Source organism: Acinetobacter lwoffii, assembly GCF_024129435.1.
GTDB classification, from domain to species: Bacteria; Pseudomonadota; Gammaproteobacteria; order Pseudomonadales; family Moraxellaceae; genus Acinetobacter; species Acinetobacter lwoffii_F.
In genome coordinates this window covers 57672-115342 of record NZ_JAMXXN010000005.1, presented here as the reverse complement: position 1 = coordinate 115342, position 57671 = coordinate 57672, and the positions used below count along the sequence as shown (strand labels likewise).

The window sequence follows — 57671 nt, the reverse complement described above, 5'->3', positions numbered from 1 at the left end:
TTCACTGGTTTAGTGAAGTCACGACCTTCGGCATTTGTAGAGTAAACGTCGGTGTCTTTATTGTAGTTAGCAACAAGCGCTTCAGTTTCACGAGACTCAGGAACAACCACTTGACCATGAATATTCGTTGGAATACCACCCATTTGGTAATGAATTGTTGGTACTACAGGAATTGGCTCTTTAGTGATGTCAACGTTCGCGAATTTCTTACCAATCTCGAATACAGATGGAAGACGTTTCATGATCGTGTCAGCACCCAAGTGCGTCATATCAAGCAGGATGTAATCGCCTTTAGGACCACAACCACGACCTTCTTTGATCTCTTGGTCCATAGAACGTGATACGAAGTCACGTGGCGCCAAGTCTTTCAAAGTTGGTGCATAACGTTCCATGAACGGTTCGCCGTCTTTGTTACGAAGGATTGCACCTTCACCACGACAACCTTCAGTCAACAATACGCCTGCGCCCGCAACACCCGTTGGGTGGAATTGCCAGAATTCCATATCTTGTAATGGAATACCTGCACGAGCAGCCATACCAAGACCGTCACCAGTGTTGATATAAGCATTTGTAGATGCACGGTAAACACGACCAGCACCACCAGTAGCAAACAATGTCGCTTTCGCCTGGAATACTGCAATTTTACCTGTTTCCTGGTCAATTGCTGTAACACCAAGAACGTCGCCTTTTTCGTTACGGATCAGGTCAAGCGCAATCCATTCTACGAAGAACTGAGTGCCCATTTTCACGTTGCTTTGATAAAGCGTGTGAAGAAGTGCGTGACCGGTACGGTCGGCAGCAGCACATGCACGTGGCACAGCTTTCTCACCGTAGTTTGCTGAGTGACCACCGAATGGACGCTGGTAAATTGTACCGTCAGCGTTACGGTCGAATGGCATACCTAGGTGTTCAAGCTCATAAACCACTTGAGGCGCTTCACGAGTCATGAACTCGATTGCGTCTTGGTCACCTAACCAATCCGAACCTTTCACTGTGTCGTAGAAGTGGTAGTGCCAGTTATCTTCTTGCATGTTACCAAGAGATGCACCAATACCACCCTGCGCTGCAACAGTGTGCGAACGAGTTGGGAATACTTTAGTCAGAACCGCAACTTTCAAACCAGCTTGAGCAAGTTGGTAAGACGCACGCATACCTGAACCACCACCACCAACGATGACAGCATCGAAAGTTTCGTGCGGAATATTTGTGTAATCTTCTTTAGGGTTTATAGCGCCCATGATTGTTTCCTATCAATTCGCCCAAAAAATCTGGATCGCCCAGATTGCATATGCAAGTACAGCAATGATCACTGCTGAAGTCAGTACAAGGCGTAAACCTGAAGCTGAAGGACCCATTTGACGAGTAGTCACATAATCCGTGAATACCTGCCACATGCCGATCCATGCGTGTGCAACAAGAGATAAGACCGCCAACAAAGACATGATCTTCATTGGAACTGTCATCATAAAGCCGTACCACTGTTCAAAGTTGAAACCACCATTCAGTAGAATCCAACCCAGTACAACAACGGTATAAACAGCTAGAACTACAGCACTGACACGTTGGAGAAACCAATCGCGAGAACCTGAACCTGTTAAACCAGTAGCGCTTTTCATTAGAGTACGATCCATACAAATGCTGCAACAATACCGATTGCAGACAAGATTAATGCGATAGTAGATGCAACACGGCCACTTTCTAGTTCTTCAGCAACGCCAATGTCAGCAAGTAAATGCTTAACACCCGCAATAAAGTGAAAAATCATGCCGGCGACAAATACCCATACAATAAAGCGAACAATGAAACCGTTAAAGATTTCTTGAACTTGCGCAAAACCTTCAGGCGAAGACAATGACTTGTCTAAAATCCATAGAAGGACCGGTACGAGTAAGAATACGATAACACCTGAAAGACGGTGTAGAATTGATGCAATAGCCACGGGTGATTTTAAGTTTACTTCTAAAACTTGACCCATGGACAAATTGACAGGTCTGTTGCTTTTCACAGCGGGCATCCTGTAAGTAAAAACTCCATCCGGAGTTTGTTGGAATTAATTCGAAGGAAAGCTGGCATTCTCAGGCAAATACATGCCTAAAATCAAAACGACACTGAATTATAAAACGTGAACTATTAAAATACAAACGGCTGAATTTGGCTTTTTGGATAAAAAACCATTAAATAAGAATCATTAACAACAATAAGTCAGACTTTATATATTATTCCACCCTTTCAATTCCTATCTATATGATTGTTTTTAAATAATTAAGATGATTAATTTACTCGGTTTTCAGCCTACAGGATCATGTTTGAGTTTTAGACTAAAGATGCACAGTTCCATCACAAATATTATTTAAATCTCTTTTTAATTCAGATTTAAATCAAGTGTCTAGATTTAACAGACCAATTGCCCCAATTCAGCAGCACAGTGATTCAGATAACCTGATGTTAAATAGCGACTTAGTACACCACACGATGGGTTTTTCAATCGATTTGAAGCATTTAGATTCAAAAAATCATTCATTTATTTTTATACTGCTTACCTTTGCTGCCAAACTGGCCATTTATTAAGCTACTTTTTAATCAATTGAACCATATTCAAAATTCAATTAATTGCTTTTATTTATAATTCTACCTGTTAAATTCAGCTTGGCAAAAACGATGTAAGTTATGAGATTTATATAGTTTTAAGCATGCTCACCTTAATCTTTCACTATTTTCGCCCGCATTTCTTGCTAGGAAAAAACGCTTACAAATGCCCCAAGCAGTCTATTTTTTTCTGCACCTCTGCATCAATTTGACTTATTATAGAGGTTTGATGCTGTGATTTTACTGAACTTTTTATACTGAGCGAATGTGACTAAACTGCTGTGCGGCCGTCATTTTTCATCCATAAGTATAATTGACAAAATTTCAGTACTCACTAATCTTATAGCAAATTTTTGATCCGTCCGTTTTGTGCATTAAAAGATTGATAGACAAAGCGGATATACATTCACCAGGACAGGAGATCTATTGAATGTCTGAAGCAACTGGCAAGAAAGCCGTTTTACAGCTTGATGGCAAAGAAATTGAACTACCAATTTACAGCGGCACATTGGGCCCAGATGTAATCGACGTTAAAGATGTGTTGGCTGCAGGTCACTTTACTTTTGATCCTGGTTTTATGGCGACAGCTGCGTGCGAGTCTAAAATCACGTTCATCGATGGTAACAAAGGTGTACTTTTACACCGTGGCTACCCAATCGATCAATTGGCGACTAAAGCTGATTACTTGGAAACTTGCTATTTATTGTTAAATGGCGAACTTCCAACTGCTGAGCAAAAAGAAGAATTTGACGCTAAAGTACGTAACCATACAATGGTTCACGATCAAGTTAGCCGTTTCTACAATGGTTTCCGTCGTGATGCGCATCCTATGGCGATCATGGTAGGTGTGGTTGGTGCGTTGTCTGCGTTCTATCACAACAACCTTGACATCGAAGATGTGAACCACCGTGAAATCACTGCAATTCGTTTAATCGCGAAGATTCCTACGCTGGCGGCTTGGAGCTACAAGTACACCATCGGTCAACCATTCGTTTACCCACGTAACGACCTTGGTTATGCAGAAAACTTCCTACACATGATGTTTGCTACTCCTGCAGACCGTGATTATAAAGTTGATCCAATTCTTGCAAAAGCAATGGACCGTATCTTCACGCTTCATGCTGACCACGAACAAAATGCGTCTACGTCTACAGTACGTTTAGCTGGTTCTACCGGTGCGAATCCGTATGCATGTATCGCTGCTGGTATCTCTGCACTTTGGGGCCCTGCTCACGGCGGCGCGAACGAAGCTGTTCTTAAGATGCTTGACGAAATCGGCACTGTAGAAAACGTTGCTGGCTTCATGGAAAAAGTGAAAACTAAAGAAGTTAAACTGATGGGCTTCGGTCACCGAGTTTACAAAAACTTCGATCCACGTGCGAAAGTAATGAAAGAAACTTGCGACGAAGTTCTTGGTGCACTTGGCATCAATGATCCACAGCTTGCACTGGCTATGGAGCTTGAACGTATCGCGCTTTCTGACGAATACTTCATCAAGCGTAACCTTTACCCGAACGTAGACTTCTACTCAGGTATCATCCTTAAAGCGATTGGTATCCCGACTGAAATGTTTACTGTAATATTCGCGCTTGCACGTACTGTTGGCTGGATTAGCCACTGGTTAGAAATGCACAGCGGTCCTTACAAGATCGGTCGTCCTCGTCAGCTTTACACTGGCGAAGTTCAACGCGATATCGTTCGTTAATTCGAACCGCGTCGAAAGACTTAAAAAAAACCACCCTCCCGGGTGGTTTTTTTTAGTGCTGACAAAAGCCTACAAAAAATTGACCTGAAACGTTTTAAAATTAGCATATCAAAATCATATTCACGAACTAAGTCACCTAAAAACAGGATGCATATTGAATGCTGTTGTATTTTCTGCCCTTTATTTTACGACTGGTTCGTTTTGAACAGTTTAAGTGCCGCAGTCTAACGCCTGGTGAAATCAAAATTTCCCAACAGGTATTTGGCAACCTGATCGATTATTCTCGCGTTAAAATCATGAATCACCCCTACCTGCCCTGGCAATCCAAACATGTCATTATGGCCCCCAGTGGCTACATCCATGTACGCAATTTAAATTATCGGGAAGATTATTCGCGCGAGAGTTTATCTTATCAGGCGCTATTTATTCATGAAATGGCGCATATTTATCAATATCAATGCCATATCAATGTGCTTTTAAAAGGGGCATTTTTACAAAGTGCTTATTTTCTCAGCTTGGGAAAATATAATCCGTACAAATATCAATTTAATCCCAACAAATCATTTTCAACCTACAATATTGAACAACAAGGCGATATTGCCCGGGATATTTTTCTAAAAAAAATTCCGAATGTTATTTTAAATACACAAATAAACAGATGATATTTAATCAGTTTAATTCCAAACAATATAGCTAAGGCATATTTTAAAAGCCCAAATTTCCACTTCAGTCTTTAAATCTATATAAGCCTAGATGCATAAAAAATCAGCATATTTTCTAATTTTATATAATAACTTTTTCACTCAATGCCTGTTCTGCTAAATCAGCTCTAGCTTCTCGATAAAATTTCGATAAAATAAGCCGGTATGATTATTTTGCATCGCAGATTAAGATTCAATAATCATGCGATAAAAAGTTTTTTTTATTTAAGCCATTTGGCATTTTATGAATATCGAAGTGCACTCAACTGGATAATTAGAATTATAAAAATCAGTAATTTAGTGTATCAACCTATAGGAATAGGATTTACTTGGAATGAAAAGTTTTAAAATTGCGATTGCTCAATTCTCTCCACATGTGGGCAATCTGGATGCAAATACGCAAAAAATGATTGATCTAGCCAATCAGGCTAAAAAAGATAAAGCGGATCTGATTATCTTTCCTGAACTTTCAACATTGGGCTATCCTGCGGAAGACTTATTAATTCGCCCAAGTCTAGTGAAACGCACCAAAGCAGCTTTTGAAAAACTGACTGAAGTAAAAGATATTGTCATGGTCTTTGGTTTTGTTAATCAAACTGAAGATGGTCAACGTTATAACTCGGCTGCTGTCATGAAAGATGGCGAAGTGCTGGGTGTTTATAACAAACAAGTGTTGCCAAACTATGGTGTATTTGATGAAAAGCGTTATTTTGGCGAAGGTCATCAGCATCTGGTATTTGAGTATCTTGAACATAAATTTGGCGTACTGATCTGTGAAGATGTCTGGTCTTTGGCGACTGTTCAGCAACTGGCAAAATTGAATATCGACACAGCTTTGGTACTGAATGCATCGCCATATGAAGTGGGTAAACCACAACATCGCATTGAAACCATGGCGGCCTTGGTCAAACAGCTAAATATCAATCTGGTGTACTGTAACCAGGTCGGTGGCCAAGATGATCTGATCTTTGACGGTACCAGTTTTGTGCTCAACAAATCTGGCGAGGTGGCTTTACAGGCACCAACTTTCCAGGAAAATCTGGCAATTGCAGAATTTAATGCTGAACAACTGCAATTCAGCAAAGGTGCAATTGCACCTGCTTTAGACACCATGGCTGAGATTTATCAAAGCCTGGTCATGGCTACACGTGATTATGTACAGCGTTCTGGCTTCCCAGGTGTGATTCTGGGACTGTCTGGCGGCATTGACTCTGCCCTGACCCTAGCGATTGCTGTAGATGCGCTTGGCGCAGACAAAGTTCAAGCTGTGATGATGCCTTATACCTATACCGCACAAATCAGTGTGGAAGATGCAGCGGCTCAAGCCAAAAATATGGGCGTGACTTTCGGTATTGCCGAAATCAATCCAGTGGTAAGCGGCTTTATGCAGGTGCTATTCCCGTTCTTTGGCAACGCTCCAGTCGATGCTACCGAGGAAAACCTGCAAGCACGTTCACGGGGCACCTTATTGATGGCCCTATCTAACAAATTCGGTAATCTGGTGCTGGCAACCGGTAATAAGTCTGAACTAGCTGTCGGTTATTGCACCCTGTATGGCGATATGGTCGGTGGTTATGCAGTTCTGAAAGATGTGTATAAAACCATTGTGTTTGAACTGGCGAAATATCGTAACAGCATTTCAGAAACTCCAGTGATTCCGGAACGTGTGATTACCCGTCCACCTTCAGCAGAACTGCGTCCAGATCAGGTCGATCAAGACTCTTTACCTGCCTATGACATTCTAGATGCGATCTTGTACTCTTATATTGAAGAAGATATGAGTCAAGACGATATCATTGCCAAAGGCTTTGATGCTGAAGTCGTGAAAAAAGTGATTCGTCTGGTTGATATCAATGAGTACAAGCGCCGCCAAGGTGCCATTGGACCACGTATCAGCTCACGCTCTTATGGCCGTGAGCGTCGTTATCCAATTGTGAATGGCTGGAAAGCAGGTAGCTAAATTCTGCTCTCAATGATGTAAATCAGAATCGCCCAAGGAATGCTTGGGCGATTTTTTTATGCGGCAGTAAAATGAAGAATAGCCCCAACATCAAGAAGGAAAAATAATGTTTTGTGGAAACTAAAAATTAGTGGATGCTTCAAATATTTTTTTGTGGTTTGCAGTGCTTTTTAAAAGACAAAAAAAGAGACCAAGCTGAGAGCTTGGTCTTTTAAAATGGTGGCTATGACGAGACTTGAACTTGTGACCCCCGCATTATGAGTGCGGTGCTCTAACCAACTGAGCTACATAGCCGTAAACTGTGTGCGCATTATCGTAATTTCAGCTTCTATCGTCAAGCATTTTAAAAAACAAATGTTCAGTCTTTATGCAAATACAGAATAAACTTTTAAATTTTAAACAAAAAAGCTTTTTTTAGTATGTAATTCACGCATTCATAGCACCATTTAATTCTTCGAGGAATCATTAGATGTATAAAATCAAAATATTTATTTTACTCATTGGCATTTCAAGTCTGAGTGCCTGCCAGATCATCTCGCCTATTTTCGTAGATTATAATGGCGTCAGACGTGATGTGGCACAGTGGATTAATCAGCAGCAACTGATGAGCATGCAGCAAAAACGGTCCTTGGCACAACTCAGCAGAGCACAGCAGAAAATCGGGCGCTATCCGGAATATGATCAGAGCCAACGACTGGCGGTAACCCGGGAAAATCAGATTGCATTACATTGTGCGCGTTTACATGTGACAGAACATAAAATCCGGCAGCTACAGCAAAAAATTTATGCAGGTGAAACTCAAACAATTTTAAATCGCTATGAACAGCTGTCACCGCAAATAAAATTAGACCCGACCTCTATTCGATGTGATTAATCACTGTCTTAGGCTATCACATTAATTACATATAAATTATTAACTTAGGCTAAATAAATAACTCTGTTCAATAGCTCTAAACAGGTGCTTCATTCTTTAATCTATTAGACATTATACCTATGTATTTACTTGGTTTTATTTTTATACAATACAGGCTATGATCAAAGTATAAACAACTATTCGTACCCGGTTTAACGCGTCATAATTTTCTAATAACTCTAAATTCCCCTCAGGAGAATTCTAATGCCTTTTGAACATATTTTAGTACCTGTTGACGGTTCAGAAACATCGTATGCTGCAGTGGATAAAGCTGTAGAAATTGCCAAAGCATTTAACAGTAAAGTCACAGTGGTTCAAGTGCTGGCACTGGACCCTTATATCGCTGCGGAATATATCTCTGCGGCACAAACCAATGACCTGATTGAACGTGCCCGTACTTCCATCCTGAAAACGCTGGATGAAGCCAAAGCAAAATTCTCTGGTGCCGGTGTTGAAGTGGATACACAGCTCCTTGAGGGTCAGGTAATTTATAGCGAGATTGTCAAAGCAGCTAAAGATTTAAATTCTGACCTGATCGTGATTGGTTCCCATGGTCGCACGGGCTTCAAAAAGCTGTTCCTTGGCAGCGTAGCGCAAAGCATTCTCGGCCAAGCGGATATCCCAGTAATGGTGATTCGCAACTAAGTTATGTTTAAAATCCCCACTTTTCACCAAGTGGGGATTTTTTTTATATCTTGACCAAACCATCCCATTGATAGCGTTTTAAATCCAAGCGATCACCTTTAAGAAAAATTCCTTCCTGCATGAGTTTTTGCTGCTGGATATTCTGGCCATGTTCGTCCAGTTGCTTCACACTGATTTTCGCCTGGGCATTGATCACCCGATACCAAGGAATATCGGTGTCCGCATTTAGATGACTTAGAACCCGACCGACCAATCGCGCATGTTTGGGTAAACCTGCCAGTCTAGCAATCTGTCCGTAGGTGGCGACTTTGGCATACGGAATCTGATTGACCACAGCCAAAATCATTTCTGCCATTTCCTGACTGGCTGAACTTGTCTGGGTCATTTTCATCTATTCAATAGCCCATTTAAATAAAAGATCACACTTCAACCTATCCATAAAAAGCTATCAGAGAGTGTTTAAGCCTGATGAAATACGCTGATTCAAACTTTCTCATCTCATGATAAAAATAATCCAGCAGCATCTTGATCTTTTAAGTTTTATCTTTAGAAATTATCCGGATTTTCTAAGCGTTTTACTTCCTGAACCTTATCTGGATGGTGCACCGTGGCGACGCCATCTGCATCTTTCTGATCAATCAGAATTTCTGGCTGAAAGATAGTAATAGTCTCATTTCCTTTGGCATCTTCTCCAACAATATAGCGAAAACCCTTACGATTCAGCTTGTGGCACATGCGTTGATACCAGCCTTTAAAGCCCTGCGTCTCTTCATTGGGATTATAATAAAACGCATTCATCACCGCAGGCAGGCCCAAGCCACATACCACACCGGACAATAGCACTACAATAAAGGTATAGCCCACCAGAATACTGCTATAGGCTTCCAGCTGAGGAACATTGGCGACCGCCAGAATTAAGGCCAAAGAAATCCCGCCCCGTACTCCGCCCCAAGACAGGATGGTCAAACTGCCGTTATAGCTTTTCTTGCTGACTTTTGGGAACATGGCAAAGGCCAGATAGTTGGCTGCAAAACGGGCCAGATGTAGAATCACAAAAGCCACCATTCCGCCCAGAACCAGACTGGTACTCAAGTCCAGAATAAACAATTCTAGACCAATTAGGGTAAACAGGAATGAATTGATAATTCCCTCAACCGTATGCCAGAAATGATTAACGTCACCAATTTCAGCATCTGCCAGGATTTCTTTCCATTTATTGCCAACAATCAAACCACCAATCACACAGGCAATTGGCGCGGAAGCATGTGCCAGCAAAGCCACCAGATAGGAACCACAAGCCAGCAAGGCCGTGGTCAAAATCAGAGATTCCATTTCATGCTTACCGCGCAAAATCCGCAAGATCGCAAAACCGAATCCGAGACCAATCAGCACCGCCACGACAATTTCATAAAGCAAGGTTTGCAGCACTGCCAGTACCGTAAAGTTTTCACCTTGCAGAACATTGAGCAAGGTCATAAATAAGGCAATACACATTGCATCATTAAACAGTGATTCGCCTTCAAGCTTGACAATCAAATGATGCGGTGCGCGAACCGAACTCAATACGCCTTTGATGCCGATCGGATCTGTGGCGCCCAAGGCCGCCCCTAGCAAGAGCAAAACCAGCAGGTCAACATGTTTACCAATCAGGAACTGATAACCATACAACACCACACCAAAGAACACTGCACAGAACACCAAAGCCAGACCAGCCAAAATACTGATCGGCCGCCAGTGGTTACGCAAATCTGAGACCTTAAACTTCAGCGCAGATGAAGTCAGGATAAAACAGATCACACCATTGATCAGAAAATCATAGAAATCGACGTGACGAACAGCCTGCTCGATATTGTCAATATTGATGCTAAAGAATGGATTACCATGCAGTAAACTGGCGCCCCACTGCAAAATGAAAACAAAGATTGCAGAGACAATAGGGACACCGATCGCTTGCGGAAAGCCTAAAACGCGCTTATTAAACATGGTCGTGGCAATAGACAGAGCAAAGACCACCGTGAGTAGCTGAAGAAAAAAGAAATTTCCCATTCGGTTTCCTAAAATCGGGCGAGATGGAGCACTATGCGCCGAGAGGCGTTGTTAAAATAGAGATTTGAATAGCAAGCTATTCTGGCAAAACAAGTTTAGTCCGTTTTTTATCGAATTGAGTTAAGTTTCTTTTCAGTATTTTCGAATGATGATTTAACATACAGGTCAGCACTCGGCTTTTGCTTCCACATTTTTCTATTTTGAATTTTTCTCCCATGCATCAAACTGTCAAAACCATTTTTCGTCTCTGTTTTGCCAGCGTGATTTTTCTGATCACGTTGTCCTTATGTTTTACCTGCTTTACTAAAATTCAGGAAATTCTGCAAGCAGAACAGCATTATCAGCAAGCCACCAGCATTCCCTTAAAAAGTATAGCCGGCGAGCAGTATGTATTGGTGTCCAATAACCAGCGACCAGACAATGCAATTTTTATTCTGATTGCAGGAAATGGTTATGTGGCCAAAATCAATTGTGAGCATTACAGCGCTTTATGTAACGATGAAGACAATCAATCGCATACCCGACAAATCCAGAGCGTTGACTTAATTAAAGCGGGAAATCTGTTTTATATTGAAAAAATCCAGTTCAGAGATAGCCGGACTGGCAAAGCAACTGCCTTCGAATATAGCAAACAAGACATTCTGCAGTTTTATCAGAATGACATGAGCAACCTCAAATATACGGTCTTTGCAATTGCACTGTTTGCTTTGGCTGCATTATTCGTCAGTATCAAGATATTAAGAAATTTCCGGCGTTTTCTGCATAAATAAAAAAAGGAGCATCTGCTCCTTTTTTTATCGAAGTCATTTAAATATTTTGATTAAAGGTATCACAATTCGCAACCTGACCGGATTTCAAGCCGGTATTAAACCATTGTACCCGCTGCGCGCTGCTGCCATGAGTAAAGCTGTCCGGCACCACCTGCCCGCGGGCACGTTTCTGCAAATAGTCATCGCCAATTTTATGAGCGGCATCCATCGCTTCCTGCACATCGCCCTGTTCCAAAAATTGGGTTCGCTCATGATTATGGTAAGCCCAGACGCCGGCCAGACAGTCTGCCTGCAATTCCTGACGCACTGAAAGCTGATTACTTTGCACTTCGCTTGCTTGCTGACGTGCTTGCTGTACTTGAGAAGAAATACCTAAAATCGTCTGGATATGATGCCCCACTTCATGGGCCACGACATAGGCCAGCGCAAAATCCCCCGCCTGATCATTGCGGGAAAGTTCGGTGGCATTCTGTTCTCCGGTAATGCCCATTTGGGTACGCATATCTTTAAAGAATGCAGTATCGATATACACTTTCTGGTCTGTCGGGCAGTAGAAAGGCCCCATCGCCGCCTGAGCCGTACCACAACCAGAATTCACGATGCCGTTAAACAACACCAGTTTCGGTGGGACATACTGCTGATTTAACTGCTGCTGAAACACCTGATTCCAGGTATCTTCAGTATCTGCCAATACAGTTCCAACAAAATCAATCGACTCCTGCTGTTCTGGCGTGGGATTTTCCAGGCCACGTGTTTCTGCCGCACCCGATACCCCCTGAGTGACCTGCTTGGTGGTTTGATAAGCCTGTTGTGGATCGACACCGAAAAACTTCCAGGCCACAAAGGCCACAATCAATCCAACAATACTGATTCCGCCAGCTTTGGCACCACCACCGCGACGGTCTTCTACATTGCTACTGACACGACGACCTTTCCAACGCATAGTCTTTTCCTTTTCTTAATCTGCTTAATATCCAGATATTTCCACACCTTAAGCTTTTGATGATTTAGGCCAGATTTTCTTAATCAGGCTGATGACCAGCATGACCAGCAGACCCGCTAAAATTCCTACAGCGAAATTAATCAAGGTCGGCGTAACAGCACCCACAATGTTGCCAATGCTGGGAATATCCTGCACATAAGCCACACTGTCTTCAGTAAAGTGATGAATAAAAGGAATAGCATGGTTAATAATTCCACCGCCCACCAGAAACATTGCAGCGGTTCCAACAATGGAGAGAATTTTCATCAGGACCGGAGCAAATGCCAACAAGCCACGTCCTATTTTTTGTTTAAAATCGGACTGCTGTTCAGTCAGATGCAGACCGATATCATCCAGCTTGACAATCAGCGCGACAAAACCATAAACACCAATGGTCATGACCACCGCGATCAGGCTTAAAACAGTCACTTTGGTCAGCATCGAGGCTGCGGCGACCGTTCCCAAAGTAATCACGATAATTTCAGCAGACAGGATAAAGTCAGTGCGAATAGCACCTTTGACTTTTTCATTTTCAAACTGGTGCAAATCCATTTCTGTATGAATCAATTGCTCACGCGCCTGTTCCGCGTCCTTGGCCTTCGGTGTATGCAAGGTATGAATAATTTTTTCCACGCCTTCATAACATAGGAACAAACCACCCAGCACCAACAAGGGATTAATCAGCCAGCCTGCAATAAAGCTGATTAATAATGCCAGCGGCACCAAAATCAGTTTATTAACAAAAGAACCTTTGGCAACTTTCCAGACCACCGGTAATTCACGATCAGCCCGCACACCTGTCACTTGCTGCGCATTTAAAGCCAGATCATCACCAAGGACGCCTGCTGTTTTTTTTGCTGCCATTTTGCTCATGACAGCGACATCATCCAGAACAGTAGCAATATCATCTAATAATAGTAATAAACTGCTCGCCATACTTATTATCCTTATCTTCTTTCCACCTAGTTTAATCAAAATTCTTAAAAATATTGTATTCACTTGTTTAATTTATAAGATTTTTTTACGACAGCTTTTTTTCTGGCTGACAATCAAAAACAGAATGCCGTACAATGTTGCCATTCGTTAAAATACAGCTGTAGTACTGACTACCCTTTGGAATAGATAATGAGTAATCAAGATAATCGTCCAGTGATCTTGACGGGCGACCGTCCTACCGGACAACTCCACCTCGGCCACTTTGTGGGTTCATTACGCTCTCGTGTAGGTCTGCAAGATTCTCACCATCAACACTTGTTACTCGCTGATGCTCAAGCCCTGACCGATAATGCGGACAATTTTGAAAAAGTACGTCGTAACATTATTGAAGTGGCGACGGATTATCTGGCTGTCGGTATTGATCCAACTAAAACCACAATTTGTGTGCAGTCATGCCTGCCAGCACTAAATGAACTGACCATGCTTTACCTCAATTTCGTGACGGTTTCACGTCTTGAGCGTAACCCAACGATCAAATCTGAAATCCAGATGCGTGGTTTTGAGCGTGATATTCCAGCCGGTTTCTTGTGCTACCCGGTGGCTCAAGCTGCTGACATTACGGCATTCAAGGCCACTGTAGTTCCTGTGGGTGAAGATCAGATTCCAATGATCGAACAGACCAACGAAATCGTGCGTCGTTTAAACCGTCAAATTGGTCATGACCTGTTACCAGAATGTAAGGCACTACTTTCCAATGTTGGTCGCCTACCTGGTTTTGATGGTAAAGCAAAAATGTCGAAATCTTTGGGCAATACCATTGTGCTAGATGCAACAGATAAAGATATTAAGAAAGCCGTCAATGCCATGTATACCGATCCGAATCACTTACGTATTGAAGATCCAGGTCAGGTTGAAGGCAACGTGGTATTCACCTATCTAGATGCCTTCGATCCAAATAAAGAAGAGCTGGAAGAACTTAAAGCCCATTATCGTCGTGGTGGTTTAGGCGATGGTACAGTGAAAAAACGTCTGGAAAGCATTTTAAAAGAATTGATCGGTCCAATTCGTGAGCGTCGTATTGAACTGGCTAAAGATCCGGATTACATCATGGATATTCTAAAAACTGGTACGGATAAATGTCGCGATATTACCCAGGCGACACTGGATGAAGTTAAATCTGGCCTCGGCGTATTCCATTTCTAAATATAAAATTGCTTTGAAAAGCTCTTCTGATGAAGGGCTTTTTTATTTAAACTATAATTGCGCAAAAATGATGCAAATATCCCCACATAATCTTCATAGCTTTAACCTTATTTAACATGTATTAACATGAATACTGATGAGTCATATGAGAATGCATCCTATTATGGTCATATTCAGTAAGGAATCAGATTTAACTCTCTCCACAGTTAATGAAGTAGTTTGAAAGACATTCCTTTTTCTACGCAATGACAACCCCAATCATTGCGTTTTTTTTGTCTTTAATTTTTGAATCTATTTTATTTCAAGTATAAAAAAACCCGCCAGAGCGGGTTATTTTGAATTTAGCATTTAAGCATTTTTATGACGCATATGCGGGAACAAAATCACATCACGGATACTTGCTGCATTTGCAAAGATCATCACCAGACGATCAATACCAATACCCTCACCTGCAGTTGGAGGAAGACCGTATTCCAATGCTTCTACAAAGTCTGCATCGTAGTGCATGGCTTCATCATCACCAGCATCTTTTTCAGCAACCTGTGCCTGGAAACGCTCAGCCTGATCGATTGGATCATTTAACTCCGAGAAGCCATTGGCCAACTCACGGCCACCGATGAAGAATTCAAAACGGTCGGTAATGTGTGGATTGTGATCATTACGGCGTGCCAATGGAGAAGTTTCCGCTGGATATTCTGTAATGAACGTCGGCTGACGCAATTTGGTTTCTACGGTTTCTTCAAACACCATGGTTTGCAGTTTGCCCAGACCAAAACCTGGTTTCACCTGCTCTTTCAATTCTTCCTGAAGGAATTTTGCCAGGAACTCACGGTCATTGACATTTTCAGGGGTAAATTGCGGGTTATTTTCCAGAATTGCATCGAACATTGAAATTTTCTTGAATGGCCCTTTGAAGCTATACACTTCATCGCCATAAGGCACATCAGTGGTACCCAAGATATCAATCGCCAGACGCTCTAGCATTTGCTCGGTCAATTCCATCAAGTCTTTGTAATCTGCATAAGCCTGATAGAATTCGATCATGGTGAATTCAGGGTTGTGACGGGTAGAAACACCTTCGTTACGGAAGTTACGGTTAATTTCAAACACACGTTCAAAACCGCCGACCACCAAACGCTTTAAGTAAAGCTCTGGCGCAATACGCAAGAACAGCGACATGTCCAGTGCATTATGATGTGTTTCGAAAGGACGTGCCGATGCACCGCCTGGAATCACATGCATCATTGGCGTTTCAACTTCCATATAACGCTTTTCAGTCAGGAAGGCACGGATACCCGCTACGACTTTGGCACGAATCTCAAAAGTTTTACGTGTTTCTTCGTTAACAATCAGATCTAGATAACGTTTACGATACTTTACTTCAGTATCGTTCAAACCATGGAACTTGTCTGGAAGCGGACGTAATGATTTGGTCAGTAATTCAAAATGTTCGATGTGTACATACAAATCGCCTTTACCCGAACGGCCGATATAACCTTCGACTGCGATGATATCGCCAAGGTCCAGACCTTTAATGGTAGCCAGGACATCTTCAGCGAGTTCTTTACGCGCCACATATAGCTGGATACGACCTGTCATGTCCTGGATCACAATAAATGAACCACGGTTCAACATCACACGACCGGCAACTTTGACGTAGACCTTTTCGCCTGCTTCAATTTCTTCTTTAGATTTATCAGCGAACTGGTCTTGTAAATCCTGGGCATAGTGCTCACGCTTAAAGGTATTCGGCCATGGGCTCTTACCTGTTTCTTGTGCCTGAGCTTCGATTTGCTTTAACTTGGCATGACGCTGTGCAATTAAATCGTTTTCGGAAATGATTTGTTCAGAAGTCGATTGAGCGTTAGTTTGCGTCATCTCTGCCTCGAATAAGATTAGTTAAAAAATAGAAGTTGCATAGAATAGCAGAAATCCTTCTCAAATCGTAGCGTAAACACTCTCAGGAACCGGCTTTTCTTTGGAAGAATCCACTATCCCGCTATTTACACCATTCGGTTCAGCCCGTCTGTCACTCTTTTAAATTGCCTTTCTTCAACCTTTTGCAGCACCCAGCTGCTCTCAGTTGGGATTAAAGTCTAAACCAGACAAGTCTTATATAAATTCATTGCACTGCAAAACTTCGGCTTAGACCAATAGCTAACTGCCTTGTATACCCAGACGTTCTACAATGACACTCAGCTTCAAGATGATGTGCCAATCAACAAATAACCAATATGGCATATCCCATAAAAATGAGTAATGTACTATGTCTAAGATTTTGTTTATACATGGCTTAGATTCCTCCAGAGAATCCACCAAGTTCCATGCCATTGATGTGGTACACAAGTACTGTATCGATGTCGATTACCGAAATCTGAGCTATAGTTCGGTCGCCGAGTTTTATCATGAGATGATTGAAACCATCAAACCAGATATTCTGGTCGGCCACAGTCTTGGCGGTTATTGGGCACTGAAAATGTCACAGGCGTATCAAATTCCCTGTGTAGTGGCTAATCCCATTTTGCAGCCTAACTTCCGCGATGATTATCCGCCGATTGGGCATCACGATTTACAGCATGACATTCCTCAATTTGCCTATCTTGAACTGGGCGATGAAATTCTGGATATGCATGCGGTTCAGACACAACTTGAAGACTATATGCAAATTCAGGCAGTTGATGGCGGCCATCATCGTCTGGAACATCCTGAGCAAATTAATACGCTGATTCAGGAAATCGAAGATCATTTTATCAGGCAATAAAAAAGCCCCACAATTTCGGGGCTTTTTTTACAAAAAATTATGACTTAAGCAACTGCCGCTTCAGGCTGAGATTTGTCATCCAATACTGACCAGATATCCAGGCCTAATTCAGCATGCAGGTCAGGAAGATCAAGGAAGATACTTGCACCAAGTACTTCATGTTGACATTTTTGAGCCAGTTCATTCACTGCTTTTAAGGTTCCGCCACTTGCCAGAACATCATCCACAATAATTACTTTCTGGGACTGAACGTTCGCAGACATTTCTAAACGATCTATACCATATTCCAGGCTATAACCCACACCGACCACTGGAGGCGGCAATTTACCTGCTTTACGCACCAACAATAAACCTTTGCCTGTACGTTGTGCCAACAAGCTTGCCAACACAAAACCACGCGCTTCAACCGCAATAAAGCTTTCTACTTCTGCCAGTTTGTCAGCAGGAATGCTGGCAATCAAAGCGTCAGTCAATGGACCAATATTGCCCATGAAAAGTGGGGTCAAATCAAAGAAGCAAATTCCTGGTTTTGGAAAATCTTGGACCGTACGAATGTGAGACCACAAAGAAGTAGACAAATTGCTCATGGGAGATCTTAAAAAAAGAAAAGGAATATGGGAATTTTAAACCTATTTGAATAGAGCGGACAAGCCAAGCTGCCTAATAAAAACTCGGAATTTAATTATAAGATATTGATTTTATTATATTGATTTATTTTAAAAAAATTTAATCCAGACTTCACTAATTTTAAATTACCTAAAAACTCAAGTTTTAACTGCTCGACTTTGGTCTATCCCACAAGATAAACGCTCATTTTTGCCATTGTCAGCTTTTTATTCTTTAACCGCCTACGCCAGAAAAGCTGATTGGCGTGATTTTTAGATAAATGAGGAATGTGTCGTCTATTCTGCTGCTAATTTCGCTGATTAGGCTTTTATTCACTTTACTTTCTGAATAGAACTGCGTAAAAATTTACCCAAATATGTTCACTGTTAAAAAGTCATATTCTTTTAGAGTCTTGCCTTTTATGGATTTTAAGCTGACGCCTACAGTTGCTCAGTTTTGGAGAGTTACATGAGAAAGTTTCAATGCATCGTATGTGGATGGATTTATGACGAGGCAGAAGGTTGGCCTCAAGACGGGATCGTGGCAGGCACCAAATGGGAAGATATCCCAGATGACTGGACCTGTCCAGATTGCGGCGTGTCTAAAATTGATTTCGAAATGATCGAAGTCTAATCACGTCCAGTTAAAGGCCATATCCATATGGTCTTTTTTTATGCCTTTCAATCATTTATACAGCATGGAGCTCTACCATATGGAAACAACTATGCATCCTATCGTCATTATTGGTTCAGGTATGGCGGGTTATGCCGTAGCACGTGAATTTCGTAAACTCAATCCAGAACCTGAATTGCTGATGATCTGTGCGGATGATGCGGTCAATTATGCCAAACCGACGCTTTCCAACGCTCTGGCCGGCAATAAATCACCTGAACAAATTCCATTGGGCGATGCCACTAAAATGTCAGCACAGCTGAATATGCGTATTGAACAGCATACCTGGGTCAAAGCCATTCATCCGGAAGATCATCAACTGGTTCTGGAAAAAGATGGCCAGGAAAGTACACAACATTATAGCAAACTGGTATTAGCCATTGGTGCCAATCCGGTACGTCTGGCGATCGCCGGTGATGCCAGCGATGACATTCATGTCGTCAACAATTTAAGTGACTATAAAGCTTTCCGTAACAATCTGGCAGCAAGTGAAGACAAACGTGTGGTGATTTTAGGTGCAGGCCTGATTGGCTGTGAATTTGCCAATGACCTGCAAAATACCGATCATCAGGTCACAGTCATTGATTTGGCGCCGCAGCCGCTTGGCCGTTTATTGCCAGAACATGTTGCTACTGCATTCCAGAAGAATCTTGAAGAAACCGGCATTCATTTTGTCCTGGGCACAACAGTCGAAAAAGTCTCTCGTGCGGACAATGGTGATTATCTGGTCACGCTGGCCAATGGCCAGTCTTTGGTTGCGGATGTGGTGTTATCTGCGGTGGGCTTACAGCCGAATATTTCTTTGGCGAAACAGGCAGACGTACACACCAGTCGCGGAGTGTTAACCACCGCGCAACTGGAAACCAACCAGGCCGATATCTATGCGGTAGGTGACTGTGCCGAGGTCAATGGCACCTTATTGCCTTATGTCATGCCGATCATGCAACAAGCCCGCGCTTTGGCAAAAACCTTAAATGGCGAACATACTGCCGTGCATTATCCGGCAATGCCGGTGGCAGTCAAAACGCCTGCTGCACCTTTAACGGTATTGCCTGCACCGGTTGATGTGAATGTCACCTGGGAAACTGAAGAATTTGACGATGGCATGCTGGCCAAAGCGTTCGATGCTAACGGCACCTTACGTGGTTTCGTGCTTTTGGGCGCCACTGCAGCCAAACAGCGTCTGACCTTGACCAAACAGGTTCCTGACTTGATTCCTGCTGCGGTTTAGAGGTTTAATAGCAAGGATATTTTTTAAACGAAATATCCTTTAATTAGGACAGCGACTATGTACAGCGCAGCACAGTTTAATCTTTCCCCTTATACCTCGTTCATGCATGAAACCAAGGTCGATCTTGGTAATGGGATCCAGCTACATGTCGAGGTTGGTGGAAATCCGGAACATCCCACCATTTTGCTGATTATGGGGCTGGGTGGGCAAATGCTGTACTGGCCTGACTTTTTCTGCAAATCACTGATTGACAATGGTTATCACATCATCCGTTTTGATAATCGTGATATTGGCCTGTCTTCAAAAGTCCATCACAAAGGTCCACGCCTGAATACCCTGAAAATGATGAGCCGTTTTGTACTGGGTCTGGGTAATCAGGGTGCACCTTATGATCTTTACGATATGGCTGAAGATGTCAGTCTGCTAATTGAAAAAATGCAGCTGGAACAGGTCTATGTGCTGGGTGCTTCGATGGGCGGTATGATTGCCCAGATTCTGGCCGCGCGTTATCCGGACAAAGTCAAAAAACTGGGCTTACTGTTTACCAGCAATAACCAGCCGATGTTGCCACCACCCTTTCCCAAGCAACTCTTTAGTTTGATTGACAAACCGGCTTCAACAGATGAAGATGGCATTGTTGATCATAGTTTGAAACTGTTTAAGATCATCGGCTCACCAGGTTATGTCAATCATCTGGAAGCGGTGCAGACCGCCCGTAAATTATATAAGCGAAGTTACTATCCTGCTGGTGTACTTCAACAGTTTTTAGCAATATTATGTACAGGCTCATTGCTGCAACTGGACAAGCAAATCAAACAAGAAACCCTGGTGGTCCATGGTTCTCGAGATCGATTGCTGCCTCCTAGCCATGGCAAGGCCGTTGCGAAAGCAATTTCAGGGGCTAAATTTGAATTAATTGATGGAATGGGGCATGATATCCCACCGCATTTTATTCCATATCTTAGCGAATTATTTGCTGATCATTTTAAATCATAAACATTAGGACACTATGGCTGCATTACCATCCCTAAGACAGCTGTCATACCTCGTAACACTGTCAGAGACGCTACACTTTACAGAAGCTGCTCGCCGCTCCTTTGTCACCCAGTCAACCTTGTCTGGCGGCATCATGGAGCTGGAGCGTTTACTCGGTGGCGTACTTGTTGAACGCGACCGCCAGAATGTTCGTTTAACGCCTCTTGGTGAACAAGTGGTTGCACGCGCACGTGTTCTACTGGCCGATGCTCAGGACCTAATGCGTTTAAGTCGTGAGATGAGTGAACCTTTAACCGGTGATCTACATCTCGGCGTCATTCCAACAATTGCACCTTTCCTATTGTCCCAGCTGCTGGATGAAGTGCATAAGCAATTACCAAAAATCCAGTTGCATCTGCATGAAGCGCAAAGTGAAAAGATTGTAGAAAAGCTGGAACATGGCAACCTGGATATGGTGGCTTTGGCATTGCCTTTCGACACCCGTGGTCTGAAAGTTGCTGAAATTGCCAAAGAGAATCTGTATCTGGTTTACCAAAAATCTGATCAGCATGCTGCACAAGCAAACTCTTTAGAAGATCTGGATCTGTCTCGCCTGATGTTACTTGAAGAAGGTCATTGCCTGCGTGATCATGCCTTGAGTGCCTGCCCGATTGGTGAGCGTAAAAATGATCACCGTTTAAAAGCCAGCTCACTGCCGACTTTAATCGAAATGGTGTCTGCAAATCTGGGCTTTACCCTGCTGCCTGAAATTGCGATCCATACCAATATGATTAAAGGCAATCCTGAGATTCAGGTAAAAGCGATCGATTCAGCCCCAAGTCGTACCCTGGCATTGGTAACCCGTAAAAGCACACCGCTGCAAAGCGAGTTTGATGTGCTATTACAGATTTTCCAGAAAATCACTCAGCACGATGCAGCCTGATCTATAGATAATAAAAAGGAGCACATGTTGCTCCTTTTTTATATCTTGAATTGAATGCATCCAGTCCGCCTAGAAACTTAGAATCTCTACATTTCAGCTAAATCACTATTCTTTGGGATAGGCATTTGCATCTGCCTGATTCACAGTATAGCTCTCTATTGCATCTACAGGATCGCGTTTTATTGGCTAGCCTTTTGCCTGCACCGGTTTTAGTGATTCGTTCACCGACTGGACTCGACCTGTCAAAAATCCAGACCGTGCTACAGCAACTCGGCTATCAGCCAGATATGCTGCTGTATGCGGACAATATGCTGTCCGCACAATCCATGATTACTGAACATCTGCCTAATCTGATTCTTTATCATGCAGCAACAACTTCAAAGATCAGTTTGATTCATCAGCTGAAACAGCAAAGCTCAGATACACCTGTTATTGCCATATTCAATACGGATGCCATAGCACTCATCTATTCTGCTTTATTATCCGGAGCAGATAGCTATATGCAGCATCATGATTCATTACCGCAGTTCGCTGAGAGTCTAAAAATTGTCTTACGCGGCGGAGCCTACATTCATACTGAACTGGCAGACTATATCCTGCACCAGCCCATTGCTAAAACCTGTCTTAACCTCGCTGAATTGCAGTTATTAAAATTATTGAGTCAACATCAATCGCAAGCTGAACGACAAAAACAGCTCGAGATGAAAGATTATCAGATATATAGCCAGGTCAAATACATCTATCGAAAACTGGTTAAACTCAGCTTGAACAGTTAAATTCTATGTTCGGAATAAAAAAGAGGCTGAATATTCAGCCTCTTTACATACTTAAACTTATTTAAACAGCTCTAACAGAATACGTTGTGCATTATGCGGTTTTTCACCTTCTTTTGGCTGTGCCCGCAGCCAGGTACCATCACCTTGCAATAACCAGGATTGCTGGTTGTCTTTCAGGTAATTCAACAGACCTTGTTGATAGATGCGTTTTTTCAAGGCTTCATCTTCGACCGGGAAACAGGCCTCGACCCGATTAAACAGGTTACGATCCATCCAGTCTGCACTTGAACAGTAAATACGTGAATTGCCATTATTGCTGAAATAATACACGCGGGTATGTTCCAGGAAACGTCCGACAATTGAACGCACCCGGATATTTTCCGACAGACCCGGCAACCCCGGACGCAAACTGCAAATCGAGCGAATAATCAGGTCAATCTGTACCCCGGCCTGAGAAGCCTCATAGAGTTTATTAATTAATTGCATTTCGGTCAGCGCATTGACTTTGACAATGATCTGCGCCGGTTTCCCTGCCTGAGCATAAGCAATTTCATTATCAATATAGTTCAGTAACTGGGCATGTAAGGTAAATGGCGCATGCAGTAGCTTTTTCAGCTTGGCCATTTTCCCCATACCGGTCAGTTCCTGGAAAATACGATGCACATCTTCACAAAGATCTTTATCCGTCGTTAACAGACCATAATCGGTATAAATTCGCGCATTGCCGGCGTGATAATTACCGGTGCCCAGATGCACATAGCGCACCAGTTTGTTATTTTCCCGGCGCACCACCAGAATCATCTTGGCGTGAGTCTTGTAACCGACAATGCCGTAGACCACGACCGCACCGGCTTCTTGCAGGACATTGGCCACTGCAATATTGGATTCTTCATCGAAACGCGCACGCAATTCAATCACTGCGGTGACTTCCTTGCCATTGCGGGCAGCTTCAGCCAGCACTTGGACAATTTCAGAATCTGGTCCACTACGGTACAAGGTTTGCTTGATCGCCAGTACTTGCGGATCGCGTGCCGCTTCACGTAATAATGAAATGACCGGAGCAAAAGATTCAAAGGGATGATGCAGCAGAATATCTTGCTTCTGCATTGCACTAAAAATATTTTCAGATTTTTTCAGTACTTTAGGAATGATGGGAGTATGCGAGTCATAACGTAAATGCGGACGTTTAAAGTTAGATAGCAAACGTGCCAGATTGACCGGGCCCGCGACTTTATAAAGCTGCTCGTCGTCCAGATCAAATTCATTCAGTAGATATTCATAAATATGCTGCGGACAATTTTCTGTCACTTCCAGACGCACGGCGCGGCCAAAACGGCGTGAACTGAGTTCGCCTTTGAGTGCCTTGGCTAGATCTTCAACATCTTCATTCAAGGCTAAATCGGCATTTCGGGTAACACGGAACTGATAACAGCCAGTCGCCGTCATCCCAGGGAACAGATCAGACACATGCTCATGAATAATCGCCGACAGCATCACATGATGTTCTTTTCCATCGGTCAGTTCATCCGGTAAACGCACTACGCGTGGCAGTGAACGCGGTGCAGGCACCACAGCCAGATCAATCTGACGGCCAAAGGCGTCTTTGCCTTCCAGTGTCACAATAAAGTTCAGTGATTTATTCACCAGCCGCGGGAATGGATGCGCTGGGTCTAGGCTGATCGGCGTGAGAACCGGCGCAACCTGCTCCTGAAAATATTTTTTAATCCAGGCAGATTGCGCTGGGGTCAATTCACCACGGCGCAAGAAGCAAATATCTTCCTCACGCAGTTTTGGCAAAATTTCTTCATTTAAAATACGGTATTGACGTTCAATGGCAGCATGTGCGGTTTTAGAAATCTGTTCTAAAACCTGCTTTGGAGTCAAGCCATCCGGACTCCGGCTTTCATTATCCAGATCCAGTTGTTCCATCATCCCGGCGACCCGGATTTCAAAAAACTCGTCCAGATTACGTGAGAAAATCAACAGGAAATTCATGCGTTCGAGCAATGGATGTAAAGGATCGACAGCCTGTTCCAGGACACGTAAATGGAAGTCTAGGATAGACAGTTCGCGATTAATATAACGATCATTATATGTATATTCGGGCTGTGCTGAAGTTGTGCTGGCTGCCGTATTCATATCAAACCTATGCGGATTTAAAATTGTGCTTATCGCTCCAAGTATGCTTCAAATTGATGACAATTTCATAAAAAAAAGCCCAAATAATTGGGCTTTCTCTTCAAATCATCAATTAAGGTAATTCTGCATAACGCATATAGCGCTGAATCATCCGTTTACGTGCATTTAATGCAGAGGAATTGCGATGATCCTGGAAATATTTCGGATTGGTCAAAATGGCCGCCAGAAAGATGGCTTGATCGCGGGTCAGGCTTTGCGCGGTTTTACCGAAATAATGTTTGGCCGCCGCTTCAACGCCGTAAATATTGTCCCCGAACTCGATCGAGTTTAAATAGACTTCCAGAATCCGTTCTTTCGACCACATGCGCTCCATCATCCAGGTCGCGACCGCCTCCTGACCTTTACGCACAAATGAACGCTTGTTGACGAGGAACAGGTTTTTCGCCAATTGCTGGGAGATTGTCGAACCACCGGCCACTACACGGCCCTGATTTCTGTTTTTATTCAGCGCAGTTTGAATTCCGTCCCAGTCAAAACCATGGTGATGAATAAATTTTCCATCTTCCGCAGTGACGATGGCACGTTTCAGATTCAGGCTGATTTCGTCATAAGGACGCCACTGATGCTGAATCGCTTTGGAAGGTTCTGTCCAGTAATCAATCCGCATCATCATGGTGGTGTTCACCGGATTGGTTCGCCACCAGGCCAGACTAGCAAAGATCCACAATTGAACCAGTAGAATCACACTGACGATGACAAGCATCGTGCGGATCAGAAAGGCTTTCATGTCAGTGCGTTACTCCTGAAAATTTAATTTTTCGTGTTAAGCTTATTCGAAATATACAATCACAGCAAAAAAATAGCATGTCTGAATACTCTCCCCCTGTCGAACATCGCAAACTTGAAATGCATCTCTGGTGGATCACCGCCATTTTAATCGGGATCAATGTTGGATTATTTGGCTGGCAAGCCATGCATGGCATGGATGTTAGCCAGCCGAGTACCCGAGACGCTATTCTCTGGGGTGCCGATTATGCACCTTTAACCTATTTAGCGGAACCCATGCGCTTGTTTAGCAGCATGTTTTTTCATTTTGGCCTGATTCACCTGATGTTGAATATGTGGGCCTTGTATATTTTTGGTAGTGTTGCCGAACAGCTGTTTGGCCGGATGTATTTTATTGGCCTGTATGTGTGTGCCGGATTAATGGGCAGCCTGCTCAGTGGCTATATGAACATTCAAGACAGCTATAGCCTGATCGAAGGCGGTGTGGCCAATCCGGATTTATTGCCTGCGGTCAGTGCCGGCGCATCTGGTGCTGTGATGGGACTCGGGGCTTCACTGACAGTGCTAGCCTTATTGCCAATGCTGCCACAGCAACGTTTTATTCTCGATAAAAAAACCCTGGTGATGATGATGGGTCTAAACCTCGCGCTAGGCTTTATGATCAGCGGAATCAACAATGCCGCACATATTGGCGGCATGCTGATGGGTGCTTTTCTCACCTTGCTCTGGTACATCGGTCAAAAAATGCAGCGTAGCCACCTGTTCAATCTGATTGCCCTGCTTGTCGGTTTCGGCATTTGTGTGCTGCTTTATCAACATAACTTGGCCTTACTCGAACCCATTCGCCCACTGTGGCAAGAGATTCTGGAAATGATGCAACAGCAACTAAAACTTTAACTCTCAGCCAGTTAAAACCACGGAGATGAATCTTATTGATTCATCTCGCGCAAGCTTTGTAAGGGCGGAATCTCTGACAGATAACTCAGGCGATAACGGCCAATCAGCGCACATAAAGCGGTCATAAAGATTGGCAGGATAATCCAGATTTCCCAATGTGGCTGAATCATCAAATCCATTTTATAGCTGGCAATCGCGCTGATCACTTCGGCAAACAGGCAGGAAACAATTCCGGCAAACAGTCCGATAAAACCAATTTCCAGACTCATCATGGTTTTCAGTTTCTGCTTGGAACTACCGAATGATCGTAGCAAAGCCACTTCACGTTTGCGTTCATCCATCAACAGGTTCAGACAGGCCATCAGTACCAGAAAACCGGAAATGCTGACCAGTACTGCTAGAATGGTCACGATTTGCACTAGCACATTCACAATGCGTTTGATCTCTTCCAGAATCAGGCTGACATCAATAAACACCGTGTTGGAAAATTGCTGGATCACAGACACCAGCTTGCCCTTATCTACCTCCGGGACATAAAAACTGCCCAGATAACTGCCGGCATTGGCATCCAGGGTATTAGGTGCAAAGATAAAGAAGAAGTTGGGACTAAAACTTTCCCACTCGACGGTTCTTAGATTAACGACTTTAGCTTCCAGTATGCCTTCAGGCAGACTGAAACTGAGTTTATCTCCAATCTTGATCCCTAGCTCTTCGGCAGTATTGGCTTCGACCGATACAGTGCCGACCTGCTTTAAAGCCGCGTCACCACTAACAATCACATTATCTTGAGGATAGCGGTTTGACTGGGTCAGATTCAGTTCACGTCTTAAGGTATTGCTACTTTTCACCAGTTCCTCGGCAAAAGGCTGATCATTTTTGGCGACCAGACGCCCACGGACATTTGGATACAGTGGTGTGCTTTTCCAGCCATTCTGCTCAAGTTGGGCTTTCAGGGCTGGCATCTCAAAAGGCGGTAAACCGTAAACGAACTGGTTCGGTGTACCTTCCGGTAACTGTTGCTGCCAGCGCTCCAGCAGATCGGTACGCAAGACGGCCAATACTGTAATCAGGCTCAAGCCCAAGGCTAAAGCCGTAATCTGCAAGGCGGTCTGAGAAGGCGTGCGTACATAGGCTGACAGATTCAGCTTCATATTCCGCAGCAGTTTCAACACCCCCCATACCGTCAGATACAGCACTGCACATAACACAATAATCGCGCCAATCACCCAGGCGGTCAGCAGCAAGTTTTCGGTCAAAATCACACTAAAGATAATCAGGCTGAGCGTTCCAGTCAGCAGCATCCACAGCATGGACTGTACTGATTTTTCTTGCTGGCGAATCACCCGAATCGGCGGTGTATTTAGCAATTGCAACAAGCTTGGCATGACAAAGCCGAGTAGCACCACGGCACTGGTCAGCATCGCGACCGGCAATGGTCCGAGCAACATCGCGATAGCGGAAAATTCAATCTGCAAATTTGGAATCAGCTGCAACATCAATTGCAACAGTCCATAACCCAGACTGATCCCGACCACAGTACCAATTAGCATGGCAATCAACAGCACCATCCCGAGTAAAGCCAGATAAGCCGATAGAATCTGCGGCTTGGTCGCACCGATACAACGCATCAAGGCAATATGATCCTGATTCTGCTGCACATAACGCTGCGCGGTTAAAGCAATGGCAATCCCACATAATAGAATGGTCAGAATATTGGCCAGTTGCAGGAAAGTGTCCAGATTAGCAATCGGCTTCATCAAACGGGTATTGCCTTCACTGGCATTGCGTAACCTGAGACTGCTTTGCTCCTCAAACTCCTGTCCTTGTACTTCCGCTGGCGTTTCAGCCGAGCCGTTTGCTGACTTGACCTGCTGCTTGAATAAGGTCTCATATTGTTGGGTATCGTCTGGACGGCCAGCCATGAGTAAGCGATATTCAATCCGGCTCCCCACCTGAATGGCATTGGTTCGTGCGACATCTGCCTGAGAAATAATTACGGTCGGTGAAAAACCGGAAAATCCAAGCTCCTGATTGGAGTCTTGTTCAATCTTGGCGGTGACTTTAAACGCCGCATCGGCAATATTGAGCTGATCCCCCAGTTTGACTTTGAGCAAATCCATGGCTCGTGGACTGAGCCAGATTTCACCAGACTGAATCGATTTTTTTGCCGGTTGCACCCGCAGTTCACCACGCAAAGGAAAAGCCTGATCTATGGCTTTGACATTGACCATCACAAACTGCGCATCGGTATAGGCCATACTGCTAAAGAAAGTGACTTCTGACTGCTTTAAATCCAGCTGCTTGGCCTGATCACGCCACTGCTTTGGCAAAGGCTCATTATCTGAAAGCACCAGATCACCAGCCAGCATTTCTGCTGCCTGTAAGGCGACTGCATTTTGGATTTGCTCGTTACTAAACTTGAGTGCAGTAGTCGCACTGATCGCCAGCGTTAAGGCAATAATCAGTAGATAAATCCCGGTCGTTTTAAAGCTTTGCGTCAGTAAAGGACGAAATAATGGATTCATTTCATCCTCCATTCGGATGTTCAATCAGCTCGCCATTCAGCAGTTCAAAATGCCGCTGACACTGCTGCGCCAATTTGCGGTCATGCGTGACCAGCACCAAAGTCGTCCCCAGTTCCCCATTCAGTTGAAAGAGTAGTTGTTCAATTTCTTTGGCAGTTTCGCCGTCGAGGTTACCCGTGGGTTCATCGGCAAAAATGATTTTTGGTTCACTAACCAGTGCACGAGCGATGGCTACACGTTGCTGCTCCCCCCCGGACAATACTTTTGGGGTTTGCTGCGCCTGTCGATCCAGCCCTACTTTATGCAGTAGTGCCAAGGCTTTTTGCTCGGCTTCTGCATATTTAAAATCGGGTTGCAGGCGCAGTGGCAGCATCACATTTTCAAGTGCAGTCAGATGCGGCAACAGCTGAAAAGACTGAAAGACAAAGCCGATATTTTTCAAACGCACCAGTGCACGCTGTTCTTCATCCAGACTTGACACCAATTCACCACAGACCATAAGCTGACCTGAACTTGCCTGATCCAGTGTCGCCAGAATACCCAGTAATGTGGATTTTCCGGAACCGGAACGACCGGTAATAGCCACTTGTTCTCCGGCCTGAATATCCAGATCAAGATCCTCAAAAATGGTGAGCTGTTTTTGTGAAAGTTGTATCTTTTGTGTCAATTTCTGGGCAGAAATAATAGCCTGTGGCATGATGGTCGAATCGTTGCTGCTTTGAATCATACGTGTCCTATATGAAAGATCTTAATCAGAAAACTCGGCTATTGCCTTACTTTTTTTTGCTCAGTCTGTGCCTGATACCACTCGGGGTCTCAGCAAAGACAATTATGATTTTAGGTGATAGTTTAAGTGCAGGTTATGGTATCCAGCCCCAGCAGGGTTGGGTACATTTATTACAAAAGCGTTTAGAGCAACAGTATCCGAAACAGCATAAAGTGGTCAATGCAAGTGTCAGTGGCGAAACCACCAGCGGAGCACTGGCCAGACTACCTAAACTGTTACAGACGCATCGTCCAGACCTTGTGGTGATTGAGTTAGGTGGCAATGATGGCTTGCGTGGACAACCACCGCAAATGATTCAAAAAAATTTAGCCAGCCTGATTCAGCAGAGCCAGAAAGCCAAGGCCAAGGTCGTCGTCTTTGGTATAAAAATGCCGCCTAATTACGGGCAGGCCTATAGCAAGGCTTTTGAAAATAATTATAAAGTGGTGAGTCAGCAATATAAGGTGAAGTTATTGCCCTTCTTTATGCAAGGTGTAGCCGGCAATAAAACCCTGATGCAAAAGGATCTGATTCATCCAAATGCTAAAGCACAGACGATCCTGTTAAATAATGCTTATCCATACATTAAAGGCGCTTTATAAAGCGCCTTTAACTTATTTTAGAATGTATTTAGATGAATCGTGATTAGAAATCAAAGAAGGTCACTTCACCAGTTTCCAGTGAATATTCAGCACCGACGACTTTTAATTTTCCTTGTCCAATCAGGTTTTCCAGAACGGCTGAACCATGACGCAACTGATTCACCGAAGCAAATACGTTGGAACGTACTGCATGCTTGGACAATTTTGCCAAGTCATTTTTCAGTTCAGTCTGCATTAAGGTTTCAACTGAAGGGCGTACGCGGTTCACAATCGACATCAGGTTTGCCGATGGCGGGCAATCCGGGCACATCAAGGTATCAATGGTGGCTTTAATCGCACCACAGTGACTGTGACCTAACACCACCACAATCGCGCAATCATAACGTGCCGCGGCAAATTCAACACTGCCGACCTGTGAGGGTGCAACAATATTACCTGCAACACGAATCACAAAAAGATCGCCGAGACCCTGATCAAAAACCATTTCGGCTGGAACGCGCGAATCTGAACATCCCAAGACAATCGCAAACGGATTCTGATCCTCTGCCATTTCTGCGCGCTGTTGGTGGCTAAGTTGTTTTGGATGCGTGGTATCGCCACTGACAAAACGTTGGTTACCCTGTCTAAGACGTTCTAAAGCTTCTTGAGCTGTGAGCATTCTTTTCTATCACCGATGGTTTTAGTTGCAATATCTTACTGTCAGTTTTTTTGAATGTCACTTGCAAAAAATCTTAGCTGATTAAATTTTTAGCATTTATCTAATTTCATTTCTGCAGGAAATTTATGCGAAATACATCACATTTTATAGTCATTTAATGCAATCTAGCAAAAAACTAATGGGTGACAAGCGCAAGGATTGATTTAAAATAGAATGAGGAATAATGTTTTTATTTGAATGAAAATTGCAAATTTATAACATGGAAGTATTTTAATTGAGCAATTTGCTCACTGGGTTTGTTTTGGGGAATGGCAAATGAAGAAAATAATAAAATTGCGCTCGAAAATGATTTGTTCAGCCGTGGTTGCCTTAAGCATGGCATTACCGGGCCTGACACATGCTCAAATACTGTTTAGCCAGAAAAATGAAACATCTGCCAAAGTCTTGCAGCAGCATCTGTTGCAAGAACGCAGCCTTGCCGGTCTCAAATCCAAGACCCTCAAAATTGGCGAGGTCACCTGGAGTTATAGCGAAGGCGGTACCAAGAACAAACCATCCATTCTACTGATTCATGGTCTGGCCGGCACGCGCGACAACTGGAACCGGGTCGCCCAGTTTCTGACGCCCTATTATCATGTCATTATTCCGGATCTGCCGAGCAATGGCGATACCAAAGTTCCGGACAATTTTGATGTTTCTGTGCCCAATGTGACCTCCCAGCTACGTCTATTTATTGAAACCTTAAATGTGGATGAGAATTTACATATTGCCGGACATTCCTTGGGCGGCTCGATTGCTACGGTGTATGCCTCGCAATACCCTTTCGATACTCAGAGTCTATTTCTCATTAATAGTGCTGGTCTTTACAAAATGGGGAATACGCCCTATACCAAAGACCCACAAGCCTTAAAAGATCTGATCGTCAGCAAACCCGGTGATCTGCAAGATGTTTCCAAACAGCTGATGCAGAACCCACCGGTGATTCCTTATCAGTTGCGGCATGCACAGGAAAAACTGCTGATTTCACGCGCTGAACAAACCAGTAAATCGATTGACCAAGTGGTGATGCTAAACCGGATTTATACACCGGAAACCTTTGCCCGCCTGACCCGCACGGTAGAAGCACCCACCTTGATTTTATGGGGCAGACAGGATCGGATCATTAATGTCGAAGTAGTCAAAGAACTACATGCCCTGCTGAAACGTGCCGAAAAACCTGTGATTCTAAATAATGTCGGGCATATGCCGATTCTTGAAGCAGAAAAACAGGTTGCACAACATTATTTGCCTTTTCTGGCCAAGACACAGACCCTAAAAAACCCGCTTGCTGATAAACTCATTCCTTTAAATTAAGTTTCAGAGATGCTATGCAGAAACACCCGATGATTGAGCAGTTGATCGATGCTCAACTTGATTTTCTCGATCAGGCATTTTCTCAATCTGAAACGATTCAAAGCGAGTTTCATGCATTTTATTTGTGGCTGCGTAAACAGATGCTAAAAGAGCTGTGGAGTTGTGAACTGATCAATCAGCTTTTGCAAAAACAGATTCTGGGTACCGCCGCCAGCAGCTTTCTGATTGAACAGATTGCCGAGCATATCCGTTTTGCATTGGTGCATCCGGCCAATGATACCACCACGATTGCCGATGTGATTCCGGTGCTGACCGTCGATAAAATCGCCCAGTATGTGGCAAGTAAAAGTGGTCATCGTCAGCGCCTGATTAAAACGGTGGTAAATAATCCGGCTTTTTCCGCCATGATTACGCAATTGGTCCAGCATTCCATTCAGGATTATCTGGATAACTCCATGATTGCCAAAAGCGTACCCGGGGTTTCCCGCTTTATGAAAATGGGCAAATCCGTTTTGGAAAATGTCACCGATACCAACCTCGATAGCACCATTGCGCGTTATCTGCAAAAAAACATTCTAAAGCTCAGCCAGATGAGTGAGCATGTGCTGAACCAGCATTTTGACGACGAGAAACTCTATCATTTTCAGGCCAATCTCTGGCATAAAATCAAAGATATGCCGGTATCGGTCTTGAAGAACTATATTGAACTGCAAGACCTGAATCAGACGGTCGGCTTAGGTCATGAAATCTGGGATCATCTGCGTCAAACGGACTACCTGAAACAGCAAGTGCATGACGGAATTCATACCTGGTATGTCCGCAATCAGGAACATACTTTTGATCAGTTATTACGTGATCTGAATATTGATGAAGCGCTAATTCAGAATGAATTGCAGCAACTGCTCAGCCCGGTAATTCAGCAGATGGTTTCTCAAGGCCATTTACGTGAACGTGCGCGCAAATATCTGGCACAATTTTATTACCATGCAGATACTTTGAAAATTCTTAAGATTTAAATAAAAAGCCGCTTTATAGCGGCTTTTTATATTTTCATTTGCTTAGAATTTTGCATTCAGACTGATACCGTAACGACGACCATCCAATAGTTGATCACCATCAATATCTTCAGCTTTTTCATCCAGTAGGTTATAGACACCAAATTTACCTGTTAGATTCGGACTGAATTTATAGTTAAAGCCGACATCTACAAATTGGTAACCTGGGTTTGGCTGAGCCATAGATGTACGGCTCAAGTAAGCAGAGGTTTCAGAACGATGGTGCAAGCGGCTCCATACATTGAGTGCATCATTTAGCTCATAATCCACACCAATATTAAACATGTGTTCCGGCATCTGGTTCAGCGGCTGACCTTTAAAAGCACCCGATCTAAACTCTGAATCGGTATAGGTATAGTTTGCAGTCAATGTTGTGTAGTCATTCAGACTGGCTTCTACGGTTGCTTCTATACCGCGAATTTCTGCTTCATCCACATTAATCCGTTCACTAATAAAGTAGAATGGAATATCCCCTTCGAAACATTTCCAATTCTTCCAGTTATTACGGTTTGTTGTGGTGCCATCAGTATCGGTTTCACAGGCACGAACTTCCGTAATACGATCTTCATATTTAGTGATAAAGCCAGTCAGCGATGTATTGATATAATCATTTTTCCAGTTGAAACCTAATTCAGTGGATACGCTTGATTCAGGCTCCAAGTCCGGATTGGCACGAATAATGCCACGGCCTGTTGCTAAGGGTGAACCACCGCCACCCGTGACGCTATAGAAACCTTCTGTGGCTGCACGAATATCAGGCTGTTTATAACCTGTAGCCACACCACCTTTTACTACAAAGTTATCATTTACCGCGTACACCCCATACAGTCGTGGCGATAAATGGCCACTATAGTTTTCATCATGATCATAACGTAAGCCGGCGGTTAAGTCGAAACGATCCGTAATACTCCAGGTGTCTTCAAGGAAAGCGGCAGCAGACCAACGTGTTAATTCACTAAATTCAGGTGCATTAGGATTCCGGTTAGTCGCTTTATCGACCAGTTTTTCATCTTTAAGATATCCCCCGAATGACAGCGTATGATCACCTAAGGCTAAGTTCCATTGACTGTTCGCTGTCCAAGTATCCAGGGTAATCCCTTTGGTGCCGAGTTCCGTATTGCCACGATCTGGATTTTTTGAATTTTCATATTGAATATAAGATGAACTGTCTAAGTTATCGCTATAACGGCCATTATGGGTTAAGGAATAAACATTACGATAATTACGCGAGAATGAATCTGCAGCACCTTGAGCAGGTGCTACCGTTTCCCCTACAGACGTAGTTGATTCCTGCTGCACGAAATTAGCTTCAACTTGTACATCATGATCATCATTAATGGCATAGGTCAGACGTGAATTTAAGCTTTCACGTTCTGTCCCACGGAAGCCGCCAACATAATGATCTTCATTACGTTCCTGCTTATTGACTGCCAGCTGCAAGCCCAGCTTGTCTGCAATTAAAGGACCCGAAAGATATGCAGAACCATTTTTAATATCACCTGAACGGCTACTATCCTGAATTGTGGTTCCTAATTCGACATGACCAGACCATTCATCCGACACTTTTTTGGTAATAATATTAACTACCCCGCCCATAGCATCCGTACCATAGAGTGTAGACGCTGGTCCACGGATCACTTCAATACGTTCAATTGCTGAAATAGGTGGCAGAATATTTTTCTCAAAACCTCCATCGTCTCCATTCGGATTGACATCCTTGCCATATTGACGCTTACCATCTACAAGAAACAAGGTGTAGTTTGAACTCATACCACGAATACTGATGGTCTGTGCAGAACCTGCACCTGAAACCACTACCCCGGGCGTATTACGCAGTACATCAGTAATGTCGTTATATTCACGTTTATCTAATTCTTCACGATCAATCACAGTAATGGAAGCTGGTGCTTTAGCCAAATCTTGCTCATAACCTGTTGCGGTCACGACAATCGTTTGTAACTTAGTCGCATCAGCCTGTACTACTTCCTTTTTTTCTTCAGTAACTCGGTCTTGCGCTTGTACTGAAACAGTCATTGCTGTGAATACTGCAAAAGCTAAAGTTGTTTTTAAGAATGGCTTATTCATACCTTGCGCGCCCCAATATTTATGAAGAGATCATGTTTATTCGGTTGCGAAGTGTAACAGCTTTTCAATTGAATGCAATTACTATTGATAATTATTATCATTAACATTCACTTGTTTTTAACCCAGAAATAAAAAAACCTCGAAATTTCGAGGTTTTTTAAAATGCGATAAATAAACTGTTATATAGAACAGCTTATTTCATATACGCACCTTCAGACTGACTATGATCCGTTTCATCAACGACATGCATTAACTCTGGTACATGTTGTTTTAATGTGGTTTCAACACCTTGCTTCAAAGTAATATCAATCGCTGAACAGCCCTGGCAACCACCACCAAATTTAAGGACAGCGGTTAAACCTTTTTCAGGGTCTTCTTTGACTTCGACTAGTGCACAGTTACCGCCATGGCCTGCCAGACCCGGGTTAATTTCAGACTGCAAGACATAGGTAATGCGCTCTTCTACCGATGCATCTGGACCCACGCGTGGCACTTTGGAGTTCGGTGCACGGAAAGTCAACTGACCACCAAAACGGTCTTTGTTGTAATCAATCACGGCATCAAGTAAATACGGAATAGATGGCGAGTCGATAAAAGCAGGGAAATCAGGATATTCCTGCTTATAATCTGTCGGTACAACTTCATCAGGTGCACTATAGGCCATGCAACATTCAGCGCGAGGAGTACCCGGATGCTCTACAAAAACACGCACACCAATACCCGGGGTGTTCTGTTTATCCAGTAGATCCTTTAAATACTCTTGTGCTGTTGGTGTAATCAATAAGTTGGGAATTTCACCAACAACTGGAGTGCTGCTGTTCTCAGTCGACATAACAATAATTTCCTCAAGCTCAAGCGGCCATTTTAACTGAAGATGCGGGGTAATTTTTAAAAATCAACTAAAATTGTCGGATTTATTATAAAAGTACAACTTTAGCTCAATTTTAATGGCATGATAATTGGCAAATAGGCACCATTAGAATCATTTATATGCTTGATTTACCTTTTAATCATACCGTGACCATTATTCTGATCACCTGTATTGTGTCATTTATTGCTTTCTCCAAAGAGACGGTGATGAATCGCCTGATTTTCTGGCCACCGGCACTGCAACGTGGACAATATGACCGCTTTATTACGCATGGTTTTATCCATGCGGATGGTGCACATCTGCTGTTCAACATGATTACCCTGTTCTTTTTTGGCAGCGTGATTGAAAGCTTTTACCGTCAATATCTGTACGACCTGGGTTTTATCCTGTTTTACCTCGGTGGTCTGATCGCAGCGATTCTGCCAAGTTACCTGAAGCATAAAAATGATGCGCGCTGGGCTAGTCTCGGCGCTTCCGGTGCAGTTTCGGCTGTACTGTTTGCCTATATTCTTTTTGAACCTTGGAAGTTGATCTTTGTGTTCTTTATTCCGGTTCCTGCAATTATTTTTGCTGTGCTGTATATAGCCTATAGCATCTGGTCAGGCAAAAAAGGCAATAGCAATATTAATCACAGTGCGCACTTATGGGGAGCAGCCTATGGTGTGATCATGACGATTATTCTGGAGCCACGCCTGATTCCGCATTTCCTGAATAAACTGATGCAGGTTCCGTTTTAATCAGGTTTTTTAAATACTGAAGGAATGAGGCTATATACGAATTAGTCCTCATATTTCTGCTGAAAATGGATAAGAGAGCTGCTGCTCTCTTATTCGTTTGAAACATCTCGTAATATATTAGAAAGTCATGATGTCACTTAATGCCAATCTTGGACTGAATTTTACAGCGATAATGTATACATCTGTATATTAATTACTGTCATTATCGAGATATTTTGCATGTCCACTACACCAGACGGTCTTCAATTTCCTCTTCAGTCTCAGCAACAAAAACCGAGTAGCTCCAAAGCAGGACGCGCGATCATCGCAGCCGCCTTAGCCAATGTAAATCCACGCAGTTCTCAACAGGCACAATCAGAAAAAAACTGGCGCAAACACTACACAGTACATTTTAAGCAACTGGTCGAACAGGGACTGAGTTCTCCTGAAGCCAGCTTGAAAATTGCCGAAAATGGATTGGCAAAGGCCCATCAGACTTTTGAATTTTACCGTGATGGTCAAAAGTATGTATTGCAAGATGCCTTAACTCTGCCCGCTGAACAACTACATACCTTCAAGCTGACAGGTAATAGCAAATCGGCACCAGAATGGTATGTGCCTTACCACGGTCAAAAGCTGCAAGGTGATGCCTTATTGGAGCAGATTGAGCGCTGGGAAAGCCAAGGCATTGTGGAAACCAGCCATGCCAATGCCCTGCGTGAATGTGTGGTGCATCCTGAATGGTTTGATCTTTCCGATCGGACCACGGTGCTGTTTGGTGCAGCATCTGAAGCCGGTCCTCTGACCTGGCTGGCGAAATGGAAAGCCAATATTGTAGCGATTGATCTGCCGAATACCCGTGTATGGGGCAAGATTGTTGATACCATCAACCAAGGCAATGCCACGCTATATGCACCTTGTAATGAAGACCTGCCTATCGATACTTCACTTGATATTTTAAAAGAAAAATTGGGCGCAAACTTGCTCACCCAGATTCCTGAAATCGCCAAATGGTTATTACAGTTCAAACAGGATTTGGATCTGGCAGCAATTGCTTATCTTGATGGTGAAAAGCATGTCCGTGTTTCCATGGCGATGGATGCCATCATGCAGCATGTCAGCCAGCAAAAAGCCAATACCAGCCTGATGTACATGTGTACGCCGACTGATGTGTATGCGGTTCCAAGTGAGGTGATTGAAGCCTCTAAAGTAAAATATACTGAACGCTCAAAGGCACAGGCTATCATCTCCAAAGGTGTTTCCACTTTAAGTCGGAAACACTTTTTCCAGAAAAATGCGCATGAACTGATTCAGTCTGGCGATCAAGCATATGGCATTTGTGACTGTCTGGTGGTTGAACAAGGCCCGAACTATGCGCTGGCAAAACGCATTCAGCAATGGCGTGCTACCTTAGCTCGTGCTCAAGGTCAGCGGGTCAGCATCAATATTGCCCCTTCTACTACGACCTATTCTGTGACCAAGAATCCGCTATTAAAAGCCGCATTTAACGGTGCCAGCCTGTTTGATGTTGAAGCCTTTGCACCTGAAACCACCAATGCAATTATGGCTGCACTGTGGATTCATGACCTTCGCAATCCAGAATCGGTGGCCAATCCTGAAGTGAAGCTGAACCATCCGCTTGAATTGATGATGCATGGCGCAAATCATGGTGGTTTGTGGCGGGTTGCTTATCTGGCGCGTACCGCACTGCCTTTTGCTGCGCTGTATGGTTTTGCGACGGAGAAGTTACCAAAGGGATTGTTGAGTAAGTTAAAGAAGTAATTTAGTTCCTTCTTTCGAGACTTCTTCTACGTTAGATAAACTTTTATTTAATGTTTATCCCCTCACCCTTGCGAAGCAGTGCTTCTCATCTCCCAAAGGGAGAGGGAGCACTCATCATAAATTTTAGTAACTGTTAGATATCTGCCTACAAGCTACTTTTCTATCAGGTAAAAGAGCAAGATTTAGCGTCAATCCCCATATTTGAATATATAACGTAAAATCCCCCTCTCCTGAGCAAGTTTTAAAGCACCACTTTTAAAACGAAGCGCAAGTGAGGGTTAGGGAGAAGTAAAAATCACCCATAAAAAAAAGCTGCTCTAGAGCAGCTTTTTTTATGTCTAAATAACTTAGAACACTTTTAACAGTACCCAGTACAAACTACCTGACAGACAGATCGTTGCTGGTAAAGTAAAGATCCAGGCAGACAGAATAGTTTTCACCATCTGGAAGTTCAGACCTGACTTGTTCGCCACCATGGTACCTGCTACTGCAGAGTTCAATACATGGGTGGTTGATACCGGCATACCAAAGCCATCTGCCGCTGCAATAGTTGACATTGCCACAAGTTCGGCAGACATACCCTGACCATAAGTCATATGCTGTTTACCAATACGCTCACCAACCGTCACGACAATACGCTTCCAGCCGACCATCGTACCCAGACCAAGTGCCAAGGCTGTCGCCACTTTTACCCAGGTCGGGATGTATTGCAGGAATGAATCCAGATTGTCACGGTATTCATCCACTGTTTTTTCCTGCGCAGCACTCATTGCCGGTAAAGCTTCTGCTTTATCCAGACGCTTAAATGCTGTAGTGCTCAGATACATGTCATTACGGAATTCAGATACTTGAGCTTCAGGAACATCCTTAATGCTGGTATAGCTACCGACTTTCTCACCCAGATGATCCGTCAAGCTTGCCAATGCAGGCACGACTTCAGGGGTAATTTCCTTGGTCTGAATGTACTTGGTGATCACATCACGAGCTTGTTCATCCGGAATATCCTGATGATTTGGATAGATCACATCCGCTGTTTGTGCAGATAACTGACCAAAAGACTGAATATGTTGTACATCCAGATTTTTGTTCAGCGAGTACGCCAACGGCACACAGCCGATCAGGATTAACATGATCAGACCCATACCTTTTTGACCGTCATTTGAACCATGGGCAAAGCTCACCCCAGTACAGGTAAAGATCAGCATGGCACGAATCAATGGTGGTGGTGGTTTGTTACCTTCAGGTGGCTGAAACAGTTCCAGTTGACGCTTGAAGATTTTTTTCACCAGCAGGAACACAATCGCAGCAAATGCAAAACCGATTAAAGGCGAGAATAACAGCGCCTTACCGACTTTCATCACCTGCTCCATGTCTATACCTGAAGCGCCAGTACCGGCATTCAGAATATAGTTCATGATGCCCACACCCAGAATCGAACCGATCAGGGTATGTGAACTGGATGCTGGAATACCGAGGAACCAGGTTCCCAGATTCCAGAGAATAGCCGCGATCAGCATGGCAAAGACCATGGCAAAGCCTGCTCCGGAGCCGACATTCATGATCAGCTCGACCGGCAATAACGCAATAATGCCGTAAGCGACCGCACCACTGGCCACCATAACCCCAAGGAAGTTACAGAAGCCGGCCCACATCACTGCGACAGGAGCTGAAAGTGCGTTGGTATAAATGACCGTGGCAACTGCATTGGCGGTATCGTGGAAGCCATTGACGAACTCAAAGCTCAACGCAATAAAAAGTGCCGTCGCTAACAAAATAACTGAATACAAGCCTAAGGCCGGTACATGCGCTAAATCTGCAGACAACTGGAAGCCGATATAAATCAGCGTAGTGATAATAAGAGTCAGGAACACCGGCATAAAAAATTTCGGTGTTGGCACATGAACATTGGTCGACTTTTGGGAAGCCGACCCGTGTGCTGAATCTACGGGAGTTTGATTAGGATTCATGCAAGCAGGAATAGAGGATTCAAGAATCCCCATATTGTTCAGTTAAATTGTGACAATTATATGACAAACTGCTGTCATATGAAGCAATTATTTGGATTTTCTTGCTGCTATTCGTCCTGTTTAATTCCGTCTAAAACACTAGATTTTGATTTTATAAATCATTTACTTAAGATAAGATTCTAGCTTCTTCAAGCTTAAAAACTCAACATATTTTGCTACCAAAACGATTTACGCCCTGCCTGTCATCAAGCTGAGCAAAAGTTTCATTTGCACAGCATAAGCCATCAATATGACAATTTCATGAATGAAAGCATCAGCTTAATTTTTTGATTATGTTTTCTTTCTGAAAGGCATCGAATCAGATTCGAGATTGCAATATTTTCTGATCCGGATGTTAAAACTTGTTGTTTTTCTAGATGACTTATCAAATTTTCATATCATGCTTATCCATCATTCTGAGCAATCTCAGCAGAAATCAGCCAACTAATCTGCTAAGATTAGCGTCGTTTTTTTTGATTTCTGCTGAGAAAGTTTGAATGTCTACACTTACCACTTTAAAAGAACTTCTTGCCAAAAGAATTTTAATTATCGATGGTGCGATGGGTACCATGATCCAGCGCCATAAACTGGAAGAAGCCGATTATCGTGGTGAGCGTTTTGCTGACTGGGCCTATGATCTCAAAGGTAATAATGATTTGCTGGTACTGACTCAGCCACAAATCATTCAAGGCATTCATGAAGCTTACTTGGAAGCTGGTGCCGACATTATTGAAACCAACACCTTTAACGGTACCCGCGTTTCAATGTCGGATTACCACATGGAAGATCTCGTTCCTGAAATTAACCGTGAAGCAGCGCGTCTGGCCAAAGAAGCCTGTGCCAAATATTCAACGCCTGAAAAACCACGCTTTGTGGCAGGTGTGATTGGTCCGACATCGCGTACCACTTCTATTTCTCCAAACGTGAATGACCCGGCGTTCCGTAACATCACCTTTGATGCTTTAAAAGTTGATTATATTGAATCAACCAAAGCTTTGATCGAAGGTGGTGCAGACATCATCCTGATCGAAACCGTGTTCGATACTTTAAATGCCAAAGCTGCCATCTTTGCGGTGAAAGAAGTCTTTAAAGAATTGGGCTATGAACTGCCAATCATGATTTCAGGTACGATCACGGATGCATCAGGTCGTACATTGACTGGTCAAACCGCTGAAGCCTTCTGGAACTCGATGCGCCATGCAGAGCCGTTATCTATCGGCTTTAACTGTGCGCTTGGTGCAGATGCGATGCGCCCACACGTGAAAACCGTTTCTGACGTTGCCGATACCTTTGTTTCAGCACATCCAAACGCTGGCTTGCCAAATGCCTTTGGTGGTTATGATGAAACACCTGAAGAAACTGCGGCATTTATTAAAGAATTTGCAGAAAGCGGTTTAATTAATATTACCGGTGGTTGCTGTGGTACTACGCCGGATCATATCCGCGCGATTGCAAATGCTGTTGCAGGCATTACCCCTCGTCAAATTCCTGAAATTGAACCGGCTTGCCGTTTAAGCGGTTTAGAGCCATTTAACATCACCAAAGATTCACTGTTTGTGAACGTGGGTGAACGTACCAACGTCACCGGTTCGAAAAAATTCCTGCGTCTGATTCGTGAAGAAAACTTCGCCGAAGCGCTTGATGTTGCCCGTCAACAGGTTGAAGCCGGTGCACAAATCATTGACATCAACATGGATGAAGGCATGCTCGATTCGCAAGGTGCGATGGTGCATTTCCTGAATCTGATTGCTTCTGAGCCAGATATTTCACGCGTACCAATCATGCTGGATTCTTCTAAATGGGAGATTATCGAAGCGGGCCTGAAATGTGTGCAAGGTAAAGCCGTGGTGAACTCGATTTCCCTGAAAGAAGGTCATGACGAGTTTGTCGAACGTGCCCGCCTCTGCCGTCAATATGGTGCCGCGGTCATCGTGATGGCATTTGATGAAGATGGTCAGGCCGATACAGCTGCGCGTAAAAAAGAAATCTGTAAGCGTTCATATGATGTTCTGGTGAATGAAGTAGGCTTCCCGTCCGAAGATATTATCTTTGACCCGAACGTCTTTGCGATTGCAACCGGTATTGAAGAACACAACAACTATGGTGTGGACTTTATTGAAGCGACTGGCTGGATTAAACAGAACCTGCCAAATGCGATGATTTCTGGTGGTGTGTCGAACGTATCGTTCTCGTTCCGTGGTAACGAACCGGTACGTGAAGCGATTCACTCGGTGTTCCTGTACCATGCCATTCAGCAAGGCATGACTATGGGTATTGTAAATGCCGGTCAGATGGCGATTTACGATGACATCGATAAAGAATTGAAAGAAGCGGTTGAAGATGTTGTTTTAAACCAGAACCAGGGTGAAAGCGGTCAGGAAGCAACCGAAAAACTACTTGCGGTTGCTGAAAAATACCGTGGTCAAAGTGGTACGCAAAAAGCCGAAGAAAATCTTGAGTGGCGTAATGAGTCTGTTGAAAAACGTCTTGAATATGCGTTGGTAAAAGGCATCACGACTTATATCGACCAGGATACTGAAGAAGCTCGTTTAAACTCTACACGCCCACTGGATGTGATTGAAGGTCCATTGATGGCGGGTATGAACGTAGTCGGCGATCTGTTCGGTGCCGGTAAAATGTTCTTGCCACAAGTAGTCAAATCTGCACGCGTGATGAAACAGGCTGTAGCGTGGTTGAACCCGTTCATTGAAGCTGAGAAAACCCAAGCCGAAGCAAAAGGTAAAATCCTGCTGGCTACGGTGAAAGGCGACGTACACGACATCGGTAAAAACATCGTTGGCGTAGTATTAGGCTGTAATGGTTATGACATCGTGGATCTGGGCGTGATGGTGCCATGTGAGAAAATTCTACAAACTGCGATTGATGAAAAAGTCGATATCATCGGTTTGTCTGGTCTGATCACGCCGTCATTGGATGAAATGGTCTTTGTTGCCAAAGAAATGCAACGTAAAGGCTTTAACATTCCACTGATGATTGGTGGTGCAACGACTTCTAAAGCGCATACCGCAGTGAAAATCTCACCGCAATATCATAATGATGGCGTGCTTTATACCGCAGATGCTTCGCGTGCCGTGGGTGTAGCCACGCAGTTGCTCTCTCCTGAGATGAAACCTAAGCTTTTGGCTGACTATGCAGCGGATTATGAAAAAATCCGTACCCGTCTTGCGAACAAGCAACCGAAAGCGGCTAAATTGTCTTATCAAGAATCGGTTGAAAACGGCTTCAAGATCGACTTCGACAAGAATGCACCGGTTAAGCCGAACTTCATCGGTTCAGAAACTTTCACAAATTATCCGCTTGAAACTCTGGTGGAATATTTTGACTGGACGCCGTTCTTTATTTCATGGAGCTTGGCGGGTAAATTCCCGAAAATCCTTGAAGATGAAGTTGTTGGTGAAGCAGCGCGTGACTTGTATGAACAAGCGCAAGCAATGCTGAAAGACATCATCGAGAATAAACGTTTCGATGCGCGTGCGACGTTTAGTATTTATCCTGCAAACCGTGTAGCAGCAGATACAGTTGCCGTTGCTGATGAATCAGGCAATATAACGCACAGCTTCGAACACTTACGTCAGCAGTCTGACAAAGTCACTGGCAAAGCAAACTACTCTCTGGCTGACTTTATTGCGCCAAAAGATGTAGCTCAGGATTACTTGGGTGGCTTTGCCGTGTCAATCTTCGGTGCGGAAGAGTTATCTCAAGAATACAAAGCCAAAGGCGATGACTATAACGCAATTATGGTTCAAGCCTTGGGTGACCGTTTTGCAGAAGCATTTGCGGAGCACTTACATGAGCGTATTCGTAAAGAGTTCTGGGGCTACCAAGCAGATGAGCAGCTTTCAAATGAAGAATTGATCAAAGAGAAGTATGTCGGTATTCGTCCTGCACCGGGCTACCCTGCTTGTCCTGAGCATTCTGAAAAAGCACCACTCTTTGATTGGTTAGGTACAACCGACAAGATTGGTACGTACTTGACGACGAGCTTTGCGATGTGGCCACCTTCATCAGTGAGCGGTTTCTATTATGCAAACCCTGAAACTGAATACTTTAACGTGGGTAAAATCTCTGGCGACCAGTTGGAAGATTATGCGAAGCGTAAAGGTTGGACGTTAGATGAAGCGAAACGTTGGTTAGCACCGAATTTGGATGATTCTGTGGTGTAATCCCCCTCGATCCCCCTTTTCCAAAGGGGGAAGAATCCATTCGTATCGAATAAAAAATCCCCCTCAATCGAGGGGATTTTTGTTTTTAATCTTTTAATCCCCCTAAATCCTGAGCCATATATGTCGCTAGGTTAAAGAGGGACTTCCACGTATCAAATTATTTACGTGACAACTCCTCCCTTTTTAAAGGGAGATTGGGAGGGATTAATTGATATAAATAAAACAATTACTTAAAATGAATAAATACTAAAAATTGAACATTAAATAATGGCTATCATAAAAATTCTAGATTCAGGAAGTTTAGAGTCAATATGTAAAATTCTCGGTGAAACGAATGATGGACTTTCTGGAACTGAGATAGGCAAATATCTAGCAGAATGTCATATCCCTGACCTTCAACCGAATATCACCAAATGGAAACGTCTATACGAAGCTTTAAATAGCAAACAACACAATGACCGTTGCTCAAATCATATTTTAGCTTTTATAAAGCACGTTATGCGCCCATCGAGACACATAAATAGGAAGGAGTGGTTTGAATACATAAAAAATGATTTAAATTTTGCTTTATCTTTCGAAGGTTTTGAATTAACAGAAAGTGGAGAAATCAAGTACGCTGAAAAAGTTCAAACTTTCAGTGAGGCTGAAGCACGAGCAAAAAATTTAAGAAAATCATTATTAGATAGAAAAATTCATCCTGATGTACTTACTTTCTGCAAAGCAGAATTACTTGTAGATAACTATTTTCATGCAGTATTTGAAGCTACTAAAAGTATTGCTGAGAAAATCAGACTTAAAACGAATCTAACTTCTGATGGAGCTGAATTAGTTGATCAAGCTTTTTCGTATAAAAATAAAGTGCCTTATTTAGCCTTAAATAATTTAACCACACCCAGCTATCAGAGTGAACAGAATGGTTTTATGCATTTACTCAAAGGCATATTTGGAACATTTAGAAATACTACAGCCCATGCTCCCAAAATTACATGGAGTATAGATGAACAAGATGCCTTAGATATATTATCAACAGTATCTTTAATTCATAGAAAATTAGACAAAGTAATTGAAGCTAAAAAAATGTATGAAGGGCAAATATAATCCCTCCTAACCTCCCTTTTGAAAAGGGAGGAACAGCACGAATCCAAAACCATCATAAAATTCGCATGAAGTCCCTCTTTCTCAAAGAGGGATTTAGGGAGATTCTTGTTGAATAAATTGATAAATCACTTCTACCACATTATCCAACTGTTCGATCACCTGCCCGTTATCAAACCTAAGCACTTTCAATCCGAGTTGAGCCAAGGCTTCATCTCGGACCCGATCCGCTTCTAAGCCTTCATTTGTAAAGTGTTGACTGCCATCGCACTCAATCACCAAATTCACAGCAGGACAGTAAAAATTCACGATGTAATTTAAAATTGGCTTTTGCCGATAGAACTGCAAACCTCATATTTACTTTACAAAATCCCTCACCCCGACCCTCTCCCAATGGGAGAGGGAGCATTCATTACTATTTAAATGCTGACATAAATTTATGAATAGACATTCCCTCTCCTTTTAGGAGAGGGTTAGGGAGAGGTAAAATTTAACAACCAATAAAAAATCTGAAACTGCCCCTTTTCTAACCGCTCACCCCAAAATCATCTGTTTTTACACTTTTCAGTCTGCAAATTTCAAACATTTCCATAATAATAAGACTTTACACATCTCCCAGAATACGTGAAGGCCTTCCTCCATGAAAAAACTCATCAACAACCCTGAAAACTTGGTTGTCGAAATGTGCAAAGGCTTTGTCCTTGCCCATCCTGAACTACAATTTACCGAATCCCATAAAATCATTTCACGTAAAGAGAAACACAACAACGTGGCACTGATCAGTGGCGGTGGCAGTGGTCACGAACCTGCACATGCAGGCTTTGTGGGTACTGGCATGTTAGACGCGGCCGTGTGTGGTGATGTATTTGCATCACCTTCTCAAATTCAGGTCTACAAAGCCCTGCAACATGTCGCGACAGACAAAGGTGTACTGATGATCATCAAAAACTATTCTGGCGATATGATGAATTTCCAGAATGGTGCAGCTTTGGCAGCAGAAGATGGCATTAAAGTCGATTATGTCAAAGTGGCGGATGATATTGCCGTTAAAGATAGCCTCTATACGGTTGGTCGTCGTGGCGTGGCGGGTACTGTATTTGTACATAAAATTGCAGGTGCAGCAGCGTCAAAAGGTTTAGAGCTTAAGGAAGTCAAAGCTGTGGCTCAAAAAGCAGCAGATAACGTGATTAGCTTAGGTTTTGCTTATAGCTCATGTACCGTTCCTGCGAAAGGTACACCAACCTTTACCCTAACCGATAATGAAATGGAATATGGCGTCGGTATCCACGGTGAACCCGGCATCCGTCGTGAAAAAATCTTGCCATCGAAAGAAATGGCACAACGTATGGTCGATGACTTATTTCTTGACCGTCCTGACATGCAAGAAGTTGCGTTGTTGGTGAATGGCTTTGGTTCAACACCAATGCAAGAACTGTATGTGTTTAACAATGATGTATGCGAACATCTGGCACGTAAAGGCATCAAGATTTACCGTACATTTGTTGGCAACTACATGACCAGTATCGACATGAATGGTGCATCGGTCTCATTACTTGCTGTGGATGATGAACTGAAAACCTATCTGGATGCGGAAGCCAATACCCCTGCCTTAAAGCTTGATGGCTCACCTGCACTACCATTTGAATTTGCAGCACAAGATGCAGCAGCAAAACAAACCGCCAATACCGAAGTTGAAACCCAAGCAGAACATGCTGAAATTCAGAACGAGCAATTCACGATTGAAAACATGCGTTATGTGGTCGATGTGATGGCGGCCTGCATCATCAAAAACGAAGTGCCATTCTGCGAGCTGGATGCCCATGCAGGTGACGGCGATTTTGGTATGAGCGTCGCCAAAGGCTTTAAACAACTGAAACGCGAATGGCAAAGCCTGATTCAAGCGCAGCACATGGATGAATTCCTGCTGAATAGTTCCATGATTATTATGGAACATTGTGGCGGTGCGTCAGGGCCAATTTGGGGTTCTGCTTTCCGTTCAGCCAGCAAAGCCATTCAAGGTAAACAAATCCTAAGCGTGGCAGATTTTGCCGAGATGCTGCAAGCTGCGGTTAAAGGTATTCAAGTGACAGGTGAGCGTTCATTTGGTCGTGGTGCTGTGGTCGGTGATAAAACCCTGATTGATGCACTTGCACCTTGCGCAGACTCTTGGTCAGCCAATACCGACAAGACGTTTAAAGAAAACTTTGTCTTGGGTGCAGAGGCTGCGGTAAAAGGTGCAGAATCTACCAAAGACATCGTAGCGCGTATGGGCCGTGCCGGTACAGTCGGTGATCGTAGCTTAGGTTATCCAGATGCTGGTGCACATGGCTTAGGCGTGATCTTTACGGACATTGCCGAGCATATTAAATAAACTTTTCAAGATTTGAAAAGAGCCTCGACACTGTTCGGGGCTTTTTTATATTTCATTTCCTCTACTGAGTAAGTTTAAAAGCACAAATAATGAAAGGCATACTCATCCCTATAAGTATGGCTTAACTAAACTTCTCTAAATAGCGCTCTAACTCTTCTGTCACCACTACCTGCTTATTGCCTTTCACCTGTTCCTCACCCAATACGCCTTCTGAGTCAATGACCACCACTTTGTGCCCATTCGCTTGTAAACGTTTGACACCTTCAAATAACATGCGTGCACCCACATCATGAATCAAAGTCAAATTGGTCAGGTCTATGACTATAGGTGTTTGAGCGTCTGGCTCATCCTGCAAAATTCGCAGCAACATTTCGGATTCTGTAAATTGCAATACACCGCGCAGCTCATACACGACAATGTCATTGTTCTTACCTACAGTATAACGACTTTGCAAAATGGTCTGTGCCGATGGCGTCCCTTCCATCAGATGCAAGCCCATGTCCCGCGACAAACGCTCAAAAATATCCACGCCACGTACACTATGCCCATGCTCATCAATTTTAGGAGAAAAAACCACAATTCCCACCTGCCCAGGCAATACCCCGATAATTCCGCCCGATACACCACTTTTGGCAGGAATGCCCACCGTCGTCAGCCAGTCACCCGCCGCATCATACATGCCACAGGTCATCATCACGCTGAGCACTTGGCGCACCACATCACGCTCTAGCAGCTGTTTGCCCGTTTTGGCCTGAACACCGCCATTGGCGAGCACACTACAGATATTTGCCAGATCTTTGACCGTCACTTTAATCGCACATTGCTTGATGTATCCATTGACGATTTCTACCGGATCCGAATCCAGCACACCTACAGTACGCAGCATATAGCCAATCGACAGGTTCCGGAATGCAGTTTTGACTTCCGACTTATACACCTGCTTGTCGAATTCCAGTTGACGTCCTGCCAGCTCACTTAAAAAACGGCGTAAGCATTCCGCACGTGAAATGCCTTTTTGTACCGGAATCAAAGAATGCGTAGTGATCGCACCCGAGTTAATCATTGGATTTTTAGGAAGATTGGTTTCTTTATCTAGCGAAATCTGATTAAAAGCCTCTCCTGAAGGTTCAACGCCGACCTTTTCCAGTACTGCTGGAATTCCCAAATGCTGCAATGCCAAGGCATAGGCAAAAGGCTTGGACATCGACTGCATGGTAAATTCGGTTTCATCATCTCCCGTGGAATAAATCGTGCCATCCACCGTGGTCAGCGCCAAAGCGAACTTGTTTGGATCTACCGCTGCCAGTTCAGGGATATAGTCAGCCAAAGCGCCCTGATCATTATCATGACAGACCGTTAATACATGCTGGAGATAATCGGGCACCGGGGTTTTCATTCAGATAGATCCTTTATATTTTCATCCTGTTTCCACCTTAAATTTTCAGGATAAAACTACAAGTCCAAATTGGTAGCATTTTATAAATACGTCCATCGATTTGGACTAAAACAAATGCCTTTTCAGCTCAATGATCATCAGGAGTAAGGGGCATTTTGATATTATTTTTTTGAGTTTTTATAAAATATCGAGCGGTTCAACAGGTCATTTCGATTAGTTTGATTATCCATTTTATTTATATTTTTCATCGCAATAAATGATATTATTCACCCACCTGCTCACATTATAATCTAACATGCTGATCCCGGATTTGAATTTTTACAGTCTACTCGTGCCCAGCATCATGTCGAGCCTGGGGATCATCACGCTGAGTATTTCCTATTATAAAGGCTTACCTAATTATTTAAGATCTTATGCTTATGCACTGATTCTGATTGGCGTGACGATATTACTCAATACCGTTTTATCGGCATCAGTTTTGGTGGAAATATCCAGTTTAATTGCTGCTGTTTACTTCTTGTCCTGTACCTTTCACAGCAAAGCCATTTATGAGCTTTTAAAAATCGACTATGCATGGCCAAACTATATTTACCTGATTGCCTTGGGTGCGTTTGGTATTTACTACTTTACCCAAGTGACTGCTGACCAGACTGCCCGTTTGCTGATTATTGGTAGCATTAATGCGGCAATTTATTTGCACCGCCCAATTGCCTTTATTCGGACGAGCACAGGCTTACGTATCGACAGTTACCTGAAAATTTTTACCCTCGCGACCGTGTTCATCATTATGGGTCGTGCCTTGCTATTCTCTGTTTTACTTAAGGATCAGGGATTTGTCGCCCATTACGAACCAGCGTGGGCATTTACACAGCTGCTCCTGCTGCTGATTGATTTGATCTTTTTAGGTTTATTCATTGGTTGTGCAATTTTGGATCTGGTGCGAAAGTTGCAACGGGAGCGCCATCACGACCCGCTGACCGGATTATTAAACCGCCGTGGCTTTGAAGCCTATATTCAAAAAATAGATCCTAATCCTGCCTTACAGCATGCAGTTTTGATGGCAGATTTAGATCATTTCAAAGCAGTTAATGATCGTTATGGACATCAGGTCGGTGATCTGGTTTTACAACATATCAGTCAGATATTTAAAGCCAATATTCGGGACAAAGACCAAGTGTCACGTATTGGTGGTGAAGAGTTTCTGCTCGTCTTGCATGACATTCAAAAAGATGCCGCCTTTAAAATTGCTGAACGGATCCGGTTGCAGCTTGAAGAAACCCCATTACATCATGAACAGCAGCATATTTATTTAACCATCAGTATCGGAGTCAGCTTCTTCAATCATCCTAATCAGATTAAAGAAGCCACTTTAGCGGCTGATCATGCCATGTATCAAGCCAAACAGATGGGCCGTAATCAGGTTCAATTCGCTCAAGAGAAAATTGCCTGAATTTGATCAGGCTTTAAATTATTTGACCTTGGTCTTGCGAATCATTTTGTACAGCACCTTGGGGGAAATACGTGAAACTAGCACACCAAGTTTTTCTTTCTTTCCGCCAATCACGATATATTCTTCGCCGCACTGCAAGGCTTGTACGCTTTGACGGGCAAAATCTTCTGCCGACAGACCATTTTCAATCGCTTCATCCTGCTTGGCTTGTGGCTTGCCTTCCCCATTTAAAGCATTAAACGACACATTGGTTTGAACAAAGCCCGGGAATATCACTGAGACCTGAACGCCCTGATCAGCAACTTCAACACGTAAACTATTGGCCCACATATGAATCGCTGCTTTGGCTGCTGAATAGGAGGCGCGATACTGGGTGCCAAGCAAACCTGCCACACTGGAAATAAACACGATACGACCTGATTTTTGTGCCAGAAAGGTCGGCAATACCATTTTGGTGAGAAATACCTGCGAGAAATAATCGACTTCCATAATGGCACGTTCAGTCTGCATGGTAGTGTCCTGAATCAGGGCACGTTGGCTTAAACCTGCATTATTAATCAGCCAGTCGATCCGGCCTTTTTGTTGCAAAACCTGTTCATAGGCATGACGGACCTGACTTTCATCCGTGATATCGGCAATAACTGAAATATGCTGATCTGGATTGGTGAGACTTTGGCGAACATTTTCCAGTTCTTCATGCCGGCGTGCGGTTAGTACCACCTGTACCCCAAGTGCAGCACATTGTTGTGCAATCGCCTTGCCAATCCCTGAAGATGCGCCGGTAATCCAGACCACTTTTCCATTTAAGTCTTCAACTTTCGCCATGAAATCCTCTTTCCCTTGTTTTAATGAATATGGTGCGGCATTTCATCTTCCAGAAATACCAGCAAATGCTCAAAATAATAACTCATGGTATCGGCATCATAGATGCTACCGAGCTTGTCAAAACGTTTATAGCCTAACTGGGTGGTTAAATGAATCACCCCATTCAAGGTTTTATCGACCACGACATTAAATTTCAACATTTTTTTCGGTTCACGGATTAAATGCGTCACCCCTTGATCGACCACCTGAGTAAAGGCTTTTAAAGCGGGTGATACATATTGGTGATTACCATTTTTCATCTGGTCAATACAGCCGAGCAGTTCCATCACCAGCAATTTTTCTACCGGATAACGGACAAAAGCATCACCTTGATACTCATAGGTCATGCGATGCAAATAGTTCACCATAGGCATCAGCCGCTCATTGCCAAACAACGAAACCGACCACGGCATATATTTACGGGTGTTATGCATAATCTGCTGAATCACTTTTTCGGAATCACTGTCCGGTGAATTGGCCAGCTGCACCACCTGACCAAAAATCTGGTCAATAATTTCACAGGCCATATCGGCCAGATTTTCACCTAAGGGTCTGGCAAGACTGTCTCGCTCGCCGGCATTTAATCGGGAATGCAGGTCTTTAAAGCGCTGATGGGTTTCGGGTTGAAGCTTCAGGGAAATGCTATAGCTCATCTTATTATCCTTTTTGATATGCTGCGATGAGTCGCGTTTTTTTATCGTTCTATCATACGATGAGTTGCTATACATGCCAATTGGCTAAAGTTTGCATTTGGTTAAGCTGCCGCATGCACTATTTTTTTTGCTACAATAGATGCAATTTTTCATTCACTTTTGATCTGTTTAGACTATGACTGACTCAGCGCAAAATATCGCGACAACCTACGATCCGACCGAGATCGAGAAAAAATGGTACCAAACTTGGGAAGAGCGTGGCTACTTTAAGCCGTCTGAAAAAGGCGAATCTTTCTGTATCATGATTCCACCACCAAACGTCACGGGTAGCCTGCACATGGGTCATGGTTTTAACAATGCCATCATGGATGCTTTAACCCGTTTTAACCGTATGTCAGGTAAAAATACTTTATGGCAACCGGGTACTGACCACGCCGGTATTGCAACACAAATGGTGGTTGAGCGTCAGTTGGGTGCACAAGGCATTAGCCGTCATGACCTGGGTCGTGAAAAGTTCATCGAAAAAGTATGGGAATGGAAAGAACAATCTGGCGGTAACATTACCCGTCAAATCCGTCGCCTAGGTTCTTCAGTTGACTGGTCTCGTGAACGCTTCACCATGGATGAAGGTTTATCCAATGCTGTGAAAGAAGTGTTCGTTAAACTGCATGAAGAAGGTCTGATTTACCGCGGTAAACGTCTGGTGAACTGGGATCCAAAACTGCAAACTGCCCTGTCTGACCTGGAAGTTGAGTCTGATAAAGAAGAAGCAGGTTCACTCTGGCACTTCAAATACTTCTTTGAAGATAAGTCACTTCGTACCCACGATGGTAAAGATCACATCGTTGTGGCAACCACTCGTCCTGAAACATTGCTCGGTGATACGGCGGTTGCGGTTGCATTGGATGATGAACGTTATGCGCACTTGGTCGGACAAAACATCATCCTGCCAATTACAGGTCGTGCTGTTCCAATCGTTAAAGATGAATATGTCGATAAAGAATTCGGTACAGGCTGTGTAAAAATCACCCCTGCGCATGACTTCAATGACTATGAGGTGGGTAAACGTTGTGAATTGCCTATCATCAACATCTTCAACAAAAATGCTGAAGTTCTTGCTGAGTTTGAATACATCGCGAAAGCAGGCGAGCAAATTTCTAAAACAATTCCTGCGCCTGCGGACTATGTTGGTTTAGAGCGTTTCGAAGCACGTAAAAAGCTCGTTGAACAAGCGGAAGCTGAAGGCTGGTTAGACCAAATTCAACCGTACACATTGAAACCACCTCGCGGTGACCGTTCAGGTGTGATCGTTGAGCCGTTATTGACGGATCAATGGTATGTGAAGATTGCACCGCTTGCACAGCCTGCAATTGAAGCGGTTCAAGATGGTCGTATTAAGTTCGTGCCTGAACAGTACAGCAATATGTACATGGCTTGGATGAACAACATTCAAGACTGGTGTATCTCGCGTCAATTGTGGTGGGGTCACCGTATTCCAGCCTGGTACGATGCGGAAGGTAATGTCTTTGTGGGTCGTGACGAAGCCGAAGTTCGTGCGAAAAACAACATCCCTGCTGATGTTCAATTAGATCAAGATGAAGATGTACTCGATACATGGTTCTCATCAGGTCTCTGGACATTCTCAACTTTAGGTTGGACGGGTGACGAAGCGAAAGACAAAGAAAACTATTTCTTAAATACCTTCCACCCGACTGATGTATTGGTGACAGGTTTTGACATCATCTTCTTCTGGGTTGCTCGTATGATCATGCTTACGATGCACTTCATGAAAAATGAAGATGGCACACCTCAAGTACCGTTCAAAACTGTGTATGTACATGGTTTGGTACGTGATGGTGAAGGTCAGAAGATGTCTAAATCTAAGGGTAATGTCCTTGACCCACTCGATTTGATTGACGGTGTTGATCTTGAAACTTTAGTACAAAAACGTACAACAGGTTTGATGAACCCGAAACAAGCAGCGAAGATTGAAAAATCAACCCGTAAAGAATTCCCTGAAGGTATTCAATCTTACGGTACAGACGCGGTTCGTTTCACCTTCTGTGCGCTTGCCAACACTGGTCGTGACATCAAGTTCGACATGAAACGTGTTGAAGGTTACCGTAATTTTGCCAACAAAATCTGGAACGCAACCCGTTTCGTGATGATGAACTGCGAAGAGCAAGTGATTGGTCAAGAAGTACGTCAAGACCTTTGGGAATTGCCTGAACAGTGGATCGTGAGCCGTCTGCAAAAAGCGGAACAAGCAGTGCAAACAGCATTTGCGACGTATCGTTTAGACTTGGCAGCACAAGCGATTTACGAGTTCATCTGGAATGAATACTGTGACTGGTATGTGGAACTGACCAAACCAGTTCTGAACGATGAAAATGTGTCTGAAGAGCGTAAAGCTGAAGTTCGTCGTGTATTGCTTGCGGTCATGGAAGCGTCTTTACGTTTGGCTCATCCTTTGATGCCTTACCTAACAGAAGAAATCTGGCAAACGCTTGCGCCGAAACTGAATATTGTTGGCGAAACGATTATGTTGGCGGCTTACCCTGTTGCGGACCAAGCGTTAATTAACGACCAAGCTGAAGCAGATATGCAATGGCTTCAAGGTTTGATTGGTGCGGTACGTAACATCCGTGGTGAAATGGGTCTAGGTAATGCGCGTTTATTACCAGTTCTTCTGCAAAACACCACCGAAGCTGAAAAAGCACAGATCACTCGTATTGAAGCATTGTTTAAAGCATTGGCGAAAGTAGAAAGCATCACCTTCTTGGCTGATGGCGAGCAACCACCATTGTCTTCTTCTTCTGTAGTGGGTCACGTATCTGTTTACGTTCCAATGAAGGGCTTGATTGACCCGAAAGCGGAATTGGGTCGTCTGCAAAAAGACTTAGACAAGGTTCAAAAACAGCATGATCAAATTGCCAATAAACTTTCGAATGAAGGTTTTGTGGCAAAAGCACCTGCGGCTGTGGTTGAAGGCGAGAAAGTAAAACTTGCTGAGTTTGCTGATCAGTTAGCGAAGATTAAAGCGAATATGGAGCAGATTGCGGCGCTTTAAGGCTGTAGTTTGATTCAAAAAAATCCCCTCTTAGTGAGGGGATTTTTTTAATTCCAATATGTTTGGATAATTTCTTTTATCCAATTAAATAGCGGAACTATTAATATTACTAACACCTGCTGCCAATATCGCAAACTTTCTGGTTGCTCATTAATAATGATAATTGGCTGAGATTTAACAACCTTAGTTCTTTTTTTAGCTTTTGACTTTTTACGTCTAGCCATAAATTCTTTACCTTCTAAATAGAATTTTGGACTACACGTCTGAGTTTTTTAATGATATGCCCCAAACGTGTAAATAAATACAGTTTGGTCATAGGAGTTACTCAAGCAGAGATAGAGAGATTTTTTTGAATTGAAAAATTACGAGTGGTTATAAAAATAATTGGTAAAGCTACTAATAGAATAATTTTAAAGAATGTTTGTAAACTTACCGATTCATTACCCTTTAAGGATTTTGAAAAAAATTTAGAAACTTCTCTATTGATATAGTGATAAAGGAAAGTATCTAAATCAACGAGAATGCCTATTTTTGATAATAGATTGTGATACATCTTTTGGAAATGGGCAAATATAGTTCTTTCACGCTCAGTATTACCTAGACGTGATAAAACACCTGCTAATATATCTAATGCGAGTTTTAACTTACTATTTCTACTGGGCAACGAGGAACTACTATTACTATCATCCTCAAAATCATCCCAACTCAATATCGACATATTTATACCTTTTTATTCTAAGTTTTAATCATATAAATCCATTAATGTAATGTCAAATTAAAAACACTATATATAGATAATTTAATAATTAAAAACACTATATATAGTAAAAGATCAATTACCCTCACCCCAGCCCTCTCCCCGAGGGAGAGGGAGTGTCATTGGATTTAATGCCTGCATGAATTTAGTAATGAATATTCCCTCTCCTTTTAGGAGAGGGTTAGGGAGAGGTCTGCTTTAATTCAGTACATACTTGCCATAAATGCTCTAAAATCACATCCGTCCTTCCTAAAACATCATGATTCCAATACCGTACAACAGTTAAACCCACAGCCTCTAAAAACTTGGTTCGTTCAACATCGTATTCAATCGCATCATCTGTTCCATGCTGACTGCCATCCAGCTCAATGACTAAACCAATTTCATGACAGTAAAAATCCAAAATGTATGGTGCAATCACATGCTGACGACGGAATTTAAGATTCATAAAATGCTTGGCACGTAAGACTTGCCACATCAGATGTTCTGCATCGGTAGCGGTGTGGCGCATGGATTTGGCGAATTCTAATAATTGGGGATCTATTTTCATTGTTATTTTCCCTCTCCCCTTGCGAAGCAGTGCTTCTCATCCCAAAGGGAGAGGGAGTAATAGTATTTTATTTTGTATTTGCATAAATTTAATAATAGAGTTCCCTCTCCTGAGCAAGTTTAAAGCACTGCTTTAAAACGAAGCGCAAGTGAGGGCTAGGGAGAGGTGAATCTTAAAATATCCCTCTCCCTTGCGTACTCAGAATATATTCTGAGGATGCTCATCTCCCAAAGGGAAAATAAACTTCAAAGCATCCCATGCCTTAAAAACATCTCCAAGCCACTCACCTTTTTGATATACATCAACCGTTCTTTTTCCACTTTAATCTGCTGTTTGATGGCTGAAGTATCTTCATCTATCTGCTTATACAGGTCATCAATTTGAACTTTTCCTTTCGCCTTTTTCACGGCAATTCTGGTTTTCGATGACCAGACCAGTCTATTGATCAAGGCATCAATCTGCTCTTGTAATTTCTGGCTTTGTGCATCTAAAGCCAGTTGATAAAACTTGAGTTGCTCTGCACTCAAACCTTTTTGTGAAACTTCCTGATCTTGTTCAATCTGCAGTTGCATTCTCAGTAACGTAAACAGATCCTGCTCTGCATAAGCCTCATTGGCACGTTGCAATAA

The 57671-nt window shown here is 43.3% G+C and carries 48 protein-coding genes, 1 tRNA gene and 1 pseudogene (2 of these 50 cut by a window edge); 24 read left to right on the top strand and 26 right to left on the bottom strand.

All coding sequences use genetic code 11. The features are described from left to right. The 3 genes in view from sdhA to sdhC are tightly spaced (at most 12 nt apart) and all read right to left on the bottom strand, a layout consistent with a single transcriptional unit that may run on beyond the window. On the bottom strand, positions 1–1238 hold the 5' portion of the coding sequence (gene sdhA, locus NI455_RS05060; RefSeq protein ID WP_253112788.1) for a succinate dehydrogenase flavoprotein subunit. Its footprint begins 661 nt before the window's first position; the window shows 1238 of its 1899 coding nt (coding positions 1–1238); its start codon is at positions 1236–1238; its stop codon lies off the left edge, out of view. A 12-nt stretch (positions 1239–1250) separates the two neighbouring features. Next, positions 1251–1616: a succinate dehydrogenase, hydrophobic membrane anchor protein gene (gene sdhD, locus NI455_RS05055; RefSeq protein ID WP_004279431.1), complete on the bottom strand. Its 366-nt coding sequence runs from the start codon at positions 1614–1616 to the stop codon at positions 1251–1253. Beyond that, positions 1616–2014: a succinate dehydrogenase, cytochrome b556 subunit gene (sdhC, locus tag NI455_RS05050; protein ID WP_004279430.1), complete on the bottom strand. Its 399-nt coding sequence runs from the start codon at positions 2012–2014 to the stop codon at positions 1616–1618. Before sdhC ends, sdhD begins: the two co-directional genes overlap by 1 nt. Positions 2015–3016: 1002 nt before the next feature. Between sdhC and gltA the strand changes: the two genes are divergently transcribed. The 3 genes from gltA (at position 3017) to NI455_RS05035 (ending at position 6952) form a co-directional block, all read left to right on the top strand. Further along, positions 3017–4291 (top strand): citrate synthase, encoded by a 1275-nt coding sequence (gltA, locus tag NI455_RS05045; RefSeq protein WP_004279429.1) that lies wholly within the window; start codon positions 3017–3019, stop codon positions 4289–4291. Between the two features lie 158 nt (positions 4292–4449). Then, positions 4450–4953, top strand: a complete 504-nt coding sequence (locus tag NI455_RS05040) for a hypothetical protein (RefSeq protein ID WP_129717197.1) — start codon at positions 4450–4452, stop codon at positions 4951–4953. Between the two features lie 373 nt (positions 4954–5326). Beyond that, positions 5327–6952, top strand: coding sequence for an NAD+ synthase (locus tag NI455_RS05035; RefSeq protein WP_253112786.1), 1626 nt, complete (start codon positions 5327–5329; stop codon positions 6950–6952). A 217-nt stretch (positions 6953–7169) separates the two neighbouring features. On the opposite strand, the gene NI455_RS05030 is transcribed toward NI455_RS05035, so the two are convergent. Beyond that, a tRNA-Met gene (locus tag NI455_RS05030) sits at positions 7170–7246 on the bottom strand. 175 nt (positions 7247–7421) lie between these two features. Here NI455_RS05030 and NI455_RS05025 point away from each other — a divergent pair. Next, complete coding sequence (locus NI455_RS05025; RefSeq protein WP_253112785.1) at positions 7422–7826, top strand: hypothetical protein; 405 nt, start codon at positions 7422–7424, stop codon at positions 7824–7826. Between the two features lie 243 nt (positions 7827–8069). Next, complete coding sequence (locus NI455_RS05020; RefSeq protein WP_004279425.1) at positions 8070–8510, top strand: universal stress protein; 441 nt, start codon at positions 8070–8072, stop codon at positions 8508–8510. A 43-nt stretch (positions 8511–8553) separates the two neighbouring features. Here the strand turns inward: NI455_RS05020 and NI455_RS05015 are convergent, their stop codons facing one another. Both NI455_RS05015 and NI455_RS05010 read right to left on the bottom strand, forming a co-directional pair. Beyond that, positions 8554–8895 (bottom strand): MGMT family protein, encoded by a 342-nt coding sequence (locus NI455_RS05015; RefSeq protein WP_081401204.1) that lies wholly within the window; start codon positions 8893–8895, stop codon positions 8554–8556. A gap of 161 nt (positions 8896–9056) precedes the next feature. Next, positions 9057–10556: a cation:proton antiporter gene (locus tag NI455_RS05010; protein WP_005246963.1), complete on the bottom strand. Its 1500-nt coding sequence runs from the start codon at positions 10554–10556 to the stop codon at positions 9057–9059. A gap of 215 nt (positions 10557–10771) precedes the next feature. On the opposite strand from NI455_RS05010, the gene NI455_RS05005 reads away from it, so the two are divergent. Beyond that, complete coding sequence (locus NI455_RS05005) at positions 10772–11326, top strand: hypothetical protein (protein WP_253112782.1); 555 nt, start codon at positions 10772–10774, stop codon at positions 11324–11326. A gap of 37 nt (positions 11327–11363) precedes the next feature. Here the strand turns inward: NI455_RS05005 and ypfJ are convergent, their stop codons facing one another. Continuing rightward, positions 11364–12269, bottom strand: a complete 906-nt coding sequence (gene ypfJ, locus NI455_RS05000; protein ID WP_004279421.1) for a KPN_02809 family neutral zinc metallopeptidase — start codon at positions 12267–12269, stop codon at positions 11364–11366. A 48-nt stretch (positions 12270–12317) separates the two neighbouring features. Continuing rightward, entirely contained in the window at positions 12318–13244 is a 927-nt protein-coding gene (locus NI455_RS04995) for a DUF808 domain-containing protein (protein ID WP_004279420.1), read from the bottom strand. Positions 13245–13433: 189 nt separating this feature from the next. On the opposite strand from NI455_RS04995, the gene trpS reads away from it, so the two are divergent. Continuing rightward, complete coding sequence (trpS, locus tag NI455_RS04990) at positions 13434–14447, top strand: tryptophan--tRNA ligase (RefSeq protein WP_004279419.1); 1014 nt, start codon at positions 13434–13436, stop codon at positions 14445–14447. Between the two features lie 348 nt (positions 14448–14795). Here trpS and lysS read toward each other — a convergent pair whose 3' ends face one another. After that, a complete protein-coding gene (lysS, locus tag NI455_RS04985) occupies positions 14796–16325 on the bottom strand; it encodes a lysine--tRNA ligase (protein WP_071850582.1) in 1530 nt (509 codons plus the stop codon). Positions 16326–16713: 388 nt separating this feature from the next. Between lysS and NI455_RS04980 the strand changes: the two genes are divergently transcribed. Further along, positions 16714–17208 carry a YqiA/YcfP family alpha/beta fold hydrolase gene (locus NI455_RS04980; protein ID WP_004730287.1) on the top strand — a complete coding sequence of 165 codons (495 nt, stop codon included), beginning with the start codon at positions 16714–16716 and terminating at the stop codon, positions 17206–17208. A gap of 44 nt (positions 17209–17252) precedes the next feature. Here NI455_RS04980 and NI455_RS04975 read toward each other — a convergent pair whose 3' ends face one another. Continuing rightward, a complete protein-coding gene (locus tag NI455_RS04975; RefSeq protein ID WP_253112779.1) occupies positions 17253–17795 on the bottom strand; it encodes an adenine phosphoribosyltransferase in 543 nt (180 codons plus the stop codon). Between the two features lie 487 nt (positions 17796–18282). On the opposite strand from NI455_RS04975, the gene rubA reads away from it, so the two are divergent. The 5 genes from rubA to NI455_RS04950 all read left to right on the top strand — a co-directional run bounded on the left by rubA (position 18283) and on the right by NI455_RS04950 (position 22411). After that, entirely contained in the window at positions 18283–18447 is a 165-nt protein-coding gene (gene rubA, locus NI455_RS04970; protein WP_004646274.1) for a rubredoxin RubA, read from the top strand. 91 nt (positions 18448–18538) lie between these two features. Then, positions 18539–19717, top strand: coding sequence for a rubredoxin reductase RubB (gene rubB / locus NI455_RS04965; RefSeq protein WP_253112855.1), 1179 nt, complete (start codon positions 18539–18541; stop codon positions 19715–19717). A 57-nt stretch (positions 19718–19774) separates the two neighbouring features. Then, positions 19775–20713, top strand: a complete 939-nt coding sequence (estB, locus tag NI455_RS04960; protein WP_004646272.1) for an esterase EstB — start codon at positions 19775–19777, stop codon at positions 20711–20713. A 13-nt stretch (positions 20714–20726) separates the two neighbouring features. Continuing rightward, entirely contained in the window at positions 20727–21635 is a 909-nt protein-coding gene (oxyR, locus tag NI455_RS04955) for a LysR family transcriptional regulator OxyR (protein ID WP_004279412.1), read from the top strand. Positions 21636–21817: 182 nt separating this feature from the next. Beyond that, complete coding sequence (locus tag NI455_RS04950; protein ID WP_253112776.1) at positions 21818–22411, top strand: response regulator transcription factor; 594 nt, start codon at positions 21818–21820, stop codon at positions 22409–22411. Positions 22412–22468: 57 nt separating this feature from the next. On the opposite strand, the gene ppk1 is transcribed toward NI455_RS04950, so the two are convergent. Both ppk1 and mtgA read right to left on the bottom strand, forming a co-directional pair. Then, on the bottom strand, positions 22469–24550 hold the full coding sequence (ppk1, locus tag NI455_RS04945) for a polyphosphate kinase 1 (protein WP_005246972.1): 2082 nt from the start codon (positions 24548–24550) through the stop codon (positions 22469–22471). A gap of 112 nt (positions 24551–24662) precedes the next feature. Continuing rightward, positions 24663–25337 (bottom strand): monofunctional biosynthetic peptidoglycan transglycosylase, encoded by a 675-nt coding sequence (gene mtgA, locus NI455_RS04940; protein WP_004279409.1) that lies wholly within the window; start codon positions 25335–25337, stop codon positions 24663–24665. Between the two features lie 77 nt (positions 25338–25414). On the opposite strand from mtgA, the gene NI455_RS04935 reads away from it, so the two are divergent. Further along, complete coding sequence (locus NI455_RS04935; RefSeq protein ID WP_253112772.1) at positions 25415–26233, top strand: rhomboid family intramembrane serine protease; 819 nt, start codon at positions 25415–25417, stop codon at positions 26231–26233. Positions 26234–26265: 32 nt separating this feature from the next. Here NI455_RS04935 and NI455_RS04930 read toward each other — a convergent pair whose 3' ends face one another. Together NI455_RS04930 and NI455_RS04925 are read right to left on the bottom strand one after the other, a co-directional pair. Beyond that, positions 26266–28758, bottom strand: a complete 2493-nt coding sequence (locus NI455_RS04930) for an ABC transporter permease (protein ID WP_253112768.1) — start codon at positions 28756–28758, stop codon at positions 26266–26268. A 1-nt stretch (position 28759) separates the two neighbouring features. Continuing rightward, positions 28760–29485 (bottom strand): ABC transporter ATP-binding protein, encoded by a 726-nt coding sequence (locus NI455_RS04925; RefSeq protein ID WP_253112765.1) that lies wholly within the window; start codon positions 29483–29485, stop codon positions 28760–28762. Between the two features lie 11 nt (positions 29486–29496). Here NI455_RS04925 and NI455_RS04920 point away from each other — a divergent pair, with 11 nt between their 5' ends. Continuing rightward, complete coding sequence (locus NI455_RS04920) at positions 29497–30126, top strand: arylesterase (RefSeq protein ID WP_253112762.1); 630 nt, start codon at positions 29497–29499, stop codon at positions 30124–30126. 43 nt (positions 30127–30169) lie between these two features. Here the strand turns inward: NI455_RS04920 and NI455_RS04915 are convergent, their stop codons facing one another. After that, the gene (locus NI455_RS04915; RefSeq protein WP_004646264.1) at positions 30170–30784 is read right to left on the bottom strand and encodes a carbonic anhydrase; all 615 of its coding nucleotides are present in this window, start codon (positions 30782–30784) and stop codon (positions 30170–30172) included. Positions 30785–31099: 315 nt separating this feature from the next. On the opposite strand from NI455_RS04915, the gene NI455_RS04910 reads away from it, so the two are divergent. Both NI455_RS04910 and NI455_RS04905 read left to right on the top strand, forming a co-directional pair. Continuing rightward, entirely contained in the window at positions 31100–32137 is a 1038-nt protein-coding gene (locus NI455_RS04910; RefSeq protein ID WP_253112759.1) for an alpha/beta fold hydrolase, read from the top strand. Positions 32138–32151: 14 nt separating this feature from the next. Next, positions 32152–33153: a hypothetical protein gene (locus NI455_RS04905; RefSeq protein ID WP_253112756.1), complete on the top strand. Its 1002-nt coding sequence runs from the start codon at positions 32152–32154 to the stop codon at positions 33151–33153. Between the two features lie 42 nt (positions 33154–33195). Here NI455_RS04905 and NI455_RS04900 read toward each other — a convergent pair whose 3' ends face one another. Both NI455_RS04900 and nfuA read right to left on the bottom strand, forming a co-directional pair. Next, positions 33196–35277: a TonB-dependent receptor domain-containing protein gene (locus NI455_RS04900; RefSeq protein ID WP_253112754.1), complete on the bottom strand. Its 2082-nt coding sequence runs from the start codon at positions 35275–35277 to the stop codon at positions 33196–33198. A 193-nt stretch (positions 35278–35470) separates the two neighbouring features. Beyond that, complete coding sequence (gene nfuA / locus NI455_RS04895; protein ID WP_004279400.1) at positions 35471–36109, bottom strand: Fe-S biogenesis protein NfuA; 639 nt, start codon at positions 36107–36109, stop codon at positions 35471–35473. Positions 36110–36267: 158 nt separating this feature from the next. On the opposite strand from nfuA, the gene NI455_RS04890 reads away from it, so the two are divergent. Both NI455_RS04890 and NI455_RS04885 read left to right on the top strand, forming a co-directional pair. Further along, positions 36268–36885: a rhomboid family intramembrane serine protease gene (locus NI455_RS04890; protein WP_253112750.1), complete on the top strand. Its 618-nt coding sequence runs from the start codon at positions 36268–36270 to the stop codon at positions 36883–36885. A 219-nt stretch (positions 36886–37104) separates the two neighbouring features. After that, a complete protein-coding gene (locus tag NI455_RS04885) occupies positions 37105–38646 on the top strand; it encodes a hypothetical protein (protein ID WP_253112747.1) in 1542 nt (513 codons plus the stop codon). Between the two features lie 347 nt (positions 38647–38993). Here NI455_RS04885 and NI455_RS04880 read toward each other — a convergent pair whose 3' ends face one another. After that, positions 38994–40613 carry an inorganic phosphate transporter gene (locus NI455_RS04880; RefSeq protein ID WP_017397809.1) on the bottom strand — a complete coding sequence of 540 codons (1620 nt, stop codon included), beginning with the start codon at positions 40611–40613 and terminating at the stop codon, positions 38994–38996. 536 nt (positions 40614–41149) lie between these two features. Between NI455_RS04880 and metH the strand changes: the two genes are divergently transcribed. Together metH and NI455_RS04870 are read left to right on the top strand one after the other, a co-directional pair. After that, on the top strand, positions 41150–44836 hold the full coding sequence (gene metH, locus NI455_RS04875) for a methionine synthase (protein ID WP_253112743.1): 3687 nt from the start codon (positions 41150–41152) through the stop codon (positions 44834–44836). Positions 44837–45103: 267 nt separating this feature from the next. After that, positions 45104–45934, top strand: a complete 831-nt coding sequence (locus NI455_RS04870) for a TIGR02391 family protein (RefSeq protein ID WP_253112740.1) — start codon at positions 45104–45106, stop codon at positions 45932–45934. 93 nt (positions 45935–46027) lie between these two features. Here the strand turns inward: NI455_RS04870 and NI455_RS04865 are convergent. Beyond that, positions 46028–46282: pseudogene (locus tag NI455_RS04865) on the bottom strand (endonuclease domain-containing protein); the annotation flags it as partial. Between the two features lie 289 nt (positions 46283–46571). Between NI455_RS04865 and dhaK the strand changes: the two are divergent. After that, a complete protein-coding gene (dhaK, locus tag NI455_RS04860; RefSeq protein WP_253112738.1) occupies positions 46572–48302 on the top strand; it encodes a dihydroxyacetone kinase subunit DhaK in 1731 nt (576 codons plus the stop codon). Between the two features lie 121 nt (positions 48303–48423). Here dhaK and NI455_RS04855 read toward each other — a convergent pair whose 3' ends face one another. Continuing rightward, a complete protein-coding gene (locus tag NI455_RS04855; protein ID WP_253112736.1) occupies positions 48424–49698 on the bottom strand; it encodes a glutaminase in 1275 nt (424 codons plus the stop codon). 343 nt (positions 49699–50041) lie between these two features. Between NI455_RS04855 and NI455_RS04850 the strand changes: the two genes are divergently transcribed. Further along, positions 50042–51148 (top strand): GGDEF domain-containing protein, encoded by a 1107-nt coding sequence (locus tag NI455_RS04850; protein ID WP_253112734.1) that lies wholly within the window; start codon positions 50042–50044, stop codon positions 51146–51148. An 18-nt stretch (positions 51149–51166) separates the two neighbouring features. Here NI455_RS04850 and NI455_RS04845 read toward each other — a convergent pair whose 3' ends face one another. Continuing rightward, entirely contained in the window at positions 51167–51973 is an 807-nt protein-coding gene (locus tag NI455_RS04845) for an SDR family oxidoreductase (protein ID WP_253112732.1), read from the bottom strand. 20 nt (positions 51974–51993) lie between these two features. Then, positions 51994–52665, bottom strand: a complete 672-nt coding sequence (locus NI455_RS04840; protein WP_005267119.1) for a hypothetical protein — start codon at positions 52663–52665, stop codon at positions 51994–51996. A gap of 175 nt (positions 52666–52840) precedes the next feature. On the opposite strand from NI455_RS04840, the gene NI455_RS04835 reads away from it, so the two are divergent. Continuing rightward, on the top strand, positions 52841–55735 hold the full coding sequence (locus NI455_RS04835) for a valine--tRNA ligase (RefSeq protein ID WP_253112730.1): 2895 nt from the start codon (positions 52841–52843) through the stop codon (positions 55733–55735). Between the two features lie 47 nt (positions 55736–55782). Here NI455_RS04835 and NI455_RS04830 read toward each other — a convergent pair whose 3' ends face one another. The 4 genes from NI455_RS04830 to NI455_RS04815 form a co-directional block, all read right to left on the bottom strand. Continuing rightward, on the bottom strand, positions 55783–55959 hold the full coding sequence (locus NI455_RS04830; RefSeq protein WP_155237102.1) for a hypothetical protein: 177 nt from the start codon (positions 55957–55959) through the stop codon (positions 55783–55785). Positions 55960–56060: 101 nt separating this feature from the next. After that, positions 56061–56453, bottom strand: a complete 393-nt coding sequence (locus tag NI455_RS04825) for a hypothetical protein (protein ID WP_005107560.1) — start codon at positions 56451–56453, stop codon at positions 56061–56063. Between the two features lie 220 nt (positions 56454–56673). Next, on the bottom strand, positions 56674–57042 hold the full coding sequence (locus NI455_RS04820; protein ID WP_253112728.1) for an endonuclease domain-containing protein: 369 nt from the start codon (positions 57040–57042) through the stop codon (positions 56674–56676). 245 nt (positions 57043–57287) lie between these two features. Next, positions 57288–57671, bottom strand: the 3' portion of a protein-coding gene (locus tag NI455_RS04815; RefSeq protein WP_253112725.1) for a molecular chaperone DnaJ. 660 nt of this gene lie beyond the right edge of the window; only the last 384 of its 1044 coding nucleotides appear in the window; the start codon falls outside the window, past its right edge — the gene reads right to left on this strand; it ends in the stop codon at positions 57288–57290.

Bases quoted from the DNA above. Each gene is read 5' to 3' on its own strand.
- NI455_RS04890 (WP_253112750.1), top strand. From the start codon at position 36,268: ATGCTTGATTTACCTTTTAATCATACCGTGACCATTATTCTGATCACC.
- NI455_RS04840 (WP_005267119.1), bottom strand. From the start codon at position 52,665: ATGAGCTATAGCATTTCCCTGAAGCTTCAACCCGAAACCCATCAGCGC.
- rubA (WP_004646274.1), top strand. From the start codon at position 18,283: ATGAGAAAGTTTCAATGCATCGTATGTGGATGGATTTATGACGAGGCA.
- NI455_RS04975 (WP_253112779.1), bottom strand. From the start codon at position 17,795: ATGAGCAATTTGTCTACTTCTTTGTGGTCTCACATTCGTACGGTCCAA.
- sdhC (WP_004279430.1), bottom strand. From the start codon at position 2,014: ATGCCCGCTGTGAAAAGCAACAGACCTGTCAATTTGTCCATGGGTCAA.
- trpS (WP_004279419.1), top strand. From the start codon at position 13,434: ATGAGTAATCAAGATAATCGTCCAGTGATCTTGACGGGCGACCGTCCT.
- NI455_RS04835 (WP_253112730.1), top strand. From the start codon at position 52,841: ATGACTGACTCAGCGCAAAATATCGCGACAACCTACGATCCGACCGAG.
- NI455_RS04980 (WP_004730287.1), top strand. From the start codon at position 16,714: ATGTCTAAGATTTTGTTTATACATGGCTTAGATTCCTCCAGAGAATCC.
- NI455_RS05020 (WP_004279425.1), top strand. From the start codon at position 8,070: ATGCCTTTTGAACATATTTTAGTACCTGTTGACGGTTCAGAAACATCG.
- NI455_RS04930 (WP_253112768.1), bottom strand. From the start codon at position 28,758: ATGAATCCATTATTTCGTCCTTTACTGACGCAAAGCTTTAAAACGACC.
- gltA (WP_004279429.1), top strand. From the start codon at position 3,017: ATGTCTGAAGCAACTGGCAAGAAAGCCGTTTTACAGCTTGATGGCAAA.
- NI455_RS04880 (WP_017397809.1), bottom strand. From the start codon at position 40,613: ATGAATCCTAATCAAACTCCCGTAGATTCAGCACACGGGTCGGCTTCC.
- NI455_RS04870 (WP_253112740.1), top strand. From the start codon at position 45,104: ATGGCTATCATAAAAATTCTAGATTCAGGAAGTTTAGAGTCAATATGT.
- NI455_RS04900 (WP_253112754.1), bottom strand. From the start codon at position 35,277: ATGAATAAGCCATTCTTAAAAACAACTTTAGCTTTTGCAGTATTCACA.
- sdhD (WP_004279431.1), bottom strand. From the start codon at position 1,616: ATGAAAAGCGCTACTGGTTTAACAGGTTCAGGTTCTCGCGATTGGTTT.
- NI455_RS04915 (WP_004646264.1), bottom strand. From the start codon at position 30,784: ATGCTCACAGCTCAAGAAGCTTTAGAACGTCTTAGACAGGGTAACCAA.
- NI455_RS04830 (WP_155237102.1), bottom strand. From the start codon at position 55,959: ATGGCTAGACGTAAAAAGTCAAAAGCTAAAAAAAGAACTAAGGTTGTT.
- dhaK (WP_253112738.1), top strand. From the start codon at position 46,572: ATGAAAAAACTCATCAACAACCCTGAAAACTTGGTTGTCGAAATGTGC.
- nfuA (WP_004279400.1), bottom strand. From the start codon at position 36,109: ATGTCGACTGAGAACAGCAGCACTCCAGTTGTTGGTGAAATTCCCAAC.
- NI455_RS04910 (WP_253112759.1), top strand. From the start codon at position 31,100: ATGAAGAAAATAATAAAATTGCGCTCGAAAATGATTTGTTCAGCCGTG.
- NI455_RS05025 (WP_253112785.1), top strand. From the start codon at position 7,422: ATGTATAAAATCAAAATATTTATTTTACTCATTGGCATTTCAAGTCTG.
- estB (WP_004646272.1), top strand. From the start codon at position 19,775: ATGTACAGCGCAGCACAGTTTAATCTTTCCCCTTATACCTCGTTCATG.
- NI455_RS04825 (WP_005107560.1), bottom strand. From the start codon at position 56,453: ATGTCGATATTGAGTTGGGATGATTTTGAGGATGATAGTAATAGTAGT.
- NI455_RS04850 (WP_253112734.1), top strand. From the start codon at position 50,042: ATGTCGAGCCTGGGGATCATCACGCTGAGTATTTCCTATTATAAAGGC.
- NI455_RS04855 (WP_253112736.1), bottom strand. From the start codon at position 49,698: ATGAAAACCCCGGTGCCCGATTATCTCCAGCATGTATTAACGGTCTGT.
- ypfJ (WP_004279421.1), bottom strand. From the start codon at position 12,269: ATGCGTTGGAAAGGTCGTCGTGTCAGTAGCAATGTAGAAGACCGTCGC.
- NI455_RS05040 (WP_129717197.1), top strand. From the start codon at position 4,450: ATGCTGTTGTATTTTCTGCCCTTTATTTTACGACTGGTTCGTTTTGAA.
- oxyR (WP_004279412.1), top strand. From the start codon at position 20,727: ATGGCTGCATTACCATCCCTAAGACAGCTGTCATACCTCGTAACACTG.
- NI455_RS05015 (WP_081401204.1), bottom strand. From the start codon at position 8,895: ATGACCCAGACAAGTTCAGCCAGTCAGGAAATGGCAGAAATGATTTTG.
- mtgA (WP_004279409.1), bottom strand. From the start codon at position 25,337: ATGAAAGCCTTTCTGATCCGCACGATGCTTGTCATCGTCAGTGTGATT.
- NI455_RS04995 (WP_004279420.1), bottom strand. From the start codon at position 13,244: ATGGCGAGCAGTTTATTACTATTATTAGATGATATTGCTACTGTTCTG.
- NI455_RS04845 (WP_253112732.1), bottom strand. From the start codon at position 51,973: ATGGCGAAAGTTGAAGACTTAAATGGAAAAGTGGTCTGGATTACCGGC.
- NI455_RS04935 (WP_253112772.1), top strand. From the start codon at position 25,415: ATGTCTGAATACTCTCCCCCTGTCGAACATCGCAAACTTGAAATGCAT.
- NI455_RS04925 (WP_253112765.1), bottom strand. From the start codon at position 29,485: ATGATTCAAAGCAGCAACGATTCGACCATCATGCCACAGGCTATTATT.
- NI455_RS04920 (WP_253112762.1), top strand. From the start codon at position 29,497: ATGAAAGATCTTAATCAGAAAACTCGGCTATTGCCTTACTTTTTTTTG.
- metH (WP_253112743.1), top strand. From the start codon at position 41,150: ATGTCTACACTTACCACTTTAAAAGAACTTCTTGCCAAAAGAATTTTA.
- NI455_RS04820 (WP_253112728.1), bottom strand. From the start codon at position 57,042: ATGAAAATAGATCCCCAATTATTAGAATTCGCCAAATCCATGCGCCAC.
- NI455_RS05035 (WP_253112786.1), top strand. From the start codon at position 5,327: ATGAAAAGTTTTAAAATTGCGATTGCTCAATTCTCTCCACATGTGGGC.
- ppk1 (WP_005246972.1), bottom strand. From the start codon at position 24,550: ATGAATACGGCAGCCAGCACAACTTCAGCACAGCCCGAATATACATAT.
- NI455_RS04885 (WP_253112747.1), top strand. From the start codon at position 37,105: ATGTCCACTACACCAGACGGTCTTCAATTTCCTCTTCAGTCTCAGCAA.
- lysS (WP_071850582.1), bottom strand. From the start codon at position 16,325: ATGACGCAAACTAACGCTCAATCGACTTCTGAACAAATCATTTCCGAA.
- NI455_RS05005 (WP_253112782.1), top strand. From the start codon at position 10,772: ATGCATCAAACTGTCAAAACCATTTTTCGTCTCTGTTTTGCCAGCGTG.
- NI455_RS05010 (WP_005246963.1), bottom strand. From the start codon at position 10,556: ATGGGAAATTTCTTTTTTCTTCAGCTACTCACGGTGGTCTTTGCTCTG.
- rubB (WP_253112855.1), top strand. From the start codon at position 18,539: ATGCATCCTATCGTCATTATTGGTTCAGGTATGGCGGGTTATGCCGTA.
- NI455_RS04905 (WP_253112756.1), top strand. From the start codon at position 32,152: ATGCAGAAACACCCGATGATTGAGCAGTTGATCGATGCTCAACTTGAT.